Below are 57,671 nucleotides of genomic sequence, written 5' to 3'. Positions count from 1 at the left end.
TGAGCCGATAACTCACAAATCTGCGCATAGTTGAGAGTGTCCTCAAGCTTGTCAGACTCTGCTGCGCGGCTCAAATCATTATGGATGGTTAAATCCAACATTAAAGGTTGAATGATTTGTCTTTCCCAGTTGAAACAGCCAATGACTGTCTCAACTTTCAAGCCTTCAATAATAATGGCATCCATAAATTTAAACTGACCTTAGTGCTTTAATAACGAAGCAGGTTCCATATTTTGAACCATTTTCAAACGCTGGTCTGCATAAATATCAGTATATGGTGCGAGTACGCGCATAAAACGATCGAAATAAAGCATTTGCTTAAATAATAAAGCAAAATCACGTGGGAATTTAATCCCGTGGCGTTCGCCTACACCTACCATATCCATCATGATGTCATTTAAATCGGCTGGATTTGAAGACAAGATCTGTTGCGGATCGGCCATTAATACGCCATTAAACAAACGTTCTAGATCTTGAGCCAACACCTGAACGTCAATTTTGTTATGGGTCATACCCATTTTCAGCATATTTTCAGCCATTGCCTGATAATCAGTTTTTTGTAAGGCATCCATAAATGCAATACATGCAGTCCAAACTTCAGGTTTTAACTGGCCGACGATACCAAAATCAATAAAACCAATACGCCCATCTTCAAGCAACATTAGGTTCCCAGCATGTAAGTCAGCATGAAAACTCTTACACAGCATAAGACTACCGAACCATGTATTCATGGCAGTAATCAGTACTTGCGAAGGATCTTTAGCATATTGTTTTACAACACTAAAGTCTGTCAAAGACACACCATATAGACGTTGCATAGTTAAGACACGACGTGTAGAAAACTGATGATAAACTTTAGGCGCTGTCGCTGCTTTATTTTGTGAAATATTAAGATATTCCACAAAATCATCTAGGTTTTGTGCTTCTTCAATGAAATCGACTTCACGGACCATACGGCTTTTAATTTCATCTACAATTTCAGAAAGAGCTGCGAATTTGATCTTTGGTACAGCACGTTCGAGCAGCTTGGCAGCCCAATGTACTACACTTAAGTCTGTATATAAAATGGTTTCAACACCAGGCTTTTGTACTTTGATAACGACATCTTCACCTGTGGTCAGCTTAGCTGCATGAACCTGAGCAATTGATGCAGAAGCTAATGGCTTTTCATCGATATAGCTAAAAATCTGGCTTAAATCGCGCCCTTCAAACTCAGATGCAAGCACACCTTGAATATAACTAAATGGGAGTGTTGGTGTCTGGTCTAAACAACCTTGAAATTCTTCTACATATTCACGTGGGAAAAGCGATGGCGTACTCGCAATAAACTGACCAAGCTTAATATAAGTTGAACCAAGTGACTCAAAAGTCTCTCGCATGAGTTTGGCATTACTTGGTTTTTCAGTTGCGTATTTAATTCCAGCTTTGGCCGCAACCACTGCTGTTTCACCAATGCGGGCGACTGAACGCAGCCCATCAAACAAAATATTTTTTTTCATATTTCTTCAAAACCAAATCATTCAGGTTGAGTGTAGCAAATTTTGTTTAATTTACTGATTAGCTTGCCTGACAAAGTGGGCAATTTACATCTTTATCAAAACTAACAATACGTTGTGTCATATTTAAACCATCCCACAATAATAGTTTCTGCTTTAAAGGTGTACGATTTAAACCTAAATATAGCAAAGTGTGATGCGCTTGTAATGACGCTATCATTACAGGAGTAGTTGCCAGTACCCCTGACTCTGCACAGCGCAGCCCCTCATTGGCAAGTTGTTCTTTTGGGAAAAGGCATTCATAACAAGCTGAATCACCTTCAACCATAAACATTTGTGCCTGAAAAGCAATTGCTGAAGCACTAATTAATGCGACCTGATGTTTCTTACAAGCTGCATTTACTAAATAGCGAGTTGTAAAATTATCACATCCATCTAAAACCACATCTTGGTGTTCAACAAGTCTATCAATATTATGTTCGTCTAAACGTTCGTTGTAGTATTCGACACAGATATAAGGGTTAATTTTCTGTAAACGTTTAGCCAAAATTTCTGCTTTGTAACGACCAATATCTTCATGACCAAATGCAATTTGACGCTGTAAATTACTTATTTCGATCATATCTGCATCAATCAGTGTAATTTTCCCAACCCCTGCTCGCGCTAGTAACTCCGCACTGCTACATCCTATTCCACCAGCACCTACAATCAGCACATTAGCAAGTTTGAGTTTTTCCTGAGCTTCAATATCCCATCCATCAAGTAAAATCTGACGGCTATAGAGATGCATTTCTTCATCACTTAACTCTACAAAATCGATATCTTGAAGCTCGGTCACACGTTAATCCTTTCACTTAGAAGCGAAATGATTTTATGATTAAGTTCGTTATTATGAAAGCTATAAAATAGAAACAACTTTTTTATTCTAATAAAGCTTATTTATCAACATTGCATCTATCAAGCTTTCTGCAACAATAGAAATATCTATTTTCTTTATTACTTAGGCTAAATATGACGCAATCATATATTGCACCTGTAGAGTTAGAAAAAGCTTATCGTTTATTAAATCATGGCCCAACTGTGCTTGTTTCTGCACAACATGGTGATGACCGCAATGTGATGGCTGCCGCTTGGGCATGTGCCTTAGAGTTCAAACCAGCTAAAGTGTCCGTAGTTCTCGACAAAAGCACTAAAACCCGACAACTCGTTGAGCAAAGTGGCTATTTCACACTACAAGTTCCCTGCTATGCACAGCTCGATCTGACTCATCAACTTGGAACCATTAATAAGTTGGATGATCCAGAAAAACTTGAGCATTGCGGTGTTGAGCTATTCTATCAAGAAGGCCTTACCAGCCCGCTTGTATCAGGTTGCATTGCATGGCTTGTCTGTAAACTTATTCCAGAACCACATAATCAGTCAGCTCATGATTTATTTATTGGTTCTGTTGTAGGTGCATGGGCAGATAGCCGCGTTTTTAGAGATGGGCACTGGCATTTTCAAGATGCGCCAAAAGAACTTCGCAGCCTGCACTATATTGCAGGCGGAACTTTTTATTTGATTGGTGAGGAAGTCAAAGCTCAAATTTAATCCTTAAAAAGTGAGTTTCATTTAATTGCAAAAAACCGCATAACAATTGCGGTTTTTTTGCAGTCAACAACATTTTTTAAAAATCTAATATTTAAACTTGAGCCACTTCACGCGCAATCACCAAACGTTGAATATCAGAAGCACCTTCATAAATCTGGCTTACACGAACATCACGATAAATTCTCTCTACAGGGAAATCACTCACATATCCATAACCACCATGAATTTGAATCGCATCCGAACACACCCGCTCAGCCATAGTAGATGCAAATAGCTTTGCCATTGAGGCTTCTTTTAAACAAGGTAGCTCCGCATCTTTTAAAGTTGCAGCATGTAAAACCAACTGATGTGCCGCTTCAATCTGGGTCGCCATATCGGCTAAACGGAAACCAACCGCCTGATGCTGAACTAATTCGACTCCAAAAGCTTTACGCTCATTTGCATATTGCACCGCTGCATCAAAAGCCGCTCTTGCCATACCTACCGATTGAGCTGCAATACCAATACGTCCAGCTGCCAAATTAGATAATGCAATTTTATAACCTTCACCCTCTTGCCCCACCAAATTTTCTAAAGGAATTCGGCAGTCCTCAAAAGTAATGGTCGCTGTATCTGAAGCATGTTGACCCATTTTGTCTTCAATACGAGTCACCAAGTAACCTTGTGTATTGGTGGGTACAAGAAAGCACGAAATACCTTTTTTACCAGCTTGTTTATCTGTGACCGCGAACACCAAAGCCACTTGGGCATTTTTACCACTGGTGATAAATTGTTTTACGCCATTAAGCACCCAATGGTCGCCATCTCGCTCGGCTTTACATAAAATCGCGCTCGCATCGGAACCGACATGTGGCTCAGTTAAACAAAAGCATCCTAGCCATTCGCCAGAGGCAAATTTTGGCAAATAGGTTTGTTTTTGCTGCTCTGAACCGTATGCCAGTGTAATACCGCAAATCAAAGAGTTTTGTACGCTTACAATTGTCGAAATAGCACCATCGCCTGCGGCAATTTCCTCAATTGCGAGTACCAAAGATACATAGTCCATTCCTGCACCGCCCCATTCATCGGGCACGGTCATCCCCATAGCGCCTAGTGCACCTAAATCTTTGAGTTCCTGAGCTGGAAATTCATGAGTTTTATCGCGATGTGCAGCAGTTGGCTTTAACTGATTTTGCGCATAGTTACGCATCATCTCCTGAACCATACTTTGTTCAGCATTTAAGATCATTTCAGCATCCTTATTTTTATTATTTTGCTGCCATACGAATTGCACCATCTAGACGGATGACTTCACCATTTAAGTAAGAGTTTTCAGCAATATGTGCCACCAAACGAGCAAACTCTTCTGGTTTTCCTAAACGAGATGGGTACGGCACCATTTGCCCCAAAGCATCTTGTACATTTTGTGGCATACCCTTAAGCATTGGGGTTTCCATAATTCCCGGTGCAATGGTCATAATACGAATAGCATGTCGCGCAAGCTCACGAGCAATCGGCAATGTCATCGCAACAATAGCGCCTTTTGATGCAGAATACGCAGCCTGACCAATTTGACCATCAAATGCGGCAACAGAAGCAGTGTTAACAATTACACCACGATCTTCTTCACCTTCTTCAACCGTGTTTTTACTCATTGCATCTGCTGCAAAACGCAGCATGTTAAATGTACCTGTAACATTAATATTTAAAGTCTTTGCAAATAATCCCAAGTCATGAATGCCCTCACGGCCAACCACTTTCGCAGAAGGGCCAATACCGGCACAGTTCACCAAACCATGCAAATGACCATGTTTTGTCAACACATCTTTAAAGAACTGTTCAGCAGCAGCTTCATCGGTCACATCAAGTTTTACAAAGTCAGCTTTTGGCCCCAACTGTTTTGCTTGTTGCTCGCCTGCTTCTGTATTCATGTCTACCAAGGTAACTGAAGCACCTTGCTGGACTAAATACTCAGCTGTTGCAGCACCTAAACCAGACCCACCACCTGTAATTACGAAATGTTTCCCTTGAATTTTCATTGTGTAATGTCCTATAGAAATGTTCTTTAAACTTAGTAGTGAGAGTAAAAGTTGTTGTTTTCCGATACAATTTCAAAAAGCCTCAAAATGTTTGCAGCTTTTGATCAATCCAAATTTTAAATATGCAGTATTTCACTTGAAATATATGAAGAAAATATGAGTCTTTGACATGGTTGTCCAATCTTCTTTAAGTAAAGGCACAATTTCGATTGCACTAGTACATGAAGCACTGAGTGCGGCTTATGCCAAAGGCCTAAATACACAAATAATTCTAAATAAAGCAGGCATCCCCGCTGAATTACTGATGTCGCCAAAGGCACGTGTGCCTGTTACAACCTATGCCCAATTGTGGATAGAGCTTGCCAATGCCATGAACGATGAGTTTTTTGGAATGGATAGCCACCCCATGCGTCGTGGAAGCTATAAATTACTGACTAAACTCGTCAGTACGGCTGAAACTTTAGAAAAAGCACTCTACGATATTTTGAAGTTTTTTAACTTTGTTCTAGATGACATGCATGGAGAACTCATTCGAGAGCAAGACAAAGCTTATTTAGTGATTCATGATCGTGAACAGCCTAAACGCATGTTTACCTACGCAACCTTTTTAATATTAGTGCACGGACTTATGTGTTGGTTGGTAGACCAGCGAATTGGTTTAAATACTATTATGGTACGTTGTCCTAAACCTCAAGATATTCAGGACTATTTCGTTCGTTTTGGTGAAGATATTCAATTTAATGCTGAGATAAATCGAGTTGAGTTCGATGCCCACTATTTAGATATTAAAATTAAAAAAGATAAAAAAGCGCTTTATGATTTTTTAGAGCAAACTCCGCAAAATCTTTTAGTTCGCTTTAAAAATGAAAATGCCCTGAGTGTACTTATTCGTCGCCATTTATTGAAACTCCACCCTGCACAATGGCCCGAACTTAAAGATGTAGCTCACCAACTCAATATTTCAGAAGCCACCGTTCAACGTAGACTGAAACATGAAGGTGTAAGCTATCAACAAATTAAAAATGAAATCCGCTGTGATATTGCTGTTCAACGTTTAAGCAAAACGAATGACTCAATTCAAAATATTAGTGAAGATTTAAGCTTCCATGACCCAAGTGCATTTCACCGTGCTTTTAAAAAATGGACAGGTGTCAGCCCAGGTGCATATCGAGATAATTTAACTGGACACAAGCAATAACATATACATCGAATGAAGCTTAAGGCGTTAGAGTTTAAGCTTATGATATTTATGTATTTTAAATTCAATATTTCAGATAAATGCATTATTTAAAATTTGATAATAGTCATAAAAACAGTGATTTATAATTTTATTCAAACTTTTATCTTTCAAACTGATTTATAAATCAAAATAACTAAGTTCATAAGCCTCTAAACACGTGAAAGGATGATCTCCTATTTCATTTCGGTTTTATTTTTATCATGTCTTTAAAATCAAAATTTTCTCTACCAAAGACTTTGTTGGCATCAACATTGGGATTTGTATTTGCTTCATCTGCTTTTGCAGCAATTCCGACTACACTTAAACTTGATTATGCTTACTATGCACCAACCAGTTTAATCGTTAAAGATCAAAAACTTCTCGAAAAAGCACTGCCAAATACCCAAATTAAATGGGTTTTTAGTCAAGGTAGTAACCGCTCATTAGAATATCTCAACAGTAACAGCATCGATTTTGCTTCTACCGCTGGATTAGCTGCTGTATTAAGTCGAGCGAATGGTAGTCCAATTAAAACGGTTTATGTACAAAGCCAACCGGAATGGACCGCGCTTGTTGTCGCAAAAAATTCACCAATTAAAAGCCTAAAAGATTTAAAAGGTAAAAAAATTGCAGCCACCAAAGGAACCGATCCTTTCTTATTTACACTACAAGCACTAGATACAGTCGGTTTGAGTAAACGTGATGTACAACTGGTTCATCTACAACACCCAGACGGCAAAACTGCATTAGAGCGTGGCCAAGTAGATGCTTGGGCTGGACTTGATCCATTAATGGCTTCTGCTCAAATTCAATCGGGTGCCAAATTGCTTTATCGTAATGTTGGATTTAATAGCTATAGTGTACTGAGCGTTAAAGAAGATTTTGCAAAGCAAAGCCCTGAAGCGGTAGAGGCCGTTATTAAAGCCTATGAACAAGCCCGAAAATGGGCAAAAGCCAATCCAGATAAAGTGGCAGCACTTTTAGCTCAAGAATCAAAACTTCCTCTACCTGTGGCTAAACTACAACTGAGCCGAACCAACTTCGATCAAAGCATTCCATCAGCAACTCAAGCACAAGCGCTAAAACGTTCTGGGAAAATTTTGACTGAAGAAGATTTGGTTAGAAAAGGTACTAACGTCAATCAAGTGGTTGATCAGTTGCTAGACCCACGTTTTGCTCAAAAAGTCGTGAAATAGTATATGAGTGATTCACTTAACAAAGCTGAGCTAAATCACTTCTTAGCTCAGCAGGCTTTAAAATCTGAGAAAAAGCATCTAAACCACAAATTTACACGGTGGTTTAAAGCGCTACTCATTCCACTCATCTTTTTAACGGCTTGTGAGTTTTTAGTCAGAAATGGCTATATCGATGCTTATCTACTGCCTGCACCGTCTAGTTTATGGCAATCTTTTTTAGATTTAGCTCATAGCGACCTGTTTGCCCATATTTATATTAGTACATGGCGTGTTCTGTTGGGCTTTATTATAGGAAGCGGTTTAGGTTTAATTTTTGCGATTTGGGTTGGATTAAGTAAAGAAGCAGAAGCTTATTTAGAACCAACTTTTTCAGCAATTAAATCGATCCCAAGTCTTGCTTGGATTCCCCTGTTATTGCTTTGGTTAGGAATTGACGAAGGTTCTAAAATTACATTGATTGCAATCGGAGCATTTTTTACAACCTATACCAATACAGTTGCAGCAATTCATAATGTAGATAAAAAGCTCATTGAAGTTGGAAAAGTTTATCGGCTTAATGCTTTTCAGCGGATTATATCTATTATTTTACCGGCAGCATCTCCAGGCATTTTAACGGGTTTACGTAACAGCTTAAGTTTATCTTGGATGTTTATGATTGCAGCTGAACTGATTGCAGCCACTCAAGGGATTGGCTATTTACTCAGTGATGGCCGAGAAACGTCTCGACCAGATATTGTTATCATTGCAATTATTTTATTAGCCCTATTGGGTAAAGTAACCGATACCTTAATGAAACTTATCGAAAACTGGTTATTACGTTGGCGAGATACACTACAAAGGTAATTTTAAATCCAGCATGCCAAAGTGACTCGATCATTTTGGCCATAGTCTTGAATAGTTTTAATTTGGCTAAAACCATACTCTGTGAAAATATCTCGAACAGCTTGTCCCTGATCATAACCATGCTCTAGTACAATCCAGCCTTGCGGTTTTAACCAGTTTTTCCCTTGAGCAATAATAATTTCAATATCAGCCAGTCCCTGATGATCTGCAACCAATGCACGGCGTGGTTCTGTAGCCAAAGCTTGCATGTGTTCATCTTCAGGGTCAATGTAGGGCGGATTAGAAACAATTAAATCAAACTTTTGTGGTTCAAGTGCGTCAAACCAAGCGCCGCAGGCAAATTTCACACGTTGCAAATCATGTGCTTGTGCATTTTCTTTTGCGACTTCTAAAGTAGGCGCATAAATATCAGTTGCCGTGACTTGCCAATCTGGACGTTCACTTGCTAATGCAAGCGCAATTGCACCTGTTCCCGTTCCCAAATCAACAATATTTGCAGTATTTGGCAAATTTAGATTTAAAACAGTTTCAACTAAAACCTCAGTATCAGGTCGTGGCACTAAAGTATCAGACGTTACTTTTAAATCGAGTGTCCAAAATGGCTGTGAACCCGTCACATAAGCTAAAGGCTCACCATTTTGGATACGTTCTAGACCAGCCAAGTAATCTTGCTTTTGTTGGGCAGTTAACTCTTGCTCAAGTCTAAACTTTAATTCAAGCGAATTGATTTTTAGAAAATGCTCAAGTAACCAAGCATTTTCTTGTCGTTCATAACTGTCAGGCTCACCACGAATTGCAAGCGCTTGAGCAATATTCATTAGCCGCCATTTTCCTGTGCAAGCATCGCAAGCTGATCTGCCTGATATTCACGGTGTAAGCTATCGAGCAATTCAGTCAAATCACCTTCCATAATTGCATCTAACTTATATAAAGTTAGGTTAATACGATGGTCCGTCATACGCCCTTGTGGGTAGTTATAAGTACGGATACGTTCAGAACGGTCACCAGAACCAACCAAATCACGGCGCATCTCAGAAGTTGCTGCGTCGGCTGCTGCACGTTTTGCATTTTCTAAACGCGATACTAACAATGCCATCGCTTTAGCTTTGTTTTTATGCTGTGAACGTTCTTCTTGGCACTCAACCACTGTGCCGGTTGGAATGTGAGTAATACGCACCGCTGAATCGGTTTTGTTAATGTGCTGACCACCTGCACCAGATGCACGGTAAGTATCAATACGTAAATCTGCCGGATTAATTTCAACGTTGGTATCAACATCAATTTCAGGCAAGATCGCAACTGTACAAGCTGATGTATGCACACGACCTTGTGATTCAGTTGCTGGCACACGTTGTACACGGTGAGCACCACTTTCAAACTTTAAGCGACCATAAACGCCATCACCATCTACACGGCAAATAACTTCTTTAAAGCCACCATGCTCGCCTTCATTTTCAGAAAGGACTTCGATACGCCAGCCTTGTGTCTCGGCATATTTGCTGTACATACGGAACAAATCACCAGAGAAAATCGCAGCTTCATCACCACCTGTTCCAGCACGGATTTCTAAATAAGCCGCATTAGAGTCATTTGGATCTTTTGGAATCATCAAAATGTTGAGCTGGCTTTCTAATTCTTCAAGCAATGTTTTATTGGCTTGAATTTCTTCTTCTGCCATATCTTTAAAGTCTGGGTCAGACTTCATCATTTCAGCAGTTTCAATATCTTCTTCTGCTTGACGGTATTTGCCCCAAACTTCGGTAATTTCAGATAAATCACTATGTTCACGAGACAATTTACGGAAACGTTTGTTATCGGAGATCACTTCAGCATCTGCAAGCAATGCAGTAAGTTCTTCATGTCGATCACAGAGTTGATCAAGTCGTAAACGGAGTGACGCTTTCATAAGAGGAAATATCTCAAAAGTCCAAAAAGCTTATCGAAGGCTATGTAAGTATAGAAGATAAGCAAAATCGTAAAAATAGCGCATAGTTTACAGATTATGCTGCTTAAATGACATATATAATCAGCCAATTCATCAACTTTCCCAATAAGTAGAGGCGTATAAATATAATGATTTCGAATAAGATTTATTACTTGCCTATAATTTGGCTGTTCTGTAGAAAATAATAAGTTATATTTTCCCTCTATATGACAATCGAGGCTTTATTTAAAAACCTCTTTTGCCCCGCCTACTTATTTTAATTTTTCTAATAAGGTTTTGCCCACCAAAACAGCTGACGCCGGATTTTGTCCTGTAATAAGTTCACGGTCCACCACTACGTTTGGAGTCCATGCAATGGTATTACTTTGATACTTACCTCCAAGTGACTGTAATACAGTTTGTGGATAAGACTTCATTTCTCCACCTTTTAATAAAGCTTTAGCCTGCTCTTCCTCCTGATTACTAATCACCGTCATTCGATAATTTTTATAAATCCATTCGCCAGTTTTTACTGGTTTGCCTTGTTCGAGTTGACCAACTACTTCCGAGGCATTAGGTAAAGTAGACATTAATGCAATAGGACCATGACAGACCAACGCAGTAGGTTTACCAGCTTTATGGAAAGCTGTAAGTACTTTTCCAAGTTGTTTATCTTTTAATAGATCTTGCATAGGTGCATGCCCACCTGGAATATAAATAGCATCAAACTGACCCACACCAATTTGCTCAATACGAGATAGGCTCACAACTGGAGAATCTTGAACAGATGTTAATTTTAGATCATGCAATAAATCTGCATATTGCTTTAATGCTTTTTCATCTTGGTTAAAATACATCGCATTATTCGATGATTCATCTAAGGTTGGAGCTTTCCCTTTTGGTGTAGCGAAAGTTACTGTATGGCCTGCATCTAAAAGCATTTTTGTAGGTTGCATCAATTCATTTAAATAAAAACCAGTTTTAAAAATATGGCCTTTTTTCAGCTCTAATTGGGCTTCATCAGACAATACAACCAACACATGAGCAGCATTTGCAGTGAATGCTGCTGAAGCGGCAACTACTGCAAGCATTATTTTATTTAGAGATTTCATCATTCGACCTTCATTCCAACCATTTGCTGGCTTTATATTTTGGATGGATATATTCTATTTTTGCCAATAAGGTAGAAAAACAACCATACATACAAATCTTTTTTGCGTTTGAGGACTAAATGTCACGTCAATTTGACCATCTTGCCGATATTGAAGTGTTTTTAATTGTGGCTGAGAAGCTTTCTATTAGTGCAGCTGCAATTTATTTAGCAACAACCCCCTCAGTCATTAGTAGAACAATTACGCGGCTAGAGAAAAAACTTGGTATTCAGTTTTTCAGAAGAACAACTCGTCATTTAAGTCTGACCGAAGCAGGCCAGCTTTATTATGAAAAGATGCAACATGCATTTCAGTTAATTGACCATGCAGAGCGTGCTATTCAAGGTAAGCAACTGCTAATTTCCGGCAAAATTAAATTAAGCGTACCCACCACCTATGGACACTATCGCCTTCCAGAATTACTACAAAAATTTCTTTTGGAATATCCAGATATTCAAATAGAAGTCAGTATTTCTAATCGAAACGTCGATTTAATTGCGGAAGGATTTGATTTAGCTATTCGTCAAGGTCAGCTTCCTAGTAGCACTCTCATTGCCAGACCTTTGGAGCTTGCCCCTCTTCAACTTGTTGCTTCACCTGAATATTTAAAACGTATGGGTGTTCCTCAAACCTTGGAAGACTTAAACCATCACCAATGTATTGCCTTTGAATTACCGAGCACAGGTAAGGTCACTCAATGGTTTTTTAAAAATGGTGATAATGAAATTCAATGGATACCATCAAATCGGATTTTAGTAAAAGAAGATATTTTGGGAGTAGTTTCTCTTGCTGAAAGTGGATTAGGAATATGTCAGAGTTATAGCTTTATTGTTAATGAAAAGATCCGGCAAGGAAAATTGCAGCCCCTACTTGAGGGTTATGCAGGTCACACACGGCCCTTTTCTTTACTGTACGCACAACATAAACATATGTCGTCTGCGACAAGAGCTTTAATAAATTTTCTATGTTCTGATCGTGACTCCCCCCGTCAAAACTAAATAAAGCTTAATTTATCTATATGAGTATTAAATATTCTATTTTAATAGAAAACATACAAACCAGACACTAAACTGCAATAATCAAAAGATGGTTCTCCATATTTGGGGAGAAGTGTTTTGTTACATTTGCCGTAACAAAAGATATAGGGTCCTGCAACTAGGGACACGGAGTCAAAATGAAATTAAATGCTTGGTTATGTAGCGCTGTTCTAGCAACTTCAATGGTTACTGTGGCACATGCTGACAATACAACACATGTAGCAGCTGCTTCTGCTTTAGGTAGCGTAGCAGGTACTGCAATTGGTAAAAGCATGGGCGGTACATCTGGCGCAACAATTGGTGCTGCTTTAGGTGGTGCTGGTGGTGCAGCTGTTGCAAGTGATCGTCGTAACCGTACTGAATCTGCGATTGGCGGTGCTTTAGGTGGTGGTGCTGGTTATACGGTTGGTAAAAGCATGGGCGGCACAAATGGTGGTTATGTAGGCGCTGCTTTAGGTGCTGCGGGTGGTTCTGCTTTGGGTAATAAAATCTCTAAAGACCGTTATACAGAAAAATCTTCTAAACACTGGAAGAAAAAACACCGTCGTCATCACTAATCAAATTTGACGAACAGATATTTAAGCACCTTCGGGTGCTTTTTTATTATGAGTGATTAAAAGCTAATTTGTCGTATGCTCATGGTTTATCCACAAATTAATACAAACACTACAAACAGACACAAAACACTTGTATCACCCTTGGGGTTCTCCATAATTATCACGAAATTTTTTATTACATTTACCCCAAGATAAAGATAACTGTCCTTCCAGTAAAAAGGACATGGAGTTCTACGATGAAAATGAATATTTGGTTGGCTAGTGCATTAATTGCAACATCTTCTATGGTAACAGTTGCACATGCTGACAATGGTACACGTGTTGCTGCAACCTCTGCTTTAGGTAGTGTAGTGGGTACTGCAATTGGTAAAAGTATTGGTGGTACCTCAGGTGCAACAATCGGTGCTGCTTTAGGTGGTGCTGGTGGTGCAGCAGCAGCAAGTGATCGTCGTAATCGTACAGAAGCTGCAATTGGTGGTGCTTTAGGTGGTGGTGCTGGTTATACAGTCGGCAAAAATATGGGCGGCACCAACGGTGGATACATCGGTGCAGCAGTAGGTGCAGCTGGTGGTTCTGCATTAGGTCGTAAAGTTGCTGAAGATCGTAATTACGATGACCGTTATGACCGTGATCGTTACGATCGTGATGACCGCAGATATTACGATGGTGACCGTCGTTATTATAAAGGTGGTAGCCGTCGCCATGACAATGGCTTACACCGTGGTTGGTATAAAAACCGCTAATTCACAGATGAATCAAAAGAGCACCTTCGGGTGCTTTTTTATTTATAGCTAAAAATTAATATCGAAAAAAAACGATATACATCACACCCCATATATCGTATTATTTCGATATATCCTTATTCGAGAATATCGCATGCGATCACTTCAAGATACCAAGTTCTCCATTTTGGAACTTGCTCCTATTCGTAATGATAAAACCATCGAATTCTCATTACGTCACGCATTAGAATTGGCACAACATGCAGAAAAACTAGGTTATGAACGTTTCTGGCTTGCTGAACATCACAACATGGATGGAATCGCAAGTTCAGCTACCGCTGTCTTACTCGGTTTTATTGCAGCACATACACAGCATATTCGCTTAGGTTCAGGCGGAATTATGCTTCCTAACCATGCCCCTTTAGTTGTCGCAGAACAGTTCGGGACGCTTGCTACTTTATATCCAAATCGTATTGAACTTGGTTTAGGCCGTGCTCCCGGTACAGACCAACTCACCATGCGAGCTTTACGTCGTGGCCATCAAGAAACAGAAGATCAGTTTCCTCGAGATGTTGTCGAAATCTTAAGATATTTCGATGTACCTCAAGCAGGACAAAAAATTATTGCAACACCAGGGCAAAGCACCCATGTTCCTGTTTGGTTACTTGGATCTAGCCTATTTAGTGCACAACTCGCGGCAAAACTTGGACTTCCTTACTCATTTGCATCACATTTTGCACCACGTATGTTAGGTCAAGCGATTCAACTTTATCGGGAGAACTTTGAACCTTCTGAGTACCTAGATAAGCCGTATGTTTCAATGGGTGTGCCTGTTGTTGTTGCAGATACAGATGAAGAAGCACAATTTTTAGCAACTAGTGCTTATCAACGCGTATTAGGTTTAATCCGTGGTGAAAGCTTGAAGCTGAAACCACCAGTTGAATCAATGCAGGGATTATGGAATACAGCAGAACAACTTTCTGTCGAAAACTTTTATGCAATGGCGCAAATTGGTTCTGTAGATACGGTTCGCTCTGGCTTACAAAATTTATTAGCGACATACGATGTTGATGAATTTATTTTTACATGCGATGTATACGATACAGCTAAACGTTTAGAAAGCTTTACACAACTCATGAATGTAAAAACAGAACATTAAACTCTACTTTAAGCTCCCATACTTGAATTGATTTCGAGTATGGGATGACCATCTATCTGAAAAGACTTTACCCCAACTGCCTGCTTGGTTATTTATATTAAAACGATAAAAACATCATGATTTAAAAACCAAAAGGATTTTTGGAAAATGAGTATTAATATTAAAAATAACACTTCAAAATCAGTGATTTTTCAGAATATCTCTCAAGATTTCGAAGATTTTACTGGTCAAGTGATTTCCTCAACATCAATTAAAGAGTTTGACTTTTCACATTCATCTGTCGCGATTATTGGTACAAATCAAGATAGCGTGACTCATCTTGAAAAAATCTGCCAGCAAGCAAAATTTGTGACTGTCTTCCAAATCACCCCTCATTTTATTTTGCCCCATAGTCAGATGGGTACACATAAGTTAATTACTCACCCACTTATTATCAAAAACCGCAGGTTATTTAACAATCGTGTTAAAAGCATTCTGGCATTACGTTTTCTAGAAACCCAAGTAAACGAACCATGGCTTAAGCGTCTTTTGACTCCCAATACTGCAACCACCAAAAAAGTATTTTTTAAATCCGACAGTTATTATGCAGCACTTCAGAAACCCAACTGTAAATTGCAAACATGGCCAATTGTTAAAATTACCAATAGATCTATTCACAGCATGGATGGTATAGAACAACCCGTTGATATTATTATCAGAGCAATACCATAAAAGTAAAAAAAAGCATGGTTTTAGGCCATGCTTTTTTATTTACTCATATTTTTGCAAATTACCATGATCATCGTAATGCAAAATGATGCGCTGTTTTTCTTGCAAATCATTTAGCATGTCGGAAGTAACTGAAAATTGGGCCGCTAATAATTCTACAGAACTATTAGGTGCCTTAGCACGTCGGTCCTCACCACTAAACCTAATCCAGTTATAACTTGCCCATAAAATTAAAATAAGCGCGCTAATTCCGATCATTAATGCTAAATGTAATAAGGTCTTAACTTCTGATAAGTGGTCTATCCAGACGTAATCATAAATTAAGTGACCTTCAAAAACCCATAAAAACAGTGAAACCAACGGGAAAAGCAACCACATTAAACAAATCCAGCCAATGGTTTGTAATGTATAGTTTGCTGTTTTATTTTTGACATATTCTGGCTGATCAATATATTCAGGGATATCTAAAGTCTCTATATCCTTATTTTCCTCAAGTTTCATGGGTTATCTCCACGGAAGCCTCGATCTGGACTTACCCAACGGGCACGTTTTTTTGTGTTAAATAAAGTTTTTGGTACCGCAACGACACTCGTGAACAAAGTCAGTAGCCAGAAAAATAACGGGTACCAAATCACCCAAAAGTAATTTCTAAAAAAACGCCCTCGGTCATAACGATGATCAATCCACAAACTCACTAAAAACTGGATCAAACATGTTCCGCCTAGTATTACACCGTACCACTGCGGCATAAGCGTTTTGATCTGCCATTGCTGAGGCAGTTCAACAAATAATCCAACAAAAAATAGCGTGAAGATCATGATCATCACATAAGACCAGATAATACTGACTAGCGCCTCAATCATGACCGGCCACATTCTTCGAACACGCAGTTTGAACATTTGTGGAATATATTCTATAAGAACCTCTACCCCACCTTGCGCCCAGCGAAGACGCTGTTTCCATAGACCTTTAAATGTCTCAGGCATATAGATGTAACAAAGCGCTTGTGGAATATACTGAATATCCCAATGGTCTAGCTGTAACTTCCATGAAATATCAATATCTTCGGTAATTTTATCGTCTGACCAAAACCCGACTCGAGCGAGTGCAGTTTTACGAAATGCTGCAATCACACCAGATACGGTAAAAATACGACCATATGTACGTTGTGCACGTTTAATCAAACCAATAATCGAAGAAAACTCACCAACTTGTAATTTTCCTAAAATACTAGATCGGTTTAAAATTCGTGGATTACCAGTTACAGCACCAATTCGCGGGAAGTTAATAAAAGGTTGCATTAACCAAAGTACCGCATGCGGATGCAACAACGCATCGCCATCAATACAAACAAGATATTCGTATTTACTAACCAGTACTCCCGATCTTAAAGCTACGGCCTTACCCTGATTTTCTGCTAAGTGTACAACCCGAAGTCGTGAATCTTGCGCTGACAATTCATCTAGAATTTCGGCGGTCCTATCACTACTTCCATCATTAACAGCAATGACTTCAAAATTCGGATATTTGGTTTGTAACGCATAACGAATTGTTTGGCGTACTTGCGCTTCTTCGTTAAAACACGGAATGATGATACTGCATCCTTCACCTGTCGGTTCAGGAAGCGCTTGTTCGCGGTATTCTCTTTTAAAGAAAAACCAAAGTCCCCCTACCATCCATGTCCAAGCCATCAGTAAGGGATATAAAAAGGCAAAAGCAAACAGAATATCGAGTAATACCCTCATTACTTTTTCCCCTCTACCAATCCAGCAAAAGGCTGATACATCACAGGGCTAGCATTCAGACTAAGCGGATTATATAAGTACTGATGAACATCTTTTGATTTTTCAAAGTCATAGCCATCAATACCGAATTTCTGGATTCCTACTCGCTGAATAGAAAAGAGTCCTTGCTGAACATCTTCCCAAGCATTTTTCTGCGAATTTTCTGGTAATACTAAAGTCAGCATTATTCTTTGCTTATCATTTTGATCAAGTGTATTTAAGAGCGTTAACAACTGATTAAATTGTTTTTTCTTACCAATCACATCAAACTTCAAATTGACTAAGTCATGTTGCATTAAAAGTGTTTTTATAAGCTCAGGTAGATTTTCCACATGATCTAAATCAGGTGTAAGCAATAAACTAAACTGTGCCTGATTACTCATATTTAAATAAGGTTTGACCGCTTCTTTAGTCAGTTCACTCAGTTGTTCCAGCTGTTTTGATTGTTCAATGCAACTGCTTTCTTGCACGGTTATTTTTTGCATTGCGCAATTTAAAGATGATCCTGCATTAAGCTGAACACCACTTAAATTACTGTTAAAACGCGCAATATCTTTAGCCAAATCTATAGTTAAAAATGGTCTATCTTTTCGCGGATAAGCAGGTAATTCTAATATTACAGATTGACCTGCGCGAGTTTGAGCCTGCCATAAACTACGGTTTAAAATATCTTGTTGAACAGACATTTTATCTGTAGGGAAATAGGCAACATCATATTGCCCATCTCCATCTTTGTCTTCTAAAGGCTTTAAGATTAAAGCATTGTTTTTTAAGCTATACAATTTTGATAACAACTGCCCAAGTTTTTCATCAGTTTGAGCATTTTGTTGTGCTGTCAAATGCTTTAAATCCATACTCACAAAATGACGCGATTGCTTAAATAAATCTGACTCTTCAAAGCTCAGAATATTTAACATGCCTTCTGTCAGTTGTTCGGCTGTAGGGTTATCAATGACTAAGCTACGCTTAAAAGTTGAGTCACTCACGCGATTCATACCATCACGTCCCAAACTGAATGAAAACTGGAAACCCGCCTGTTGTGCTAGCTTTTCTAACTGTTCATTCACGGCGCCATAAGGCCAAATAATTGCTTTAGGATTAACCCCTACTTCTTTTTTTAAAACTGCATAAGATTTTTTTAAATCCTGCAAAATGCGCTGTTGATATTCCGCATCGGTTTCATAACGTGATTGCGATTTTAAATAGGCATAAGAAGTAGCAGCAGGTTGCTCATTGCCTTGAGGATTGGCTAATACACCATGATGTAAATCATCGCTATGGCTTGCAAACTCGGCTAAGCCAGATGCTTGCATTTCACGAACTTGAGCCCAGTTCACCAAATTACCTTGACCATAGGCTTCATAACCCGCTTTTATATTACCATTTAACCAACTGGTTGGAAGTGCAAAAACTGCTGGGATTTTATATTGCTTAAGCAAAGGAAATACTCGGCTATAACTACTTAAAGCACCATCATCAAAGGTCAGTAGAATAGAGTTATGAGGTAATTCTTTACCTTGCTTGCGCGCCTCTTCAATGTCTTTTAGTCGAATCGGTTTCCAGTCCGACTGACTAAGCCAATCGAGAAACTGCGCCAGATTATTGGTCTGAATCGCATAAATATCACGATCACCTTCCTTGAGTACGTCATCTCGTACATCATGAAAAGTTAACGAAACCGTATGATTTTTTGGTAGTTCAGTTTCAATGCGGGCATAGGCAAATTGTACGGGTAATAATGTTGAGGCAAACACACAGCTCAACATTTTTGACATCATGTTATTCATTAAAAACGCCCTTCAAATCCGAAAATACCGTAGGTATGTTGTTCATCATGACCATCGTATGGATGGTATTGCCAACCAATTCCATAATTAAGTTGCCAAGTCCGTGAGAGCTGCCATTGATGTTGATATTGCAAAGAGTATGTTGGTCGAGCTGAGTAATCTGCTTGTTTATATAGCCCTACTCCAGCTTCAAAATGTTGTTTAAATGAGCGTTCGTACTCTCGCCAAGTGACCCAGTCATGGCTTAAATTCAACTCGGCACTGTAATGATTGCTTGGGCTAAAGTAAGCAGTCTGATCTTGGCTATTGCTGCCATAAAATCCACGAACGGTTCCGTAAGTAATATGGTGAGGCGCATCGAATAATCGCTCACGCCAAAAAGTAGAAAATTCTTGTTGTTTATTACCGTCACTTATATCGGTTAAGCCATAGCTCGCTCCAATTTGGCGTGACTCATCTTTTTGCCATGTCAAAGCAGCACGGTAAGCTTGTCCATCCTCACCAGCATCAATTGCTTGTAATGGAATATTAGCCTGACTGTCATATTGCAATTGATATTGCCAGTGGTCGTTTAACCATTGCGACCAATCAATACGAACACCTGCTTGGCCACCATCTGTACTTTGCGACAAAATTGCCGACAATGCCTTACGGTTTGCTTGCCACTCAGCACCAACCCCATAACGTTGGTCATGCACATCACCAAAACGGTATCCACCGTAACGATCTTGATGCCAAGCAAATAGACGATAATTATCTTTAATCCAAGGGCTATTAATACGAGTTTCCATTTCCCGATCTTTTAAGCCATTTTGCCCACTCACAGAATCGCTATTTTCTGCTTTACTTTGGCCCCAAGTTGTTGAGTGCGAGATAGTTGCTCTATCACGATCATCCAACTCTTTTCGACTTTTAACTACACCACTATCTTCAGGATAATATTGCAAAAGACTTTCTGTGCTTTTGCGCCACTCAGGAATATTCCCTAAAGCCTGAGCATTTTGCATTTGATTAATACGCGTATCTTTAGCAACTGGCGTTAAGCCATTTAAACGAGAAATTGTTTGCTTTGCGTGTAAAGGTTTATCTCTCCAGCGCTCAACACGAGCAAGGTTGTTAATTAAACCTTCATTAGCAGGTGCAAGATCTACTTGTTTCTGAAAATGCTTTTCTGATTGACCCAAATGATTTGCATAGGCTAAATGCATGCCTTGTAAAGCAATATAATCATCACGATCAGGATGGCTTGATTTATCTACTCCTTTGGCTTGGCTATATTTATATGTAGGGATCAACCTATCAACATCATTCAAAAGTTGTTCAGCTTGCTTATATTTTTCTTGTTCAATATAAGAATAATAAAGCCCCGTATATACCGTCATATCTGAGTAGTTTTTTTCGGTAAGTAAGGTTTTAAAAGCGAGTTCAGCCTGCTTCGGTTGTCTTTCAGCTAAATAACTATCAGCAATCGCATGACGTACATAAGCCGGCAGCTTTTCTAACGGTACATTTAATTTAGTAAATTCATCTAATACCGTACGGCTACGCCCACGAAAGTCCAAAGCATACAAATAGTCATAATGAAATCTTAAATAATTAGGGTCTGACGGTTGAATCAAAGACTGTATTTGTTCACCTTGTTTCAACACAGCATCAAGCTCGGCAAAGCCTTCACTGTCCGACATGCCTTCCCGATTCAAATATTTATAGCGAGTAATTGCGTTATTTACACGTTGAGAAAACTCGCTGACTTTTAACCAGTGTTGTAACGATTCTATTTGCGTATTTTTATCGCTGGCAAGCAGCAACTGCTGAGCTTTTTTATAAGCGCCTACAGCCGCCAAGTCGTAACTATATTCTTGCAAAACCGCAAAAGATTTTGGTTGTTGTTGATAAGCTTGCTCGATTGCAGATAAAGCATCTACAGGTGAATTAATAAGTCGATATGCATAAGCAATTTGAACAAATTGATCAGCTGTAAGATTTTTACTCTTAATACCTGATAAATGCACCTTAGCATTTACAGGGTCTTTAGCCTCAGCATATAGAACCGCTAATAAAATCTGCCCATCAAATGTCTTTTGAATATTAAATTTATTCGACCAATCAATTGCATCTTTGAAGTGTTTAAAATCACGAAAATTACGTATTAATGGTAGTTGCCCATATTCTGGGAAATTCACATAATTAACATTTGCTAAATGCTGAGAAAAGGTTAATAAATCTCTTTTTTCACTTGACATGACAACTAAATAATCAGCTAGTAATTTTTGGTCATGCGGGTACTTATTTAGCAATTGTTCTAATTGCAATATTGCTTGTTGAGTTTGCCCAGTTTTGTAAGTGTGAATAGCTTGCTCTCGCAATTCATCTACTTGAGCAGCATATAAATTAAGAGGCAAGATATATACCAATGAAAAAATACATTTTTTTAGCATTTTGATAATCGGATAGTCCCATATCGAGGTGGGAAATTATAATTAAAATCAAAAACCAATCACATAACACCAAAAAAGTGTGATCTATTTAACATTTTATAAATTATGGATTTTTCATGAATGCTTTCATAAAATATTCATAAAAAATAAAGAATTATCATTTTTATGTGCAATAAAAAACATACACTTCTTTTCAATAGTGTTATTTAAATTTACAAACGAGTTTCAAAATAACTACGGGCTTATAACCAATAAGAACTATTTAATAATATTTAGTTTTATATATAAAACTTTAATTTTTCTCTGTGATATATATTAAAAAACCATTCAACTTATCTATAAATTAATATACAAAAATTGAATGGTTAAAATAAACAATTGATTAAATTAACCAATACGACGTTTTAATCCTGTCATTTGTAAAATACGAGTTGAAATCTCTTCAATCGACATTTCGGTCACGTTTAAATATTTAATGCCTTCTGAAATATAAATCCCTTCAATTGCTCTTAGCTCCATTTGGCATTGGCTAAAACTTGCATAACGGCTATTCGCTTTACGTTCACTACGAATTGCGACCAAACGCTCAGCATCAATCATCAAACCAAATAACTTGCTACGATGAGCTCTTAATACTGCTGGTAAACGGTTATCATCTAAATCTTCTTCAGTTAATGGATAGTTTGCAACGCGAATACCGAATTGAAGAGATAAGTAAATAGAAGTCGGTGTTTTACCCGAACGGGAAACTCCAATTAAGATTAAATCCGCTTTATCGTAATGACGAGTACGTGCCCCATCATCATTATCAAGCGCAAAATGAACAGCATCGATACGGGCTTTATAATATTCAGAATCGGTTACCGCATGAGTCTGCCCAACCAATGTTGTTGGTGGTGTTCCAAGCTCTTGTTCAAGTTTACTAATTAAACCTTCAAACACATCCAGATTAACCGCTTTAGCCGTATTAATAATCTCTCGCACATGCGGATCGACTAAAGTATCGAATACTAAAGGTAGGCAACCATCTTTGGTTTGGCATCGATTAATCTCAACCACCACATCCATTGCCGCCTCTTCAGTTGTAATATACGGCATGATGTGAATATCAAAATCTACATTGGGAAATTGTGCTAATAACGAATGTCCAAGAGTCTCGGCAGTAATTGCAGTTCCATCAGAAATAAAAAAAACACTCCGCTTAAATTGTTTACTTTCTGACATTAAAATTCTCCTTAAACATTTGTCTTAGTGCTATATAATCTTTATAGTAAACTGATCTTACATGACTGTCGCTTAGTATAATTCTCAACTAAGCACTTTATTTTTATAATTTCATGCCAAGATAGACATTAATACTGCAAAAGTGGAGTGAAAACTTTGGAAGCGCGCGTAATCGGTCTAGAAAAATTAGGGAAACACGATGTCGAACTCGTAGGTGGGAAAAACTCATCTTTGGGTGAAATGATCAGCCATTTATCAAATGCTGGTGTATCGGTACCTGGTGGCTTTGCAACTACTGCTGCTGCCTATCGTGAGTTCTTAGACCAAAGTGGTCTTAACGCTCGAATTCAAGCAGAACTTGCTCAACTCAACGTCGATGACGTAAATGCTCTTGCAGAAACAGGCGCTAAAATTCGTCAATGGATTGTAGAGACTCCACTCACTGCAACCTTAGAACAAGAAATTCGCGCCGCTTTTACAGCACTTTCTAACGGCAACCCTGATATCGCGGTTGCCGTTCGTTCATCTGCAACTGCTGAAGATTTACCAGATGCTTCTTTCGCGGGTCAACAAGAAACTTTCTTGAATATTCGCGGTATTGATAACGTACTTATTGCGATTAAAGAAGTATTTGCTTCTTTATATAATGACCGTGCAATTTCTTACCGTGTGCATCAAGGTTTTGATCATGACATCGTTGCACTTTCTGCGGGTGTTCAGCGTATGGTTCGTTCTGAAACTGGCGCTGCAGGTGTAATGTTTACACTTGATACAGAATCTGGTTTCCGTGATGTTGTATTTATTACTGCATCTTACGGTTTAGGTGAAATGGTTGTACAAGGTGCCGTTAACCCAGATGAGTTTTACTTATCTAAACCATTATTAAATGCAGGAAGACATTCTGTTTTACGTCGCAACCTTGGCTCTAAACACCAAAAAATGATTTATGGTGAAGAAGGTTCTGCGGGTAAATCTGTTGTTGTTGTTGATGTTGAAAAACAAGACCGTCAACAATTCGCTTTAAATGACCATGAGTTACAAGAGTTAGCTAAACAAGCGCTTATCATTGAGCAGCATTACGGTGCTCCAATGGACATCGAATGGGCAAAAGATGGTGATGACGGTCAAATTTATATTGTTCAAGCTCGTCCTGAAACTGTAAAAAGCCGCCAAAATGTAGGCACTATGGAACGCTACCTTCTCAAACAAAGAGGCACTGTTCTTTGTGAAGGTCGTTCAATTGGTCAACGTATTGGTTCTGGTAAAGTCCGTATTGTTAACTCAATTAAAGAAATGGACAAAGTTCAAGAAGGCGACGTTCTTGTATCAGATATGACCGATCCTGACTGGGAACCGGTAATGAAACGTGCTGCTGCAATTATCACTAACCGTGGTGGTCGTACATGTCACGCAGCAATTATTGCACGTGAACTTGGTGTACCAGCGATTGTAGGTTGTGGTAACGCAACAGAAGTATTAACTGATGGTCAGGAAGTAACTGTTTCTTGTGCTGAAGGTGATACAGGTTTCATTTACGAAGGTGCTTTAGATTTCGAAGTTCAACGCAACTCAATCGAATCTATGCCTAAGCTTTCGTTTAAAATTATGATGAATGTAGGTAACCCTGACCGTGCATTTGACTTTGCTCAAATTCCAAACGAAGGTATTGGCCTTGCTCGTCTTGAGTTCATCATTAACCGTATGATCGGTGTGCACCCTAAAGCCCTACTCAATATTGATAGCCTACCTCGTGAAACTCGTGCTGCGGTTTTAACTCGTACAGCGGGTTATGCTTCACCTGTAGATTTCTATGTTGAAAAATTGGTTGAAGGTATTGCGACTCTCGCTGCTGCATTTGGTGACAAGCCAGTGATCGTTCGTATGTCTGACTTCAAGTCAAACGAATACGCAAACTTAATTGGTGGTAAGTTATACGAGCCTGAAGAAGAAAACCCGATGCTCGGTTTCCGTGGTGCAAGCCGTTATGTATCTGATAACTTCCGTGATTGTTTCGAATTAGAATGTCGCGCACTTAAGAAAGTTCGTGATGAAATGGGTCTAACCAATATTCAAATCATGATTCCTTTTGTACGCACAGTATCTGAAGCAAAACGTGTTATTGAATTACTTGCACAAAATGGCTTAAAACGTGGTGAGAACGGATTAAAAGTAATCATGATGTGCGAATTACCAACTAACGCTCTGTTAGCTGAACAATTCTTAGAGCACTTCGATGGTTTCTCTATTGGTTCTAATGACTTAACTCAGTTAACGTTAGGCCTTGACCGTGACTCAGGTATTGTTTCACACTTATTTGATGAACGTGATGCAGCTGTTAAAGCTCTTCTTTCAATGGCAATCCATGCCTGCCGTAAAGCAGGTAAATATGTAGGTATCTGTGGTCAAGGTCCTTCAGACCATCCAGATCTTGCAAAATGGTTAATGGAACAAGGTATTGAATCTGTCTCTCTTAACCCAGACTCAGTTTTAGATACATGGTTCTTCCTTGCTGAAGAAAAAATCAAGCAAATCTAATATGTTATAAAAAAAGGCCCATCCGTGGGTCTTTTTTCATCTTTAGAATAGAGAATTTTTATTTATGCAAATTTACTTGGCACGTAATAATCAACAAGCTGGGCCTTATACTTTAGAACAAGTAAATCAAATGTTGGCTAGCCAACAAATTTTGTTAACTGATTTAGCTTGGCATGAAGGCATGACAGAATGGAAAGCTTTAGGAGAATTAACCCAAGGTAAACTTGTATATCAACCTATCGGTTATTCTGTACCTACAATAAATACGAATACATCAACTAATGAAACTATTCGTCAAATTCGTGTAGAACCTAAAGTTCATGAACTTGCATCTATTCCAGCTCGGGCTTTAGCAAAAATTATTGATTTATTGCTTTGGTTACCAATCGCTGCAATTCCTTCTTTTTTCTTTAATGAAGCTCAATATAAGCAATTATTCGAGCTGCAAAAACAGATGCAATCTGCCGAAGTCGCATCGACTAAAGCTGCAGAATTGCAACAGCAACTTTTTACTTTAATTCCAATAGAAGCTTGGCATTCAATGCTTCTTTACGTCGTAATTATGCTTGCAATTCAAGCCGTTCTTTTAACAAAGTTTGGTCAGAGTATAGGTAAGAAAATTGTTGGAATTAAAATTGTAGATGCTGAGGACAATAGCAAGGTTAATTTAACTCGCATCTTCTTATTAAGAAGTATTGTTTTTATCATATTAAACTTATTGTTTATGCCGATCAGTACAATTATTGACTACGCTTTTGCATTAGGACAAAAGCGACAAGCTTTACATGACAAAATTGCAAGAACAAAAGTGATCAAATGATAGTGAATGACTCATTCATTTAATGTCTAAAAAAAGAGGAGGCACCCCGCCTCCTTTTTTCTATAGTGAGTTGATATTTAAATAAAAGCTCTATTGCGACTCGATACCCTACAAAAAAAATCGGGTTTTAAAACAATTATTTCAGCCTACTTTATGTATAGCTTAGTTTGTCGATATGAGGCATAATGCCCTACAACGTAGCGGTGTCATATAATTGAGAAGTCTAAATTTAAGGATTAGCGTTCTCAATCATGCGACACTTTAATCGCTATCCCATATTTAATTAGGGAATGGGACTCTTCACCGAGGTTGTAAAATGAGACAAACGATTTTAGCTGTATTGTCTTTATCAACGCTTGCCGCACTTTTGACTGGGTGTGGTGGTGATATGGTACTTCTAAACTCTAAAGGTCCAGTTGGTCAAGGTCAAAGTGACCTTATGATGACTGCGATCTATTTAATGTTACTTGTGGTGATTCCTTCAATCATCATGGCATTATGGTTTGGTTGGAAATATCGCGCGTCAAATAAAGATGCAGACTATAAACCTACATGGGCACACTCAACTGCAATTGAAGTTGTAGTATGGGGTATCCCTGTCATTATTATTGGTATTTTAGCTTGGTTAACTTGGTGGGGTTCCCACAAGTATGACCCATACCGTCCTTTAGAATCAGATAAAGCACCTTTAACTATTCAAGTTATTGCTGAACAGTTTAAGTGGATCTTTATTTATCCTGAACAAAACATTGCAACAGTTAACGAAGTACGTTTCCCTGAAAAAACTCCGTTAAGCTTTAAAATCACTTCTAACTTTACAATGAACTCATTCTTCATTCCACAGTTAGGCGGCCAGATTTATGCAATGGCAGGTATGCAAACTCACCTTCATTTGTTAGCAAATGAAACTGGTGTATATCGTGGTTTCTCTTCTAACTACTCAGGTTACGGTTTCTCTCAAATGCGTTTCAAGGCGCATAGTGTTACAGAGCAACAATTCAACGAATGGGTAGCAGCGGTTAAAGCAGGTAATGGTTCAACCATTAACCCAGAAGCAGTTCAAAAAACTACGCTTGACCAAGCTGAATTGGCAACCTTACGTGATGGTAACCGTTCTAAGCATCAGATCGAGCATTTAGTAAATCGTGCTAAAGCTGCTGGTGATGAAAAAGCAGTTGCTGAAGCTGAAGCTATGAAACCGTTCCCGACTAAGCCACACCCTGTGACTTATTACTCTACTGTTGAGCCTAAATTGTTTGAAACAATTATCAACCACTATATGAGTAACTATCATGGTGTTGACCACTCTGCTGAACACGCAACAGCTGACACTCATGCTGCAGCTGAACACGCTGCTCAAGGGGAATAAGACATGGATATGATTTTTGGTAAACTGGGTTGGGACTCTATCCCGACAGAGCCAATCGTACTTGTCACCATGGTCCTTATGGCAATTGGTGCAATTGCAGTGCTTGGCGGTATCACCTATTTCAAAAAATGGGGATATTTGTGGAATGAGTGGTTTATTACGGTAGACCATAAAAAGATTGGTATCATGTATATCATCGTATCTGTTGTCATGCTTCTGCGTGGTTTCGCCGATGCGATCATGATGCGTTTACAACTTTTCCTCGCTAAAGGCGGCGGCGAAGGTTATCTACATCCTGACCACTATGACCAGATCTTCACCGCACACGGTGTAATCATGATCTTCTTCGTAGCAATGGGTCTCGTTGTAGGTATGATGAACATCTCTGTACCTTTACAGATTGGTGCTCGCGACGTTGCTTTCCCATTATTGAACTCTTTAAGCTTCTGGTTATTCGCTGGTGCTGCTGGTTTGATGATGCTTTCACTTGTGTTAGGTGAATTTGCTGCGACTGGTTGGATGGCTTACCCTCCTCTATCTGGCATTCAATATTCTCCTGGTGTAGGTGTCGACTACTATATCTGGGCACTTCAGGTTTCTGGTCTAGGTACGCTTTTATCTGGTGTTAACTTCTTCGTTACCATCATCAAAATGCGTGCACCGGGCATGAAATTAATGGACATGCCTATTTTCACGTGGACTTCACTTTGTACGGCTGTATTAATCATTGCATCATTCCCTGTATTAACAGGTACACTTGCAATGCTTACTCTAGACCGTTACTTCGGCTTCCATTTCTTCACAAATGAGCTTGGCGGTAGCCCAATGCTTTATGTGAACTTGATCTGGACATGGGGTCACCCTGAAGTATATATCTTGGTATTACCAGCATTTGGTCTATACTCAGAAATCGTTGCAACCTTCTCTCGTAAAGCGTTGTTCGGTTACAAGTCTATGGTGTATGCAACTATCGCGATTACTGTTCTTGCGTTTGTTGTATGGCTTCACCACTTCTTCACCATGGGTGCTGGTGCGAACGTTAACGCGTTCTTCGGTATCATGACCATGGTTATTGCGATTCCTACTGGTGTTAAAATCTTCTCTTGGTTATTCACCATGTATAAAGGTCGCATCACCTTTACTACTCCAATGTTATGGACGCTTGGCTTCCTTGTAACATTCGGTATCGGTGGTTTAACTGGTGTACTTATGGCTGTTCCACCTGCGGACTTCTTGGTACACAACTCATTATTCTTGATCGCTCACTTCCATAACGTAATTATCGGTGGTGTGGTGTTTGGTATGTTTGCCGGCATCATTTACTACTGGCCAAAAATGTTTGGTTGGAAGCTCAACGAAGCATGGGGTAAAGCTGCGTTCTGGTTCTGGTTCTTTGGTTTCTATTTTGCATTCATGCCACTTTATATCCTTGGTTTCATGGGTATGACTCGTCGTTTGAATACATATGACAACCCTGAATGGGATCCGTACCTTGCGATTGCATTATTTGGTGCTGTTCTTGTTGCGATTGGTATTGCATGTTTCTTAATGCAAATCATCGTTGGTTTCTTACAACGCAAAGACAACATGGACCTTACTGGCGATCCATGGGATGCTCGTACGCTTGAATGGGCGACCTCTTCCCCTGCTCCATTCTACAACTTTGCACATGAACCAGATGCAAGCGGTATCGACCGTTTCTGGACTGACAAAGAAAATGGTGTAGCATACGCACGTAACACTAAATATGAAGACATCCACATGCCGACTGATCGTGCTGCTGGTTTTGTCATTGCAATGTTCATTACTCTTCTTGGCTTTGCACTCATCTGGCATATTTGGTGGCTCGTTGTTGTTTCATTCGTTGCAGCTGTTGTTAGCTTGATCGTAAGCTCATTCACTAAGAATGTTGACTACTACGTTCCTGCTGCTGAAGTTGAGCGTATTGAAAACGAACGCTATGCTTTACTTGAAAAACACTTGAAGAAGGACTAAGGAAATGGCTGAAGTACTTCATCACGACAACCACGGCCATGACGGTCATCATGAACATGATGATACCGACTTAACGGTTTTTGGTTTCTGGACATACTTGATGAGTGACTTGATTCTTTTCGGATCACTCTTCATTGCGTTCGCTGTATTAAGCAGTCATGTTCCAGCAGGCACTCCAAGCGCATATGACCTATTCCATGACTCATTAGGCTTCGTGTTAACTGAAACATTTGCCTTATTGATTTCATCGGTAACCTTTGGTTTTGCTGTACTTGCATCTTATAAAAAGAATGTAAATCAAGTTATCACTTGGTTATTTATTACATTCCTTTTTGGTGCATCGTTCATTGGAATGGAAGTCTATGAATTCCATCACCTTGTACATGAAGGCCATGGTCCAACTCACAGTGCATTCTTATCATCGTTCTTTACTTTGGTTGGTACACACGGTATCCACGTAACTTCTGGTTTAGTGTGGATGCTAGTATTAATGTATCAAATCAAAACTAAAGGTTTGACTTTACCGAATACACGTCGTCTTGCTTGCTTAAGCTTGTTCTGGCACTTCCTTGACATCGTTTGGATCTGTGTATTCAGCGTCGTTTACTTACTGGGAGTTCTCTAATGAGTAGTCATGAGCATAATGCTGCTGGTGCGTCACACGGTAACTTTAAGCAATACACTGTTGGATTTATCCTTTCTGTTATCCTCACCATCATCCCTTTCGGGATGGTGATGGCGGGTGGTTTCAGTCGTGGTCTTTTAGTTACAGTGATTGCAATCACTGCGGTTGCTCAGGTTCTTGTACAACTTGTGTACTTCCTACACATGAATACATCATCTGAACAACGTTGGAATATGATTGCATTCATCTACACAATCCTATGTATCGCCGTACTTTTAATCGGTTCTGTGTGGATTATGAATTACCTTCACTACAATATGATGATCTAAACTGATTGTCATGTTGAGAAAATATCTATTCCTGACTAAACCAGGAATTCTCTTCGGTAATTTCATTACCACCTTGGGCGGCTTTTTCTTAGCCGCCCAAGGCTCTATAGACATCTTATTATTACTTCTCACCCTACTTGGAACAACTTTAGTTGTAGCTTCTGGTTGTGTGGTTAATAATGTTATAGATCAAGATATTGATACAAAGATGCAGCGCACACAAAACCGCGCACTAGTTAAAAAAACAATCTCTCCTACTGTTGCGCTGATATATGCATTAGTGCTTGGAGTAATTGGTTTTAGCATTTTGTGGTTCGGTGTAAATGGTTATGCATTTTTGTTTGCAATGATTGGTTTTATTGTCTATGTCGGTTTTTATAGTTTGTGGACCAAACGCACCTCAATCCATCAAACCGTCATTGGTAGTATCTCCGGAGCGAGCCCTCCTGTTATTGGTTATACAGCAGTAACTCATCAATTTGATGTGGCAGCCTTGCTTTTGTTTTTAGCATACGCTTTATGGCAAATGCCTCACTCTTGGGCAATTGCAATTTATCGTTTTGATGATTACAAAAATGCGGGAATTCCAATTTTGCCTGTAGCACGTTCTATTTATCGTACGAAAATTGAATGTGTAATATATATCCTATTATTTGCAGCTGTTTTGAATGGGTTATATTGTTTTGGCTATACCAATGTATTCTTTTTAATTACCTTTAATGCTTTGACTGCATATTGGTTATATTTATCAGTTATTGGATTTAAAGCCGAAAATGATCAATTGTGGGCTAAACGTTTTTTCCTGTACTCGGTCATATTAATTACCCTGTTAAGTTTGAGCTTTAGCTTTACCTATCAATCCCCTGCTCCAAATCTTCCTCTCTTTTAAACAAGAGAGGATTCCTCTTTATAGTAAAGAAGTTTTACTTTTCTGATCAAAAGATTTGTTTTTAGTCGAACTTTTACCTATAATTCAGCCTTCGCAAATTTTGCGACATAACTTATTAAGTTATGACTCCTTGCTTCTAATTTTTTTATTAGGGGCTGTTTAAACCGTAAGGAGCTGACAATGCGTCATTACGAAATCGTACTTTTGGTACACCCAGACCAAAGCGATCAAGTTGTAGGTATGGTTGAACGCTATATCTCTCAGATCAAAGAAGCTGAAGGTCAAATTCACCGTTTAGAAGATTGGGGCCGTCGTCAATTGGCTTACCCAATTAACAAAATTCACAAAGCGCACTACATTCTTATGAATGTTGAATGTGGTCAAACTACGCTTGATGAGTTAGAAGAATTATTCCGTTATAACGACGCGATCATTCGTAACCTTATCATCCGTCGTGAACACGCAATCACTGAAGAGTCATTGCTTGCTAAGAGTGCTGAAGAAAAGCGTGCGCGTAAAGCTCAACGCGAAGAAGCACAGCAAGTTGCTCAAGAAGCTGAATAAGGAGAACATCAATGGCACGTTTTTACCGTCGTCGCAAGTTCTGCCGCTTTACAGCTGAGAATGTTGCGTACATCGACTACAAAGATATCGACACTTTAAAACAGTACATCACTGAAAACGGCAAGATTGTTCCTAGCCGTATCACTGGTACTAAAGCTCGTTATCAACGTCAATTAGCACTTGCTATCAAACAAGCTCGCTATTTGTCTTTGATTCCGTACACTGACAACCATAAGTGAGGTGATCTGTGGACGTTATCTTATTACAACGCATTAAGAACCTTGGTAAATTAGGCGATAAAGTATCAGTTAAAGCTGGTTACGGCCGTAACTTCCTTATCCCTCAAGGTAAAGCAGTTGCAGCTACTGAAGCTAACACTGCTGCTTTTGAAGCTCGTCGTGCTGAACTTGAGAAGCAAGAAGCTGAAGTTTTAGCTGCTGCTCAAGCACGTGCTGAACAATTGAATGAAGTTAACATCGTTATCACTGCTAAAGCTGGTGACGAAGGTAAACTCTTCGGTTCTATCGGTACTCGTGACATCGCTGACGCATTAACGAATGCTGGTCTTACAGTTGACCGTGCAGAAGTTCGTTTACCAAATGGCGCGCTTCGTCACACTGGTGAATTCAACATCGCAATCCAATTGCACCATGATGTTGTTGCAGAAGTTCTCGTTACTATCGTATCTGAGTAATTTCTCATCAAAAAAAGAGCATGCTTTTGCATGCTCTTTTTTTATGTTTCAAATTTTAAAATAAGATATATTAATTCCTGATCAGTTCTTCAGTTTAATTGGTTTTTTAATTAGGTAGTTTATTTAATTTTGTTTTAAGATAGTTCTCGGCTTTACAGCCTCTTTGTGTACACCTTTCTTTATCATCAGGTCTAATTATGTCTCAGGCGAATGCCACTTCTTTAGCGCTTTCATCTCCAACAGAAAATAAAACGAGTGAATCAGGCCAACTTAAAGAGTTTCGCACTCCCCCACACAATTTAGCTATTGAACAAGCTGTGCTAGCTGCCCTGATGACAGTTGCCGAATCTTTCGAACAAGTTAACGATGTACTCAAAGAAAATGATTTTTACGCGACTCGCCATAAATATATTTTTCGTGCAATCGAGAAATTAGCACAAGAAAACTCACCCTATGATGCTGTCTTAGTAAGTGACTGGCTCTTAAAACAAAATTTACTTGATGCTATCGGTGGCGAAGAATATTTAATGCAGCTCATGGCTGACTCACCTTCAAGTTTCTATAACTTAGAAACTTATGCCACTAAAATTAAAGAGTTTTCTACGCTTCGTAGCATGATTAAAGTTAGTACTGAAATTTTGCAAAATGCTTATGACACGAAAGGCCGCGGTGTAAGTGAAATTTTAGACTTAGCTGAAACAAGTATTTTCTCATTAGCAGAACAGCACAATAACAATAAAAAAGATGCTGGTCCTAAATCTATTAGTTCTGTTACCGCAGACGTAATTAGTAAGCTTGATGAGCTTTCAAAATTAGATGGCAATATTACAGGTTTAACGACTGGCTTCTTAGAACTTGATAATAAAACATCTGGTATGCAACCTGGTGACTTAATTATCGTTGCTGCACGCCCATCAATGGGTAAAACTACTTTTGCCATGAATTTGGTTGAGAGTGTTTTGCAATATAACAAGTTACCTGCTCTGGTCTTTTCAATGGAGATGCCAGCAGACTCTATTGCGATGCGTCTTATTTCCGCAATGGGTAAAGTCCATCAAGGACATTTACGCTCTGGTAACCTCGATGCAGATGAATGGACCAAGGTGACTGGTACAATTTTGCAGCTTCAGCAAATGCATTTGTATATTGATGACTCATCAGCCCTACCTCCAACTGAACTTCGTGCCCGTGCTCGTCGTGTTGCCAAAATGCATGATGGTAAAATCGGTTGTATCATGGTCGATTACTTGCAGCTCATGAAAGTCCCGGGCATGGGTGATAACCGTGTAGGCGAGATCTCAGAAATTTCTCGTAGCTTAAAAGCATTGGCGAAAGAGATGCAATGTCCTGTTATTGCACTTTCTCAGCTTAACCGAAGTCTGGAAAACCGTCCAAATAAACGCCCTGTAATGTCCGACTTACGTGAATCCGGTGCGATCGAGCAGGATGCCGACTTAATTATGTTTATTTACCGTGATGAGGTTTATAACAAAGAGTCAAAAGAGGCCGGCACTGCAGAAATTATTATTGGTAAGCAGCGTAATGGTCCAATTGGTTCAGTTCGTCTTGCTTTTGAAGGTCAATATACTCGATTTAGTAATCTCTCTCCTGAGTATTACAGCCAATATGATGATGAAGAATAAGCTCTATCTCTAGCCCAAAGGAGTAAATGAGGGTGCGCCAAGCAACAGTTTATATTGACCGCAATGCACTTCAATATAACTTAAACCGTGTCAAACAACTCGCAACAAATTCAAAAATTGTAAGTATGGTAAAAGCCAATGCTTATGGACATGGAATCAAAGACTGTTTAGCAGCCTTAAATGCATCAGATGCCTTTGGTGTCGCCTGCCTACAAGAAGGTTTGGAAATTCGTGAATTAGGATTTCAACAACCTGTCACTTTAATTGAAGGGGTATTTTCTGAAGATGAAATGCCAATTGCAATTAAACAAAAATTTGAATGTATCATTCACCATCAACAACAGTTTGAATGGTTGATTAAACACAAACAAGCTTACATCAATCAAGGTTTAAAAGTCTGGGTTAAACTTAATAGTGGGATGAACCGGTTAGGTTTTAAAAATCCAGAAGTTATTGAAGTTATTAAGACTTTAAAATCTGAAGGATTTACTTGTGTACTTGCAATGCATTTCGCAAATGCAGATGTAGACCATCCACTTAACGAGCAACAAAAACAACAATTTCTACAAGTTAAACAAGCTTGTGATCCAGTGTTAGCTTCTTGCTGTAATTCTGCTGCTATTTATAAATGGCCAGAGTTACATTTTGATTATGTTCGTCCGGGTATCATGCTTTACGGCGCCTCACCTTTTGCAGATCAAACAGTCCATGATCTTGACTTAAAACCAGTGATGACTTTTTCAGCAGAAGTAATTGCACTCAACCATATTCAAACTAATGAACATGTCGGTTATGGATCAACTTTCTGTGCCACTCAAGCAATGGATATTGCAATTGTTTCTATAGGTTACGGTGATGGTTATCCACGAGCTTATATTAAACCGAACTATGTCGCTATTGATAAACAACCCTGTGCGGTTGTAGGGCGAGTGAGTATGGATATGATTGCAATCGACGTGACAGGCATGAAAGTAAAATTAGGCACTCCAGTTGAACTCTGGGGTCCACATCGCTTAGTTGATGATGTTGCGGATGCAAACGGAACGATAGGATATGAATTACTCTGTCGATTAAGCAATCGCCCCACTCGTAAAAGTACTTAAATAATAAAATATAAAAAAAATCCAAGCATGCTTGGATTTTTTTTATTTAAACATTCAAAATTTATCGCCAGTAATCATCTGTAGGCTTTGGCATTTCCTGTAAACCCCGACGAAGAGTATCTGACCATTGTTTACTAATCTGTGAGAAATAAGGATCATCTTCGGTTATTCGTTTTCCCATGGGGATAACAAAGCTATCTTTAATGTAGACCAATGCATCAAGTGGTAAGCCAACAGAAACATTTGAACGCAAAGTCGAATCAAAAGAAATCAGGCTACAACGTAATGCATCATCTAGTGGCATTGCATAATATAAAGCTCGATCCAGAATAGGCTTCCCGTATTTACTCTCACCTATTTGAAAATAAGGTGTATCTGTAGTTGCGCAAATGAAATTGCCTTGTGGATAGACATTATAAAGTTGCATGTCACCACCCTTAATCTGCCCACCCACCAAAATACTACAGGCATAATTCATTTGTTCTTGAGTGTCCGAACTAATATCCTCTAAAACAGTTTTTAAGGTTTTTCCAATTAGTTCAGCCGCCTCAAACATCGTATTAACACTATATAGATTAGGCTCTTGCTGCAAAGTCAGGGCATTTTGCAAATGACCTATAACAGCTTGCGTTGTTGCTAAGTTACCTGCAGTTTGCAAGGCAATAAAACGTTCTCCGGTAACGCCGAAAGTATGCAGTTTTCGGAACACAGAAATATGGTCAACTCCTGCATTGGTTCTTGTGTCACTAATAAACACTAAACCTTGTTCCAATCTTAACGCACAACAATAGGTCATTTCATTCTCTTTACATTCAACATGCCAACACTTGAACCACAGACATCATGTTCTCAACTCCACCTTGCTCTCTTACGCCACGAATAGGTGCCACATCGAGATAGTCACGTCCTACTGCAAGGTAGATATGATGTTTGGGTGTAAACAACTGATTGCTTACATCAAAACAATACCACTGATTTTCTAAAAATACCTCCGCCCAAGCGTGACTGGCCAGGTGCGGATAGTTTTGATCAAATAGATAACCAGAGACATAACGTGCAGGTAATTGTAGCGCACGACACATCGCAATTAAAATGTGAGCATGATCTTGGCATACACCTTGTCCAGCTTGAAATGCTTCGATCGCAGTTGTCTGAACCGAAGTACTTTCAGGCTGATAAAGTATTTTCTGTAAGATATTTTCGCTTAATAATGCAATATGTTGTCGGTCTTTATTCACCACAATATTTTTTGCAAAGTCCAACATTTCCGTATCACATCGGGTTGCACCTGTCATCTGCAAAAACAAATTAGTAGGTGTAGAGAGATCTACACAACCTAGTTCTATATTTTGAAGCTCAACAATTCCTTGGGCCATAAATGTAAGATGTTGGTATGGATAACGCTGACTAGCCGTCATCCATACATTGTTAAATATATCTCTCTTTATTGTTTTATCACCCGGCACGCTAATTGCCCAATTCATAACATGTTGGTGAGGCGATGTTTGAGGCATCATTTTAATATACTGAATGCTGTTCCGAGCAGTTTCAGTATAGCTATAATGCGTTTGATGATTAACCATCAATTTCATAATCAGCCCTCAAACATATTTTCCAACTGCTGTGTAAAAGTATAGTAAGCGTCCCACATAAGTTGCTGCTTTAGCGCTTGCCAATTTTCATTTATATTTTCCCAATTCAAATTAGCGAGCTGTTGCACCACTATATCTAGCTCTGATATGAGAACAGATAAATCTTCTCCAAAACGCAGTTCTATATCAAATTGCTCTATTTTTTGGCCTAAATGCAGAAATAAACGAACGTCTTCATGTTCCACTTCTAGTATTTGCGTGCATTGTTCGACTGCTTTACTCAATGCATCAGGTTGAGCTTGAAGCGTATTAATCACATTATTTAATTCTGCATAAGCATGTGATGACAAAATACCTCTTAGTTCCTGAATATTATCTTTAGCAATAATGAGCTGGTTCAGTAATGAAAATGTTTGCTTCTTGTCTAACATATAGTGATTTAGTAATTCAGCATTTTCTATGACCAAACCAAATGCTGCTGCAAATCTTGTTGCTTTCTCATCTTCTGTAAAGGGTAAATGAGAGGCTGCAAATTTAACTCGCATCAAATATCGACCCAACCAATATATTTGATGCGCACTCGAATTGAGTAAAACCATAAAGTTCCTCTTTAACCCACAATCAGGAATGTAATGTTTCAACAACCCATGTATCTTTTATACCGCCACCTTGAGACGAATTTACAACTAAAGAACCCGCCTGCATGGCCACACGTGTTAAGCCACCAGGCACAATCTCTGTACGATAAGGTGAGCTCAATACAAATGGACGCAAATCAATATGACGTTCCGCTACTCCTCCCGTAGTTAAAGTTGGAGCGACAGATAAAGCTAAGGTAGGCTGCGCAATATACATATGAGGCATCGCAATCAATTTTTTTCTAAACTCATCAATTTCGCATGAGCTTGCTTTAGGTCCAATCAACATGCCATATCCGCCCGAACCTTGTGCTTCCTTAACGACTAATTGATCAAGATTAGAGAGTACATAGTCTAAGTGTTCTTCTTTACGGCACTGATAAGTGGGTACATTTTTTAGAATTGGTGTTTCATCCAAATAATATTGAATCATTTGATCTACATAAGGATAGATAGATTTATCATCAGCCACGCCTGTTCCAGGTGCATTTGCAATCACAACATTTTTTTGTAAATAAGCAGACATAAGACCTGCTACACCTAAAGCACTGTCTGGTCGAAATGCTAAAGGATCTAGAAAGTCATCATCTAAACGGCGGTAAATTACGTCTACTTTTTGACGCCCACGAATAGTTTTGACAAATACTTGATCATTTTCTACAAATAAATCCCGATTTGTAACTAATGGCACATCCATTTCACGCGCTAGAAAAGCGTGCTCATAATAAGCACTGTTAAAACGCCCTGGTGTTAGCACCACAATAAAGGGTTGATCTGCAGAAGAATTTTCTTGCAATATTTCTTTTAAAAGTTTTGGATAATGCTCAATCCCCTGTAAATTATTGGCTGTACATAGCTCAGGCATTAATTTCTGGCTAATATTTCGGCTCTCAATCATATAAGACACCCCAGAAGGTGTTCTCAAATTATCTTCTAATACAAAAAACTCCCCTTCACCATCACGGATAATATCGATCCCACTAATTTGTGAATAAATTTTTCCTTTTAAAGAATGTTTAAGCATATGGGGCTGGAAAGCATCATTTCCCATAATTTGTTCTTCGGGAATGATTTGTTCTTTTAAAATATGTTGTCCATGATAAATATCATCTAGGAAATAATTTAATGCTTTAACACGCTGTGCACAGCCTGAGGCAATTTTTTCCCATTGTTTTTTCTCGATTACTCTTGGAATTAAATCAAAAGGAATAGTGCGCTCCGTTCCTTCTTTATCGCCATAAACATTAAAAGTAATCCCATGATAAAGAAAATGCTGTTTTGCTTGGGTATTTAACTCCTTTAACTCATCTAAAGTACGGATGCTCAACCATTGTTCAATTTTTTTAGAAGCTGCACCATTTGATGTTACATCATCAAGCATCTCATTAAAGAACTGTGATTTGAGTTGCTCAAAGAAATTGGTTTGCACAGAAATATGTTCTAAAAAAGAGGTTGGGTTAATGAGTGCTGTTGTTGTCTGCTCTTGTATAAAAAAATCATTATCTAGATGTAATTCATGCTCTTGTTCTGACATAACCACCTCGTCTTATCATTTATCTATATTTCATTTTTAAATAAGCAATTTCAGTGCCACTTATATATCTGTAATACTTGTACGGCATCATTGTTATAACTTTCTTCTAAATCTTATCATCGTTTGCCCAATGGGCTATAAACTGAATCTGACAAACTTGCTAAATCTGTAAAGATTTTTTATTGTGTTGACACCAAAGCAATTGGATATAGATGTATTACGCTTATGTCTGTAATAGAAAAAGAAACTTCGAATAGTTTATATCGCCAATGGCAGATCTTGTCTCGCCTACCGACCGGCAAATGGATCGGGACTCGAGAATTGCAAGAAATGCTTGAGCGTGAAGGTATTGAAATCAGTTTAAGGACAATTCAGCGTGATTTAAATCAAATTGCTCAGCGTTTTCCGATAGAGAGCAATAAAGCCGTACCTCAAGGCTGGCGGTGGCAATCAGATGCACCTATTCAAAGCTTACCTCACATGACAAGTTCTCAAGCGGTAACCTTTATGATGGTTGAGGAACACCTTAAACACCTCCTTCCTCCGAGCCTGCTTGATGAGATGGGACCATGGTTCGATTTGGCCAAACGTAGCCTTTCTACACAAAATAATGTGAGACAGTGGATTAACCGTGTACGTATTGTTCCAGCAAGCCAACCGTTAATTCCACCTGTAGTTGACCGAAATGCTCAACAAGCAATTTATGAAGGCTTGCTCCAAGACAAGCAAATAGAATGTGTTTATCGGGCACGAGTCAATCATGGTGAAGACAGAACTTATGTTTTAAATCCTTTGGCTTTGGTACAAAAAGGTGCAGTCATTTATTTAATTTGCACACGACATGACAAAACTGAAGTACAAACATTTGCTCTGCACCGTTTTAAATCAGCAAAAGTATTAGACAGTCGAGCACTGCATCCAGTTAATTTTGATATTGATCATTATATTGATTCAGGGGCTTTAGGCTTTAGAGTGGACTATAACCAACCAACTGAATCAATTCAGCTCACCTTAACCATGACAGAGCAAACTGCGAAAACCTTTTATGAAAGTCAGTTAAGTAAAGACCAAACGATTACTCCGCTTGAAGAAAATATTGTAGAAGTTTCAGCGACTGTACCTTTTACATCTCAACTAGTATGGTGGCTACGTAGTTTTGGTAAGAAATTACTGCATATTGAACCAGTACAAGTACATAATGCTGTGCGAGAAATTGAAACTGAGAATAAATAGATATAAAAAAGAGAACCATAAGGTTCTCTTTAGATTTTGAATTATAATTTTCTTAATTTTATATTGTTCTTGTATTTTTACTTGTTTTCAGATCAATGTGTTCTCCCCCACCAAAACTGATCTGCTCTTTCTTTTGCGCTATTTTGAACATGAGCATTGGCATGCCATTTCATATCCATTGTAGCGAATTGATTTCATTGTCATGATTAAAGCCCTCTTGTTTGAACGTGAATTTAATATAACTGGCGGCTTTAAATATGTGAAATAAGAAAAAAAGGAAGCGAAATCTCTTTTCTTCCTTAGGAAGTTTCCATATATTTTTTGAACAGAAAATAAAAAAGCCCAGTCTTAACTGGGCCTTTTGTACATTTTAAATGATTAAGCTGTTTTCTTAATCATATTATTCTTACGAATTGTGATCATCACAAGCTGAACAGCAGCTGGTGTAACACCAGGAATACGACTTGCTTGAGCTAAAGTTTCTGGAAGAACTGTTTTTAACTTCTGCGTGATTTCACGTGACAATCCAGACACGACATCATAGTCAAAATCGGCAGGAATTTTGGTTTCTTCAAGACGCTTTAATTGAGCAACATCTTCGTGCTGACGGTTAATGTAACCTTCATATTTCACAGCAATTTCAATTTGCTCACCCACTTGTTCTGAAACTTCAGAACCAGTAAGTTCAGCAATTTGACCGAAGGTGATATTAGGGCGCTTAAGCAAATCAATCGCACTACATTCCTTACTCAAATCAGCACCCGTCATTTCAACGAATTTTTTACCCATAGGGTTATTTGGTGCTGCCCATAAATGTTGTAAACGAGAGGTTTCACGCTCAACCGCTTCCATTTTCTCGCAATAAGCAGCCCAACGAACATCATCAACCAAACCAAGTTCGCGACCAATAGAAGTCAAGCGCTGATCCGCGTTATCTTCACGTAACATCAAACGATATTCAGCACGTGAGGTAAACATACGGTACGGTTCTTTAGTACCTAACGTAATGAGGTCATCAACTAGTACACCCATATAAGCTTGGTCACGTTTAGGTGTCCACTCTTCTTGCTCCCACGCACGGCGTGCAGCATTTAAACCTGCAAGTAAACCTTGGGCACCAGCTTCTTCGTAACCTGTTGTACCATTAATTTGACCCGCAAAGTACAAGCCATTAATCGCTTTAGTTTCGAGGGTAAATTTCAAAGCTTGCGGATTGAAATAGTCATATTCAATTGCATAACCCGGACGTAAGATATGAGCATTTTCCATACCACGAATTGAGCGTACAAGCTCGAACTGAACATCGAACGGTAAAGAGGTCGAAATACCATTTGGATAAAGCTCATGTGTATCTAGACCTTCTGGCTCCAAGAATACTTGATGTGAGTCTTTATCAGCGAAACGATGAATCTTATCTTCAATTGATGGACAGTAACGCGGACCTACACCTTCAATAACACCAGTGTACATTGGTGAACGGTCTAAACCACCACGAATGATATCGTGGGTTTTTTCATTTGTATGAGTGATATAACAGTTTACTTGCTCAGGGTGCATAGAAGCATCACCCATGAATGACATCACTGGAGATGGGAAATCACCCGGCTGCGGAATCATGACTGAAAAATCAACTGAACGTGCATCAATACGTGGCGGAGTACCAGTTTTTAAACGTCCCACTGGTAATTTTAACTCACGTAAACGTTGAGCAAGTGCAATAGAAGGAGGATCCCCCGCACGACCACCGCTTGATTTTTCTAAACCAACGTGGATTACACCACCCAAGAATGTACCTGTAGTCAACACAACAGTTTTAGCATCAAAGCGAATACCCATTTGGGTAACAACACCTTTAACGGTATCGCCTTCAACAATCAGGTCATCAGCTGCTTGCTGGAAAATGTCAAGATTTGCTTGATTTTCCAAAGTATCACGAATGGCAGCTTTGTAACGAACACGGTCAGCTTGAGCACGTGTTGCACGCACAGCTGCACCTTTACGCGAATTTAAAATACGGAACTGAATACCACCTTTATCGGCAGCCAGAGCCATTGCACCGCCAAGTGCATCAATTTCACGGACTAGGTGAGACTTACCAATACCCCCAATTGCTGGGTTACAACTCATTTGGCCCAAAGTCTCAATGTTATGGGTCAAAAGCAAAGTCTGTCGTCCCATACGCGCAGCAGCAAGGGCCGCTTCCGTACCTGCGTGACCGCCACCGATAACGATAACATCATAAACTTTAGGATAGTGCATGAGTACAAAAACACCAGAAAAAAAAGACGGAACATTATAGCAAAATTATCTGCTTATTGATGTACATAATTACAAAATTGTCTTCACATAATTTACGCTATGCCACATGATTTGACATTTTGTTTCATGAATTCAATACAAAGTGAATGTTTTTAAAATTAATTCATCTTAGAATAAAAAATGTACAGCACTTCTATGACTTTAAAATTAACGCAACGAGAAGGAATACAAAATGAAAACGACCATGTTAAAAATCTTAACTGCATCTCTAATTTGTTTTTCAGGCGTAACTTTTACCCATGCTGCTGACACGAGCAAAGCTGAAATGCAAAAACAAATTCGAGTCTGTGCAAAAAAACAGCAAGGTGAATGGGTTTCATACAATCACAACGGTGTAACCTTTAACGGTACTTGCCAACCAAACGAAAATGGCAAGTTACAATTTAAGGCCCCTGCTCCTTAATCTGTTTTGACATAGGTATAGAAGAAGTCATTTATTTTCCGCTATATCTCATCAGTATTTTCAAAGACGGTCCATTAAAGATGGGCCGCTTTCTTTTTTAAAATGGTCTAGTCCGCTACAATACGCCTTTAAATAAAATTTTTAGGTCCTTTTCGTGAAGTGGTTACAAATACACATTACCGTTGATCAAGAACAAGTTGAGTTCACAGAAACACTTTTAATGTCTCTAGGTGCGGTAAGCGTAACGCTGGATGATGCTGAAGATCAGGCTTTACTTGAACCATTACCGGGTGAAACACCTTTATGGAACAAAGTTATTGTGACAGGCATCTATCAACAAGACGAACAAGACCCAATTGATGTCGACACTTTAGAAGCTTTCTTAAAAGCTCAACTTCCAGATGTTCCTATGCGTCATGAAGAACTTGAAGATCAAGTGTGGGAACGCGCATGGATGGATTACTATGAGCCAATTCAGATTGGGGAAAAGTTCTGGATCGTGCCTGAATGGCTAGAGCCACCAGAAGCGGACGCAACTAACATTAAGTTAGACCCAGGTCTTGCATTTGGTACAGGTAATCACGCAAGTACTTTCCTATGCTTACAATGGCTGGGTAAAACTGACGTTAAAGATAAAATCGTGATTGATTATGGCTGTGGTTCAGGCATTTTAGGCGTAGCCGCTTTGTTACTAGGCGCTAAAAAAGTATATGCCACAGATATTGACCCGCAAGCTGTTTTAGCAACGAAACAAAATGCAGAGCTTAATGGTGTATTAGATCGACTATATGTAGGTCTTCCTGAAGAGTTTGATCAAGAATTCAAACCTAAACAAGCCGATGTTTTAGTTGCAAATATTTTAGCAGGACCTTTAATGATGCTTGCGCCTGAATTTGCAAATTTAATCAAATCTGAGGGCGACTTCGCACTTGCTGGTGTGATTGAAGAGCAAGTTGCTGATGTTTCACGTGTTTATTCTGATTTTTTTGATATATTAGATGTCGAAAAGCGCGAAGAAAACTGGTGTCGCATTTCAGGAAAACGTAAAACAATAAATTGAGATTTTTAACTCATGAATGAAAAACAAACCCGCTGCCCTAAGTGTTTAACAGTTTATAAAGTATCTCTTACTCAATTGACTGTTGCTCAGGGTATGGTTTGTTGCCCTAAATGTAATTCAAGCTTTAATGCCTTAACCCATCTAATCAATATTGAACAGCCAGTTATGGTCAACTCAACGACGTTAGCCAATGGTTCAATGCAGACAAGATATATGACGCATTCTCACGTACTAGATATCTTTGACCAAAAAGTAGAAAACTCTAATATTGATCTTTTAACTTATCTCAACAACTTAAATTACTTTCACAACGAACCTATTAATGCTCTACCAAACCTTAATTTAGCTGAGCAGGCATCCCCACAAGAACAAGACAATAATAAAAAGCATAGTTGGTTGTACTATACGCTCTGGAGCTCTGCCAACCTTATTTTAATTTTAGTCTTTACTTTTCAAATCCTCTGGTTTAACCCTAAGCTCATGCATGCAAGCCCAACCGTTAGCCATGCTTTTAATTACGTTTGCCAAATACTACACTGCAACAAATCAGCAGAACTTTATCAACTTATCTATATAGAAAAGTTAAAAGTCCGCAAGATCGATGCGAACCATACCCAGTTCTCAGGCATATTGCTCAACCAGAATGATAAAAGTATTGAGCTTCCTAACCTAAAGTTGATTTTTGCAACAGAGCCAGACAAAACAAAGGAAATCATATTAACTCCTCAACAATATCTAGTTGAAAACTTACGGGGTATTCAACGCATTCCATCAAACACTCCATTCCGATTCCAATTTGAGCTAAACAAAAGCAAAAAAAGGCTAGTAAATTATCGATTAGAAATTGTCCACCCCTAAAATGTAAAAAAAGTGAAAAAAAAATAAAAAAAAATGCAGTTAATTTGCTCACTTTTTCCTAGACAATGGTATGATACGCGCCACGAAAGCTTTGACTCATATACTCCTCGCTCTCAATCCAAAAAAAATACTGTTAAGCATGTGTGCTTTTCTACTTTAAGCGCATAGCCTAACTTTTTTTGTTTTTGAGGGGGCTGTAACAAATATTTAATTATTGTTACGCTTATTTTTTATTCAATACGAAGAAATATGGCAAGCTAATTGTTCTTATGTTTTAGAGTCACTGTTTTAGGATCTAAAACAGGACTCCGTATTTTTAGACCACATTTATATACTACTTTACCCAAGCTAGTATTTGATTTTCGGATTAACTCGCATGAATAGCAAATCTCCTATTTTTACTGCACAATCTGATGTTGCTCTTCGCATCCACGTGGATCGCGCAGTTCGCCATTATTTTGCACAATTGCAAGGTGAGCAACCATCTCAGGTATATGACATGGTGCTAGCAGAAATGGAGAAACCTCTTTTATCTGTAGTTCTTGAATATACACGTGGTAATCAAACGCGTGCTGCAGAAATTCTTGGACTCAACCGTGGCACTTTACGTAAAAAGTTAAAAGCTCACGGTTTAATGAGTGAATAAATGATAAAATGCTCACGACGTCGTGGGCATTTTTTTATGCTTATTGGTTTTAATCCGTAGACTTGAAATTGTTGAATTAAACATCATGACTATTAAACGTGCTTTGATTTCTGTATCTGATAAGACAGGAATTGTCGAATTTGCTCAAAACCTTGCAGCTCTAGGGGTAGAACTATTATCTACAGGCGGCACATATAAGTTGCTTAAAGATAATAATATCGCGGTTGTAGAAGTATCTGAACATACTGGCTTCCCTGAAATGATGGATGGTCGTGTTAAGACATTACATCCAAAAATTCATGGCGGTATTCTTGCTCGTCGTGGTTTAGATGAAGCAGTTATGGAAGAACACAACATCGATCCGATTGATCTTGTTGTTGTAAACCTTTATCCATTTGCTGCAACTGTTGCAAAACCTGACTGTACTCTTCCTGATGCAATCGAAAATATCGACATCGGTGGTCCTACAATGGTTCGTGCAGCTGCTAAAAACCATGCTTCAGTAGGTATTGTAGTTAATGCTTCTGATTACGACACTGTAATTAATGAACTAAAAACTGCTGGTTCACTTTCTTATGAAACGCGTTTTGATTTAGCAGTTAAAGCATTTGAACATACAGCTCAATACGATGGCATGATCGCTTCTTACTTAGGCGCTCGCGTTGGTAAGACCGAAGGTGAAGCTGACTTATTCCCTCGTACATTCAATACTCAATTGAACAAAGCACAAGATTTACGTTACGGTGAAAACCCGCATCAATCGGCTGCTTTTTATGTCGAAGCTAATGCAAAAGAAGCATCAGTTTCTACTGCAAAACAGTTACAAGGCAAAGAATTGTCTTATAACAACATTGCAGATACAGATGCTGCACTTGAATGTGTTAAATCATTCGCAAAACCTGCTTGTGTCATCGTGAAACATGCTAACCCTTGTGGTGTTGCGGTTTCTTTAGACGGCATTAAAGCTGCTTATGATTTAGCTTATGCAACTGATCCAGAATCTGCTTTTGGCGGTATTATTGCATTCAACCGTGAATTAGACGTTGCAACTGCTCAAGCAATTGTAGAGCGTCAATTCGTTGAAGTTATTATTGCTCCAAATATTGCTGATGGCGTGCTTGAAGTTACTGGCGCTAAGAAAAATGTACGTGTTTTAGTATGTGGTGAGTTACCTGCAATTGATGCACGTGCACCGCAACTTGACTATAAACGCGTAAATGGTGGCTTACTTGTTCAAGATCAAGACTTGGGCATGATCACTAAAGATGATCTTAAAGTAGTTACTAAGCGTGCGCCAACTGAGCAAGAAATTGATGATCTTATCTTTGCTTGGAAAGTTGCGAAATACGTAAAATCAAACGCAATTGTTTATGCTAAAAACCGCCAAACTATTGGTGTAGGTGCAGGTCAAATGAGTCGCGTTAACTCAGCTCGTATTGCTGCCATTAAAGCTGAACATGCTGGTTTGGTTGTTGAAGGTGCTGTAATGGCATCTGATGCATTCTTCCCGTTCCGTGACGGTATTGATAATGCTGCTAAAGCTGGCATTAAATGCATCATTCAACCAGGTGGTTCTATGCGTGATGAAGAAGTAATCGCTGCAGCAGATGAAGCTGGTATTGCAATGGTGTTCACTGGTATGCGCCATTTCCGCCACTAATTTAAATTTAGTCCTCCCTAACCCTCCTTTCATTCAGGAGGGTTTTCCACAATAATGGAGCTAAACTCCACCTTGAGGAATAGAGGGGGATGAAAAGGATTAAAGTTAAGGAACAAATTAAAAATGAATATTTTAGTTTTAGGTAGTGGTGGTCGTGAACATGCTTTGGCATGGAAAATCGCGCAAGATACCAAAGTTACTCAAGTTTTCGTTGCACCGGGAAATGCGGGAACTGCAACTGAAGACAAATGCGTTAATGTTCAGCTTGATATTTTAGACAATCCTGCAATTATCGCTTTTGCTAAAGAAAATAATGTTGAACTTATTATTGTTGGTCCAGAAGCACCTTTAGTGAATGGTGTGGTAGATGCTGCTCGCGAAGCAGGTCTAAAAATTTGGGGACCAACTCAATATGCTGCGCAGCTTGAAGGCTCAAAGGCATTTGCTAAACATTTTTTAAAGCGTCATAACATTCCAACTGCTTTTTACGAAGTATTTACGGAAGTTGATGCAGCTAAAGCTTATGTTGAAAAAAATGGTGCACCAATTGTAATTAAGGCAGACGGTCTTGCTGCTGGTAAAGGTGTAATCGTTGCAATGACCAACGAAGAAGCTTTTGCAGCAATTGATGACATGCTTGCAGGCAACAAATTCGGTGATGCTGGTTCACGTGTTGTAATTGAACAGTTCCTTGCAGGTGAAGAAGCTTCTTTCATTTGTATGATTGATGGTAAAAACATTTTACCAATGGCAACTTCACAAGATCACAAGCGTATTTTTGAAGGTGACCAAGGTCCTAATACTGGCGGTATGGGTGCTTACTCTCCTGCTCCGGTGGTAACTTCTGACATTTTCGAACGTGTTATGACTGAAATCATGCGTCCGACTGTTGAAGGTATGGCTGCTGACGGACATGTCTACACTGGTTTCTTATATGCTGGCTTAATGATTGATGAACAAGGTCAACCGCGTGTGATCGAGTTCAACTGTCGTTTCGGTGATCCTGAAACTCAGCCAATCATGATGCGCTTAAAGTCATCTCTTGTTGAATTGGTAGAAGCTGGTATTGCTGGCAATTTGCCAAAAGAAGCTGAATGGGATGAGCGTAAGTCAATCGGTATCGTACTTGCAGCCGAAGGCTATCCTGATAGCGTACGCAAAGGTGATGTAATTTCAGGTATTGGACAATCACCTGAAGATACTAAAATTTTCCACGCAGGCACTGCAACTCGTGAAGATGGTCACATCGTGACTTCTGGTGGTCGAGTTCTTTGTGTAACTGCGCTAGGCGACAGCGTGCTTGAAGCACAAATTAATGCACTTGAAGTATGCGGACAAGTAACCTTTACAGGTATGCAATATCGTAGTGACATTGGCTATCGCGCAATTGCACGAGAAAAAGCTGAGTAAAAAACACTCAACTGATAAAAAGCCCTCTATTAAAGAGGGCTTTTTATATTTCATTCTTATTTATCAGAAAATTTTATATAAATCCCAGTTTTTATTCACTTCCAAACAATAAGATCGAAACATGTCCACTATATTGAATATGTTTTTATTGATATGATTAGATAAAGCGTTGGAACTTTCCACAAAGTTATTGTGCCTTTAAATATTGAGGCTCATCATCTAATTCTGTTAGGGATAATAGTTATTTTTAACATTGAATACTTTTAGAAATCGCTTAAAGACTGTCAACTCATGATAGAACTGTTGTGAAAATAGTTTTATTTAGTACAGATCAAAAACGGTAAAACAAGTATCTGAGGAATTAGAAAAGAGCTAAAAGCTATAACTTTTAGCATTCAAAACTTTGTGACGTGACAACAAAACTCATTTTCTTTTCTAGAGAGCCAGCTAAATAGTTGATATCTCTCTTAATCAGGACTTTTTTTACATGAAAAAGCTGATCAGTCTTTTTTTAAGCGTGTCTGTGCTATTACTTGCAGCTTGCGGGAAACAACAAAGTGAACCACAAGCTGGAAAGAGTGGTGATTCATCACAACTTCAAACTGTGGTTATTGCCTCAACTGGTTCTGACGCTGATATCTGGCGTTATATTTCGACTTTACCAGAAACTAAAGCTGCTGGTGTTAAGCTTGAGGTGAAAAATTTCACTGATTATGTTGCAATGAATACAGCTGTAGCAAATAAAGAAGTTGACTTAAATGCATTCCAATCTTATGCATATTTGGTGGCTTTCAATGCATCAAATAAAGATAAAATTGCTCCAGTTGCTACAACTTATCTTGAGCCAATGGGGATCTACTCAAGTAAACATAAAAAAGTAGAAGAATTCCAACAAGGTGCAAGCATTGCAATTCCTAATGATGCTGCGAATGAAGCTCGTGCATTATTGTTATTACAAAGTGCTGGCTTAATTAAACTTAAAGCTGACTTCGACCCTGCTAAAGGCACACCAAGCGATATTATCGATAACAGTAAAAAAATTGATATCAAACCAATCCAAATGGCGACAGCTGTACGCGTAAAAGATGAAGTTGATGCAATTGTTTTAGGTAATACATTAGCTTTAGAAGGTGGTCTAAACGTACTTAAAGATTCTATCTACTATGAACCTGTTGACCAAAGCACTAAACTGAATGTAAACATCCTTGCAACAGCTGAATCTCGCAAAGATGACCCAATTCTTCAGAAAGTTGGTCAGCTATACCACACTGAAGCTGTTAAAAAATACGTTGAACAACACTTTGGTGGTACAAAAGTTGACGTGAATCAGCCAATCAGCTACCTCACGGAAGCTAAATAGTAATATAATAGCTACAACGCGAAACAGGCAAAGACTCTTTGCCTGTTTTTTCTTTTTAGCATAGTTTTTGACGACATGATTCAATTTAAAAACATTTCAAAGCACTATCAGCTTAAAGGCCAAACCATACGAGCTCTGGACCAAATTAATTTGGAAATTCCTGAAGGGAGTATTTTTGGTATTATTGGCTATAGTGGTGCAGGTAAAAGTACTTTAATCCGCCTGATTAACTTACTTGAACGACCAAATGAAGGTCAGGTTATCATTAATCAAAAGGACTTCACTGCTTTGGATGCGCGTTCATTACGTCAGGAACGTGCAAATATTGGTATGATTTTTCAGCACTTCAATTTGCTACAAACCAAAACGGTTGCTGAAAATATCGAAATGCCAATGTGTCTGCTGAATTACAATAAAGCAGAACGTGAAAAGCGCTTAAATGAGTTATTGGAGTTCATTGATCTTAAGCATAAAAAAGATGCTTATCCTGATGAACTTTCTGGCGGCCAAAAGCAACGTGTCGGTATTGCTCGTGCTTTGGCAAATCATCCAAAAATTCTTTTGTGTGATGAAGCAACCTCTGCCCTAGACCCACAAACAACCAAGTCTGTTTTAGAGTTACTCAAGAAAATCAATCAAGAGCAAAAAATCACAATCGTTATGGTGACCCATGAAATGGATGTCATTGAAACTGTTTGTGATCATGTAGCTGTGATGGAAGCTGGTAAAGTCATTGAACAAGGTTCAACGATTGATATTTTTAGTAATCCTCAACATCCGACGACTAAAAACTTTATTCAAACTGTGTTACATCAACAGTTGCCTGTGAATATTTTAAATCAACTCGAAAATCAGCATCACCATAGCATCTACTGTTTACAGTTTTTGGGCCGTTCTGCTCAAGAACCTGTAATTCAGTTACTGATTAAACAATTTGATATTAGTTTAAATATCTTATTCGCTAACATGACTGAAATTAACGGTACTGTCATTGGTCAAATGTTTGTACAGCTTCTAGGTGAGCCACAGTTGATTAAACAGGCTATCGAGTTTTTAGAGAAAAATGAAGTGAGTGTAGTTCAATCAGGAGATCAAGTATGAGAGATTTAATCGTACAGTGGTTAACTGAACTTACTCAACCTTTCTGGCACAGTTCTCTTTCAATTGACCAGTTTGTAACAGCTCTACAAGAAACATTTCACATGGTGTTTTTTGCGCTTTTATTTGGTGGTATTTGGGGTTTCATTCAAGGGGTTATCTTGCTTGTAACTCGACCAGAAGGTATTTTGCCAAATAGATTCGTCTATCATTTACTCAACCCAATTGTAAATGCGTTACGCTCTCTCCCATTCATTATTTTACTTATTGCAGTGATTCCTCTTACCAAGTTATTGGTAGGAACTTCAATTGGTACATGGGCTGCGATTGTCCCTTTAACAATTTACGTTGGTCCATATATGGGACGTTTGATTGAAACTTCCCTACTCGAAGTAAATGAAGGAATTATTGAATCTGCTCAGGCGATGGGTGCTACACCTTGGCAAATTATTTACCGCTTTATTTTGCCAGAAGCACGCAGTTCACTCATTTTAAACCTCACAACAGCGACAATCAGTTTGATTGGTGCAACAGCAATGGCTGGTGCAGTGGGCGCAGGTGGTATTGGTGACTTAGCAATCTCTTATGGTTACCAACGTTTTGATACAAGCGTTGTAATTTTAACAGTAATTGTTCTATTGCTCTTAGTACAGATTGTACAGACGCTAGGTAACTGGCTCTCTAAGATCCGTTAAATTACTCATATAAAAAGCTCCCTAAATGGGGGCTTTTTTGTTTTATATACATCGTTTTCATAAAAAGGTTGAGTGAGTGGCTTAATACCATTTTCTGTTATTATCGAAAACAGTGATTACTTATTCTTTGGATTTGGTTTTAGGATAAAACAATGCGTTATAGAATTCATTTTATTGATGTACAGAATGCCCTCCAAAACTATATCTGGATTTTAGAAGATACTGAAACCCAAGAGGCTGTTGCAGTTGATCCAACAGAAGCTGATCTTGTGACTCAATTTTGTCAAAATTATCAACTCACTTTAAAACAAATCTGGCTCACTCATTGGCATAAAGACCATATCGGTGGTGTAGCGGATTTAACGGCTGGCCAAAATATTACTGTCTATGGTCCACGTGATGAGCTCTCAAAAATTCCGGGAATTACTCACCCCTTACAACATGACGATCATTTAAAATTTAATGATTTAAAAGTAGAGATTATCGCGACCCCAGGTCACACCTTAGGGCACATTGTGTATTTTATTGAAGAGTTAGAAGCTGTATTCTGCGGTGACACTTTGTTTGCAATGGGATGTGGACGATTATTTGAAGGTACGGCTGAACAAATGTATCACTCACTTAGTCGTTTAGCAGCGCTACCAACACAAACCAAAGTTTATTGTACGCATGAATACACGCTTTCAAATGCCGAATTTGCCTTAACGGTAGAGCCGCATAACCACGCCTTATCTGAACGAGCTGAAGAAGTTCGTGAGCTACGTAAACAAGGATCAATCACCCTTCCGAGTACGATTGAACTCGAATTAGCCACCAATCCTTTTCTTCGTGCAGAAAGTGCTGAAGACTTTGCTCATTTACGTGCACTTAAAGATAACTTTTAAAGTTAAAGCCTCTCCTTTTAAGAGATACAGTTTCATTTTAAAAACTGTATCTTTTTGCATAGTGCACGTTGATCGTAATTATTTTTTACATTTAGTATCTTCATATTTATTCATATTTTTAAAAATTCCCTCGAATTTATATTTTCTTAAAAACACGCCAACAAACAATCCATTAAATAAAAAGTTATTATTTTTTAGTTACATAACACCACCATATTTTTATAAAAATGAAAACTGTTCTTTCTCTATCTTACTTTTTTTACAAGTTGCAAAATAAAACAAAGTTTTCCCCCTTTAAAAAATCTAATTAAAACCCTATTAATAAATAAGATGTAATGCCACGGATAGAAGGAGTTCTCACGTGAAAAAGGTTGTTAAAGCTAAAAATTTGATTGCGTTTCGTATTTGGTTAGAAAAGTTAGGGTATTCAGTTAAAAATCTTGCTGATGGAAAAGGTTTTACTTTTAGTTTTAAAAAAGAATATGGTTTAGTGACCTGTGATTTAGCAGGTAATTCATTAGCGATGCAATTAGGTGAAGAGTTTGAGGATCACTTAAAAGCATAATTTTTTACGACTCGATTTACAGTATTGTCTTTTTGAAAGATAAGTAATATTGCAAAACTTTAGAATGGTTTAATTAAAATATATTGTTAAATATTAAACAAAAAATCTGTAGCGGGGCTACTCTCCCAAATTGCCCTCAGCTACAGATTTTTTATAAGATTATTCTGCTTTAGGATTCTTTAAAGCTTTATCTAAAAGATCTTTATCTAAAGCTTTATCCCATCGTGCTACAACAATTGTTGCGCAAGCATTACCAACTAAATTTGTTAATGCACGGCACTCTGACATAAAACGGTCAATACCAAGAATTAAAGCCATACCTGCTACAGGAACCGCCGGTACAACCGATAGAGTTGCAGCCAGAGTAATAAAGCCTGCACCAGTCACCCCTGCTGCACCTTTAGAACTTACCATTGCCACAAGAAGCAATGCAATTTGTTCACTAATTGATAAGTCAACATTACACGCTTGTGCGATGAATAGAGCCGCCATAGTCATGTAGATATTTGTACCATCGAGGTTAAATGAATAACCTGTCGGAATCACCAAACCTACCACCGATTTTTCACAACCTGCTTTTTGCATTTTATCCATTAAAGATGGTAAAGCTGCTTCAGAAGAACTTGTTCCTAAAACCAACCAAAGTTCATCTTTGATATAACGGATTAAATGAATAATTGAGAAGCCATTGTAACGGGCTACTGCTCCTAGGATCACTATGACAAACAATACCGCTGTAATATAGAATGTCATAATTAATAGTAATAAATTACCAATTGATTCGATTCCATACGCACCAATGGTAAAAGCCATTGCACCAAAAGCACCGATTGGAGCCAGCTTCATTAACATACCAACAAGGTAAAAAACTGGAGCTGTTAAGTTATTTAAGAAGTCGGTAATTGGACGTGCACGGTCACCCAATGCAGCCAAAGAAATACCAAATAACACCGCCACAAACAGAACCTGCAAAATCTCGCCACCTGCCAGAGGGCTAACTAGAGTTTGCGGGATAATATTCATGAAGAAGTCAGTAATATTTGTTGCATGCGCCTTTTCAACGTAAGTATTTACTTTATCGTTGACTAAGGTAGCGGGGTCAATATTAAGACCTTTACCTGGTTGGATAATATTTGCCACAATCATACCAACTACTAGCGCCAAGCTTGAGAAGGTAAGGAAATAAAGCATAGCTTTACCAGTTACACGGCCAACTCGGCTCATGTTTGTCATACTGGCAATGCCTGTAACAACGGTTAAAAAGATGACGGGAGCAATAATCATTTTAACGATCTTGATGAATGCATCACCAAGCGGTTTTAAACTTTCGCCAAGTTCTGGGTAAAAATGACCAATTAAAATGCCCAAAATAATTGCAAAGATGACCTGTACATACAAAATTTGGTGAAACTTCTGTTTTTTCTGTACCGTTTCTTGGTCAAGGGTATTGAAATCCATTATCTAAATACCTTTTCGATGGGGATAAAAAAATAAAATATAAAGCGTGCACCACAAGCTGCTTTATCAAGGAAAAGCCATTGTAAAGAATAAAAAACGGCCTGTGTTATAAATTTAAAAAATGTCAAATTCAATAATCATGCAATAAATTATATAAAATCATTTTAATTTTCTAGTTTTAAAAAATAAAAAAACAACCAAAATTCGTTATAAAGCATTATTTAATCTTAATATTTTAAGTAAAAACATGCACAAAAATGGCTGTAGAAGTTTAATTGTCTCATACCAGCACAACATTTATTAAATAAATGATTTTATAAAAAACATGTAAATTATAAATTATGAAAATTTAGTTTAAAAATAATAAGAAAAATTGATATATAATTTTTTAACAAGATAAAGTGTCTCTTTTTTGTTAAAAAAATCCTACTAATAGGCTTTGATAAATTAATTCAAATTAGGGAGCGTTAAATAACCGTTCCAATAAAATGTGGACGTAATCTAAGCTTAAGGTACGTTCAGTGAATAAGATGCGAAATAGCATAGGGGCAATAACAGCTTCGATAATTTCTTCATTATTTATAGTGGGTTCATTACGCGATTTAGCTCTGGCTTGAATAATATCAAGTTGTTGAATAATTAAGGTTTCACATTTTCTTGCATTTGAAGAGTCGGCTGTATATAGCACATCACGCAATAATGTTTGACCAACTTCAGAAGAATACTCCTCAAAATATTGTTCAATCCATGCAGTGATATCTAGCTGAAATGAACCTAAATCTTTTGGTTCCATATCAGGTTTAAGTTCATTTAGGGCTACATCTGAAAATAGCTGATTAATATCGCCCCAACGGCGGTAAATTGTCGAAGGTGTTACTCCTGCCTCATGAGCGATCATAGGTATGGTAATCTGGCTCTGCTCTAAGGTTTTTTGAAGCTCTTTTACCGCTTGGTGCACCGCAGTTTGAATTCTTTCACTACGACCGCCAGGACGTAAACCAGTAACAACTTTTGCCATTTATAAACTCTGTAAAAGGAATCAAAAAATTTATAAATATTTATATCTATATACAAAATACACTAAAGCTAAAGATTTGCTTTAGTGTGAAAATAATGTATAAAAGCTAAATATTCGCTTTTATGTTATTCATCTTATATGAACAATTCAAGTTCAAAACGGTCTGGATCAGTTTTTCAGTTAGATAGTGCAAGTGCATTGACACTCAATACAATCACGCTCATGACTTTTATGGCAGCGTCTAGTGCACCGACTCCACTTTATCGTCTATACCAACAGCTTTGGCAATTTTCACCTGTCACTTTGACTTTAATTTTTGCAACTTATGCTTTTACTTTGCTGGGTTCATTACTGATTATTGGTTCTTTGTCTGACTATATTGGACGTCGTCCTGTCATTATTGCAGCCATTTTTCTGCAAATTATTTCGATGAGCTTTTTCTTATTTGCTTCAGATGTTTCGATGTTATTTATTGCACGGGGCTTACAAGGAATCGCAACAGGGCTTGCTGTCTCGGCTATAGGCGCAGCAATTTTAGATTTTAGTAAGCTTCAGGGTTCGCTTATTAATAGTATCGCACCAATGGTCGGCATGGCTGTTGGTATATTTCTAACTTGTTCTATTTTGCAATTCTCTGCCCAACCGTTACAGCTTGTTTTTGAATTTTTATGTCTTCTTCTTATTTGTGAACTCATTTTAAGTTTTTTTACTCCTGAAACAGCCCAAAAGAGATCGGGTGCTCTTGCCTCTTTAAAGCCCAATATGGCTATTCCTCCACAAACAAAAAGTGCTTTATTGAGTATTAGCCCTATTAATATTGCTCTTTGGATGGTCAGTGGTTTCTTCCTATCACTTATGCCCTCTTTACTGGCAAAAATTTTCCATACTTCATCTGCATGGCTAAACGGTGTTATGTTTATAGCGCTAGCACTCTCAGGTGCGGCAGGTATATTAACGCTTAGAAAGTCGACAAATTATCGTATTTTATTAATAGGTACTCTTTCAATTGCTATTGGTTCAACTGTTTTATTTTTAGCAATTAATTTTACAAATGCAGTAGTTTTATTTCTTGGTTCTATTATTACGGGTGTGGGTTTTGGTACAGCTTTCATGGGAGCAATTCGCACAGTAATGCCTCTAGCTTTACCAGAGGAACGCGCAGGACTTATGGCTGCATTTTTTGTTGAAAGTTATTTGGCTTTTAGTGTTCCAGCAATTTTAGCTGGCTATTTTGTTGGGAAAATTGGGCTGATGAGTACAGCAAATAGTTATATTAGTTTTATTATTTTACTATCGTTTGTTGCCCTTCTTTTGATTTTTAAAAACTTTAAAAGTAAATAAGCCTATAAAAAAATAGCCTCTATAGAGGCTATTTTTTTTAGATGCTCTTTAAATTCTATTAAAAAGTATCTGCTACATACATACGTACCATCTCGCCTTCCTCATCCTTTACCAACATTAAAAACCGCCAACCACATTTTTCATAAAACTCGGTATGGTCTGTTATTAAATAAAGTGTTTGGATGCCCTGATTACTCAAGTCTTCACGTATAAAATCTAAAATGTGCTTTGCAATATTTTGGTTTCGATAGTTCTCTTCTACAAATAAAGCACATAAGTTTGGTGTTAAATCTTTACGCTCATGGAAGTCATTATCAATGACTCCTGCTCCAGCAATTAAATGCTTATCTTCATTTAAAACAATGTACCACAGAGGTGGATCAGGAAATTTGAACAACACTTATAAGTGATATTTTGCTCCCCAAATGATGTTATAAACATCAATATATGGAGTATTTTATGGCACGTAGACCAAGAAGA

Annotated in this window: 54 protein-coding genes and 1 pseudogene (1 of these 55 running past the window's edge); 34 read left to right on the top strand and 21 right to left on the bottom strand. The window is 38.4% G+C overall.

Annotated elements, in window-relative coordinates:
* The 3 genes in view from folB to WBW42_RS11515 are tightly spaced (at most 58 nt apart) and all read right to left on the bottom strand, a layout consistent with a single transcriptional unit that may run on beyond the window.
* A protein-coding gene (gene folB, locus WBW42_RS11525) for a dihydroneopterin aldolase (protein WP_000338783.1) crosses the window boundary here: on the bottom strand, nucleotides 1-185 show its start. It extends 196 nt beyond the left edge of the window; the window shows 185 of its 381 coding nt (coding positions 1-185); its start codon is at nucleotides 183-185; its stop codon lies beyond the left edge, outside the window.
* A 15-nt stretch (nucleotides 186-200) separates the two neighbouring features.
* The gene (locus WBW42_RS11520; RefSeq protein ID WP_002119658.1) at nucleotides 201-1,499 is read right to left on the bottom strand and encodes an ABC1 kinase family protein; all 1,299 of its coding nucleotides are present in this window, start codon (nucleotides 1,497-1,499) and stop codon (nucleotides 201-203) included.
* Nucleotides 1,500-1,557: 58 nt separating this feature from the next.
* Nucleotides 1,558-2,334: a HesA/MoeB/ThiF family protein gene (locus WBW42_RS11515; protein WP_032055673.1), complete on the bottom strand. Its 777-nt coding sequence runs from the start codon at nucleotides 2,332-2,334 to the stop codon at nucleotides 1,558-1,560.
* A gap of 173 nt (nucleotides 2,335-2,507) precedes the next feature.
* Here WBW42_RS11515 and WBW42_RS11510 point away from each other — a divergent pair, with 173 nt between their 5' ends.
* Nucleotides 2,508-3,086: a flavin reductase family protein gene (locus WBW42_RS11510; protein WP_032055671.1), complete on the top strand. Its 579-nt coding sequence runs from the start codon at nucleotides 2,508-2,510 to the stop codon at nucleotides 3,084-3,086.
* 91 nt (nucleotides 3,087-3,177) lie between these two features.
* On the opposite strand, the gene WBW42_RS11505 is transcribed toward WBW42_RS11510, so the two are convergent.
* Nucleotides 3,178-4,314: an acyl-CoA dehydrogenase family protein gene (locus WBW42_RS11505; protein WP_025466499.1), complete on the bottom strand. Its 1,137-nt coding sequence runs from the start codon at nucleotides 4,312-4,314 to the stop codon at nucleotides 3,178-3,180.
* A 19-nt stretch (nucleotides 4,315-4,333) separates the two neighbouring features.
* Nucleotides 4,334-5,104 carry a 3-hydroxyacyl-CoA dehydrogenase gene (locus tag WBW42_RS11500; RefSeq protein WP_032055667.1) on the bottom strand — a complete coding sequence of 257 codons (771 nt, stop codon included), beginning with the start codon at nucleotides 5,102-5,104 and terminating at the stop codon, nucleotides 4,334-4,336.
* Nucleotides 5,105-5,273: 169 nt separating this feature from the next.
* Here WBW42_RS11500 and WBW42_RS11495 point away from each other — a divergent pair, with 169 nt between their 5' ends.
* From WBW42_RS11495 to WBW42_RS11485, 3 genes are all read left to right on the top strand, one after another.
* Complete coding sequence (locus WBW42_RS11495) at nucleotides 5,274-6,302, top strand: AraC family transcriptional regulator (RefSeq protein ID WP_032055666.1); 1,029 nt, start codon at nucleotides 5,274-5,276, stop codon at nucleotides 6,300-6,302.
* A 242-nt stretch (nucleotides 6,303-6,544) separates the two neighbouring features.
* The gene (locus WBW42_RS11490) at nucleotides 6,545-7,519 is read left to right on the top strand and encodes an aliphatic sulfonate ABC transporter substrate-binding protein (protein WP_005068523.1); all 975 of its coding nucleotides are present in this window, start codon (nucleotides 6,545-6,547) and stop codon (nucleotides 7,517-7,519) included.
* A 3-nt stretch (nucleotides 7,520-7,522) separates the two neighbouring features.
* Nucleotides 7,523-8,362: an ABC transporter permease gene (locus tag WBW42_RS11485; RefSeq protein ID WP_284106130.1), complete on the top strand. Its 840-nt coding sequence runs from the start codon at nucleotides 7,523-7,525 to the stop codon at nucleotides 8,360-8,362.
* Between the two features lie 2 nt (nucleotides 8,363-8,364).
* Here the strand turns inward: WBW42_RS11485 and prmC are convergent, their stop codons facing one another.
* From prmC to WBW42_RS11470, 3 genes are all read right to left on the bottom strand, one after another.
* On the bottom strand, nucleotides 8,365-9,180 hold the full coding sequence (gene prmC / locus WBW42_RS11480) for a peptide chain release factor N(5)-glutamine methyltransferase (RefSeq protein ID WP_032055663.1): 816 nt from the start codon (nucleotides 9,178-9,180) through the stop codon (nucleotides 8,365-8,367).
* Nucleotides 9,180-10,268: a peptide chain release factor 1 gene (gene prfA, locus WBW42_RS11475; protein WP_002119588.1), complete on the bottom strand. Its 1,089-nt coding sequence runs from the start codon at nucleotides 10,266-10,268 to the stop codon at nucleotides 9,180-9,182. The genes prmC and prfA overlap by 1 nt, the downstream gene beginning before the upstream one ends.
* Before the next feature lie 290 nt (nucleotides 10,269-10,558).
* Nucleotides 10,559-11,398, bottom strand: a complete 840-nt coding sequence (locus tag WBW42_RS11470; RefSeq protein WP_032055661.1) for a type 1 glutamine amidotransferase domain-containing protein — start codon at nucleotides 11,396-11,398, stop codon at nucleotides 10,559-10,561.
* 119 nt (nucleotides 11,399-11,517) lie between these two features.
* On the opposite strand from WBW42_RS11470, the gene WBW42_RS11465 reads away from it, so the two are divergent.
* From WBW42_RS11465 to WBW42_RS11445, 5 genes are all read left to right on the top strand, one after another.
* Nucleotides 11,518-12,435 carry a LysR family transcriptional regulator gene (locus WBW42_RS11465; RefSeq protein ID WP_032055659.1) on the top strand — a complete coding sequence of 306 codons (918 nt, stop codon included), beginning with the start codon at nucleotides 11,518-11,520 and terminating at the stop codon, nucleotides 12,433-12,435.
* A 176-nt stretch (nucleotides 12,436-12,611) separates the two neighbouring features.
* Nucleotides 12,612-13,031 carry a glycine zipper domain-containing protein gene (locus WBW42_RS11460; protein WP_002119685.1) on the top strand — a complete coding sequence of 140 codons (420 nt, stop codon included), beginning with the start codon at nucleotides 12,612-12,614 and terminating at the stop codon, nucleotides 13,029-13,031.
* A 236-nt stretch (nucleotides 13,032-13,267) separates the two neighbouring features.
* The gene (locus WBW42_RS11455; protein ID WP_002119687.1) at nucleotides 13,268-13,774 is read left to right on the top strand and encodes a hypothetical protein; all 507 of its coding nucleotides are present in this window, start codon (nucleotides 13,268-13,270) and stop codon (nucleotides 13,772-13,774) included.
* Nucleotides 13,775-13,907: 133 nt separating this feature from the next.
* Nucleotides 13,908-14,912, top strand: a complete 1,005-nt coding sequence (locus WBW42_RS11450) for an LLM class flavin-dependent oxidoreductase (protein ID WP_032055657.1) — start codon at nucleotides 13,908-13,910, stop codon at nucleotides 14,910-14,912.
* Nucleotides 14,913-15,059: 147 nt separating this feature from the next.
* On the top strand, nucleotides 15,060-15,623 hold the full coding sequence (locus WBW42_RS11445; RefSeq protein WP_032004706.1) for an NAD(P)/FAD-dependent oxidoreductase: 564 nt from the start codon (nucleotides 15,060-15,062) through the stop codon (nucleotides 15,621-15,623).
* A gap of 39 nt (nucleotides 15,624-15,662) precedes the next feature.
* On the opposite strand, the gene pgaD is transcribed toward WBW42_RS11445, so the two are convergent.
* The 5 genes from pgaD to ppsR all read right to left on the bottom strand — a co-directional run bounded on the left by pgaD (nucleotide 15,663) and on the right by ppsR (nucleotide 22,853).
* On the bottom strand, nucleotides 15,663-16,121 hold the full coding sequence (gene pgaD, locus WBW42_RS11440; protein WP_017480835.1) for a poly-beta-1,6-N-acetyl-D-glucosamine biosynthesis protein PgaD: 459 nt from the start codon (nucleotides 16,119-16,121) through the stop codon (nucleotides 15,663-15,665).
* Nucleotides 16,118-17,365, bottom strand: coding sequence for a poly-beta-1,6-N-acetyl-D-glucosamine synthase (pgaC, locus tag WBW42_RS11435; RefSeq protein ID WP_032005419.1), 1,248 nt, complete (start codon nucleotides 17,363-17,365; stop codon nucleotides 16,118-16,120). Before pgaC ends, pgaD begins: the two co-directional genes overlap by 4 nt.
* The gene (gene pgaB, locus WBW42_RS11430; protein WP_032055653.1) at nucleotides 17,365-19,191 is read right to left on the bottom strand and encodes a poly-beta-1,6-N-acetyl-D-glucosamine N-deacetylase PgaB; all 1,827 of its coding nucleotides are present in this window, start codon (nucleotides 19,189-19,191) and stop codon (nucleotides 17,365-17,367) included. Before pgaB ends, pgaC begins: the two co-directional genes overlap by 1 nt.
* A complete protein-coding gene (pgaA, locus tag WBW42_RS11425) occupies nucleotides 19,191-21,629 on the bottom strand; it encodes a poly-beta-1,6 N-acetyl-D-glucosamine export porin PgaA (protein ID WP_284106136.1) in 2,439 nt (812 codons plus the stop codon). The genes pgaB and pgaA overlap by 1 nt, the downstream gene beginning before the upstream one ends.
* A 387-nt stretch (nucleotides 21,630-22,016) precedes the next feature.
* The gene (ppsR, locus tag WBW42_RS11420; protein ID WP_002119749.1) at nucleotides 22,017-22,853 is read right to left on the bottom strand and encodes a posphoenolpyruvate synthetase regulatory kinase/phosphorylase PpsR; all 837 of its coding nucleotides are present in this window, start codon (nucleotides 22,851-22,853) and stop codon (nucleotides 22,017-22,019) included.
* A 147-nt stretch (nucleotides 22,854-23,000) separates the two neighbouring features.
* Between ppsR and ppsA the strand changes: the two genes are divergently transcribed.
* The 12 genes from ppsA (at nucleotide 23,001) to alr (ending at nucleotide 35,419) form a co-directional block, all read left to right on the top strand.
* Nucleotides 23,001-25,388 carry a phosphoenolpyruvate synthase gene (ppsA, locus tag WBW42_RS11415; protein ID WP_005803576.1) on the top strand — a complete coding sequence of 796 codons (2,388 nt, stop codon included), beginning with the start codon at nucleotides 23,001-23,003 and terminating at the stop codon, nucleotides 25,386-25,388.
* Between the two features lie 64 nt (nucleotides 25,389-25,452).
* Nucleotides 25,453-26,208 carry an RDD family protein gene (locus tag WBW42_RS11410; RefSeq protein ID WP_002119677.1) on the top strand — a complete coding sequence of 252 codons (756 nt, stop codon included), beginning with the start codon at nucleotides 25,453-25,455 and terminating at the stop codon, nucleotides 26,206-26,208.
* A 316-nt stretch (nucleotides 26,209-26,524) separates the two neighbouring features.
* A complete protein-coding gene (cyoA, locus tag WBW42_RS11405; RefSeq protein ID WP_002119579.1) occupies nucleotides 26,525-27,577 on the top strand; it encodes a ubiquinol oxidase subunit II in 1,053 nt (350 codons plus the stop codon).
* A 3-nt stretch (nucleotides 27,578-27,580) separates the two neighbouring features.
* Complete coding sequence (cyoB, locus tag WBW42_RS11400) at nucleotides 27,581-29,572, top strand: cytochrome o ubiquinol oxidase subunit I (protein ID WP_005068497.1); 1,992 nt, start codon at nucleotides 27,581-27,583, stop codon at nucleotides 29,570-29,572.
* A gap of 4 nt (nucleotides 29,573-29,576) precedes the next feature.
* Nucleotides 29,577-30,197 (top strand): cytochrome o ubiquinol oxidase subunit III, encoded by a 621-nt coding sequence (cyoC, locus tag WBW42_RS11395; RefSeq protein ID WP_002119759.1) that lies wholly within the window; start codon nucleotides 29,577-29,579, stop codon nucleotides 30,195-30,197.
* Nucleotides 30,197-30,526 carry a cytochrome o ubiquinol oxidase subunit IV gene (locus WBW42_RS11390; protein ID WP_000094534.1) on the top strand — a complete coding sequence of 110 codons (330 nt, stop codon included), beginning with the start codon at nucleotides 30,197-30,199 and terminating at the stop codon, nucleotides 30,524-30,526. Before cyoC ends, WBW42_RS11390 begins: the two co-directional genes overlap by 1 nt.
* Before the next feature lie 10 nt (nucleotides 30,527-30,536).
* Nucleotides 30,537-31,415, top strand: coding sequence for a heme o synthase (gene cyoE / locus WBW42_RS11385; protein WP_002119614.1), 879 nt, complete (start codon nucleotides 30,537-30,539; stop codon nucleotides 31,413-31,415).
* A gap of 180 nt (nucleotides 31,416-31,595) precedes the next feature.
* Nucleotides 31,596-31,979 (top strand): 30S ribosomal protein S6, encoded by a 384-nt coding sequence (rpsF, locus tag WBW42_RS11380; RefSeq protein ID WP_002119610.1) that lies wholly within the window; start codon nucleotides 31,596-31,598, stop codon nucleotides 31,977-31,979.
* Between the two features lie 11 nt (nucleotides 31,980-31,990).
* Nucleotides 31,991-32,218: a 30S ribosomal protein S18 gene (rpsR, locus tag WBW42_RS11375; RefSeq protein ID WP_000090661.1), complete on the top strand. Its 228-nt coding sequence runs from the start codon at nucleotides 31,991-31,993 to the stop codon at nucleotides 32,216-32,218.
* 8 nt (nucleotides 32,219-32,226) lie between these two features.
* Nucleotides 32,227-32,673 (top strand): 50S ribosomal protein L9, encoded by a 447-nt coding sequence (gene rplI / locus WBW42_RS11370; protein ID WP_000382591.1) that lies wholly within the window; start codon nucleotides 32,227-32,229, stop codon nucleotides 32,671-32,673.
* A gap of 197 nt (nucleotides 32,674-32,870) precedes the next feature.
* The gene (gene dnaB, locus WBW42_RS11365) at nucleotides 32,871-34,316 is read left to right on the top strand and encodes a replicative DNA helicase (RefSeq protein WP_002119718.1); all 1,446 of its coding nucleotides are present in this window, start codon (nucleotides 32,871-32,873) and stop codon (nucleotides 34,314-34,316) included.
* A gap of 32 nt (nucleotides 34,317-34,348) precedes the next feature.
* Nucleotides 34,349-35,419, top strand: coding sequence for an alanine racemase (alr, locus tag WBW42_RS11360; protein WP_080776749.1), 1,071 nt, complete (start codon nucleotides 34,349-34,351; stop codon nucleotides 35,417-35,419).
* Between the two features lie 61 nt (nucleotides 35,420-35,480).
* On the opposite strand, the gene WBW42_RS11355 is transcribed toward alr, so the two are convergent.
* Genes WBW42_RS11355 through WBW42_RS11340 form a run of 4 tightly spaced genes read right to left on the bottom strand, consistent with a single transcriptional unit; the run spans nucleotide 35,481 to nucleotide 39,183 of the window.
* Complete coding sequence (locus tag WBW42_RS11355; protein ID WP_002119721.1) at nucleotides 35,481-36,215, bottom strand: proteasome-type protease; 735 nt, start codon at nucleotides 36,213-36,215, stop codon at nucleotides 35,481-35,483.
* A 16-nt stretch (nucleotides 36,216-36,231) separates the two neighbouring features.
* Nucleotides 36,232-37,011 (bottom strand): transglutaminase family protein, encoded by a 780-nt coding sequence (locus WBW42_RS11350; RefSeq protein WP_002119692.1) that lies wholly within the window; start codon nucleotides 37,009-37,011, stop codon nucleotides 36,232-36,234.
* Between the two features lie 2 nt (nucleotides 37,012-37,013).
* Complete coding sequence (locus tag WBW42_RS11345) at nucleotides 37,014-37,610, bottom strand: alpha-E domain-containing protein (protein WP_002119585.1); 597 nt, start codon at nucleotides 37,608-37,610, stop codon at nucleotides 37,014-37,016.
* A gap of 22 nt (nucleotides 37,611-37,632) precedes the next feature.
* Nucleotides 37,633-39,183: a circularly permuted type 2 ATP-grasp protein gene (locus WBW42_RS11340; RefSeq protein ID WP_005803585.1), complete on the bottom strand. Its 1,551-nt coding sequence runs from the start codon at nucleotides 39,181-39,183 to the stop codon at nucleotides 37,633-37,635.
* A gap of 225 nt (nucleotides 39,184-39,408) precedes the next feature.
* Between WBW42_RS11340 and WBW42_RS11335 the strand changes: the two genes are divergently transcribed.
* Nucleotides 39,409-40,416, top strand: a complete 1,008-nt coding sequence (locus WBW42_RS11335; protein WP_005068485.1) for a helix-turn-helix transcriptional regulator — start codon at nucleotides 39,409-39,411, stop codon at nucleotides 40,414-40,416.
* Nucleotides 40,417-40,794: 378 nt separating this feature from the next.
* On the opposite strand, the gene mnmG is transcribed toward WBW42_RS11335, so the two are convergent.
* A complete protein-coding gene (gene mnmG, locus WBW42_RS11330) occupies nucleotides 40,795-42,675 on the bottom strand; it encodes a tRNA uridine-5-carboxymethylaminomethyl(34) synthesis enzyme MnmG (RefSeq protein ID WP_017385460.1) in 1,881 nt (626 codons plus the stop codon).
* A 232-nt stretch (nucleotides 42,676-42,907) separates the two neighbouring features.
* Between mnmG and WBW42_RS11325 the strand changes: the two genes are divergently transcribed.
* From WBW42_RS11325 to WBW42_RS11275, 11 genes are all read left to right on the top strand, one after another.
* Nucleotides 42,908-43,138, top strand: coding sequence for a hypothetical protein (locus tag WBW42_RS11325; RefSeq protein ID WP_002119672.1), 231 nt, complete (start codon nucleotides 42,908-42,910; stop codon nucleotides 43,136-43,138).
* Between the two features lie 154 nt (nucleotides 43,139-43,292).
* Nucleotides 43,293-44,198 (top strand): 50S ribosomal protein L11 methyltransferase, encoded by a 906-nt coding sequence (prmA, locus tag WBW42_RS11320; protein ID WP_032055633.1) that lies wholly within the window; start codon nucleotides 43,293-43,295, stop codon nucleotides 44,196-44,198.
* Nucleotides 44,199-44,210: 12 nt separating this feature from the next.
* Nucleotides 44,211-45,056 (top strand): zinc-ribbon and DUF3426 domain-containing protein, encoded by an 846-nt coding sequence (locus tag WBW42_RS11315; RefSeq protein ID WP_032055631.1) that lies wholly within the window; start codon nucleotides 44,211-44,213, stop codon nucleotides 45,054-45,056.
* 376 nt (nucleotides 45,057-45,432) lie between these two features.
* Nucleotides 45,433-45,702 carry a DNA-binding transcriptional regulator Fis gene (gene fis / locus WBW42_RS11310; protein ID WP_001086304.1) on the top strand — a complete coding sequence of 90 codons (270 nt, stop codon included), beginning with the start codon at nucleotides 45,433-45,435 and terminating at the stop codon, nucleotides 45,700-45,702.
* A gap of 85 nt (nucleotides 45,703-45,787) precedes the next feature.
* A complete protein-coding gene (gene purH / locus WBW42_RS11305; protein ID WP_284106146.1) occupies nucleotides 45,788-47,362 on the top strand; it encodes a bifunctional phosphoribosylaminoimidazolecarboxamide formyltransferase/IMP cyclohydrolase in 1,575 nt (524 codons plus the stop codon).
* A gap of 123 nt (nucleotides 47,363-47,485) precedes the next feature.
* Complete coding sequence (purD, locus tag WBW42_RS11300; RefSeq protein WP_002119643.1) at nucleotides 47,486-48,772, top strand: phosphoribosylamine--glycine ligase; 1,287 nt, start codon at nucleotides 47,486-47,488, stop codon at nucleotides 48,770-48,772.
* 487 nt (nucleotides 48,773-49,259) lie between these two features.
* On the top strand, nucleotides 49,260-50,132 hold the full coding sequence (locus WBW42_RS11295; RefSeq protein ID WP_002119639.1) for a MetQ/NlpA family ABC transporter substrate-binding protein: 873 nt from the start codon (nucleotides 49,260-49,262) through the stop codon (nucleotides 50,130-50,132).
* 75 nt (nucleotides 50,133-50,207) lie between these two features.
* The gene (locus tag WBW42_RS11290; RefSeq protein WP_032055624.1) at nucleotides 50,208-51,233 is read left to right on the top strand and encodes a methionine ABC transporter ATP-binding protein; all 1,026 of its coding nucleotides are present in this window, start codon (nucleotides 50,208-50,210) and stop codon (nucleotides 51,231-51,233) included.
* Nucleotides 51,230-51,925: a methionine ABC transporter permease gene (locus WBW42_RS11285; protein WP_002119707.1), complete on the top strand. Its 696-nt coding sequence runs from the start codon at nucleotides 51,230-51,232 to the stop codon at nucleotides 51,923-51,925. The genes WBW42_RS11290 and WBW42_RS11285 overlap by 4 nt, the downstream gene beginning before the upstream one ends.
* Nucleotides 51,926-52,077: 152 nt before the next feature.
* Nucleotides 52,078-52,809, top strand: coding sequence for a hydroxyacylglutathione hydrolase (gene gloB, locus WBW42_RS11280; protein WP_005068466.1), 732 nt, complete (start codon nucleotides 52,078-52,080; stop codon nucleotides 52,807-52,809).
* 361 nt (nucleotides 52,810-53,170) lie between these two features.
* Nucleotides 53,171-53,374, top strand: coding sequence for a hypothetical protein (locus WBW42_RS11275; protein WP_002119766.1), 204 nt, complete (start codon nucleotides 53,171-53,173; stop codon nucleotides 53,372-53,374).
* A gap of 159 nt (nucleotides 53,375-53,533) precedes the next feature.
* Here WBW42_RS11275 and WBW42_RS11270 read toward each other — a convergent pair whose 3' ends face one another.
* Nucleotides 53,534-54,832, bottom strand: a complete 1,299-nt coding sequence (locus WBW42_RS11270) for a dicarboxylate/amino acid:cation symporter (protein ID WP_002119617.1) — start codon at nucleotides 54,830-54,832, stop codon at nucleotides 53,534-53,536.
* Between the two features lie 457 nt (nucleotides 54,833-55,289).
* Complete coding sequence (locus WBW42_RS11265; protein ID WP_014207150.1) at nucleotides 55,290-55,850, bottom strand: TetR/AcrR family transcriptional regulator; 561 nt, start codon at nucleotides 55,848-55,850, stop codon at nucleotides 55,290-55,292.
* Nucleotides 55,851-55,988: 138 nt separating this feature from the next.
* Between WBW42_RS11265 and WBW42_RS11260 the strand changes: the two genes are divergently transcribed.
* Entirely contained in the window at nucleotides 55,989-57,191 is a 1,203-nt protein-coding gene (locus WBW42_RS11260; RefSeq protein WP_032063204.1) for an MFS transporter, read from the top strand.
* A 58-nt stretch (nucleotides 57,192-57,249) separates the two neighbouring features.
* On the opposite strand, the pseudogene WBW42_RS11255 reads toward WBW42_RS11260, so the two are convergent.
* Nucleotides 57,250-57,567, bottom strand: a pseudogene (locus tag WBW42_RS11255) (GNAT family N-acetyltransferase); the annotation flags it as partial.
* Between the last annotated feature and the right edge of the window lie 104 nt (nucleotides 57,568-57,671).

Source organism: Acinetobacter sp. LT1 (assembly GCF_059800965.1).
This window is presented reverse-complemented; position numbering and strand designations above follow the sequence as displayed.

Excerpts from the sequence above, each read along its gene's own strand:
- gloB (WP_005068466.1), top strand. The coding sequence starts at position 52,078 with ATGCGTTATAGAATTCATTTTATTGATGTACAGAATGCCCTCCAAAAC.
- rpsR (WP_000090661.1), top strand. The coding sequence starts at position 31,991 with ATGGCACGTTTTTACCGTCGTCGCAAGTTCTGCCGCTTTACAGCTGAG.
- WBW42_RS11485 (WP_284106130.1), top strand. The coding sequence starts at position 7,523 with ATGAGTGATTCACTTAACAAAGCTGAGCTAAATCACTTCTTAGCTCAG.
- pgaD (WP_017480835.1), bottom strand. The coding sequence starts at position 16,121 with ATGAAACTTGAGGAAAATAAGGATATAGAGACTTTAGATATCCCTGAA.
- WBW42_RS11290 (WP_032055624.1), top strand. The coding sequence starts at position 50,208 with ATGATTCAATTTAAAAACATTTCAAAGCACTATCAGCTTAAAGGCCAA.
- WBW42_RS11450 (WP_032055657.1), top strand. The coding sequence starts at position 13,908 with ATGCGATCACTTCAAGATACCAAGTTCTCCATTTTGGAACTTGCTCCT.
- WBW42_RS11390 (WP_000094534.1), top strand. The coding sequence starts at position 30,197 with ATGAGTAGTCATGAGCATAATGCTGCTGGTGCGTCACACGGTAACTTT.
- cyoE (WP_002119614.1), top strand. The coding sequence starts at position 30,537 with ATGTTGAGAAAATATCTATTCCTGACTAAACCAGGAATTCTCTTCGGT.
- pgaA (WP_284106136.1), bottom strand. The coding sequence starts at position 21,629 with ATGCTAAAAAAATGTATTTTTTCATTGGTATATATCTTGCCTCTTAAT.
- WBW42_RS11410 (WP_002119677.1), top strand. The coding sequence starts at position 25,453 with ATGCAAATTTACTTGGCACGTAATAATCAACAAGCTGGGCCTTATACT.
- WBW42_RS11510 (WP_032055671.1), top strand. The coding sequence starts at position 2,508 with ATGACGCAATCATATATTGCACCTGTAGAGTTAGAAAAAGCTTATCGT.
- WBW42_RS11520 (WP_002119658.1), bottom strand. The coding sequence starts at position 1,499 with ATGAAAAAAAATATTTTGTTTGATGGGCTGCGTTCAGTCGCCCGCATT.
- WBW42_RS11270 (WP_002119617.1), bottom strand. The coding sequence starts at position 54,832 with ATGGATTTCAATACCCTTGACCAAGAAACGGTACAGAAAAAACAGAAG.
- WBW42_RS11505 (WP_025466499.1), bottom strand. The coding sequence starts at position 4,314 with ATGATCTTAAATGCTGAACAAAGTATGGTTCAGGAGATGATGCGTAAC.
- fis (WP_001086304.1), top strand. The coding sequence starts at position 45,433 with ATGAATAGCAAATCTCCTATTTTTACTGCACAATCTGATGTTGCTCTT.
- WBW42_RS11285 (WP_002119707.1), top strand. The coding sequence starts at position 51,230 with ATGAGAGATTTAATCGTACAGTGGTTAACTGAACTTACTCAACCTTTC.
- WBW42_RS11460 (WP_002119685.1), top strand. The coding sequence starts at position 12,612 with ATGAAATTAAATGCTTGGTTATGTAGCGCTGTTCTAGCAACTTCAATG.
- WBW42_RS11295 (WP_002119639.1), top strand. The coding sequence starts at position 49,260 with ATGAAAAAGCTGATCAGTCTTTTTTTAAGCGTGTCTGTGCTATTACTT.
- cyoA (WP_002119579.1), top strand. The coding sequence starts at position 26,525 with ATGAGACAAACGATTTTAGCTGTATTGTCTTTATCAACGCTTGCCGCA.
- WBW42_RS11490 (WP_005068523.1), top strand. The coding sequence starts at position 6,545 with ATGTCTTTAAAATCAAAATTTTCTCTACCAAAGACTTTGTTGGCATCA.
- WBW42_RS11445 (WP_032004706.1), top strand. The coding sequence starts at position 15,060 with ATGAGTATTAATATTAAAAATAACACTTCAAAATCAGTGATTTTTCAG.
- mnmG (WP_017385460.1), bottom strand. The coding sequence starts at position 42,675 with ATGCACTATCCTAAAGTTTATGATGTTATCGTTATCGGTGGCGGTCAC.
- WBW42_RS11465 (WP_032055659.1), top strand. The coding sequence starts at position 11,518 with ATGTCACGTCAATTTGACCATCTTGCCGATATTGAAGTGTTTTTAATT.
- WBW42_RS11355 (WP_002119721.1), bottom strand. The coding sequence starts at position 36,215 with ATGACCTATTGTTGTGCGTTAAGATTGGAACAAGGTTTAGTGTTTATT.
- pgaC (WP_032005419.1), bottom strand. The coding sequence starts at position 17,365 with ATGAGGGTATTACTCGATATTCTGTTTGCTTTTGCCTTTTTATATCCC.
- pgaB (WP_032055653.1), bottom strand. The coding sequence starts at position 19,191 with ATGAATAACATGATGTCAAAAATGTTGAGCTGTGTGTTTGCCTCAACA.
- purH (WP_284106146.1), top strand. The coding sequence starts at position 45,788 with ATGACTATTAAACGTGCTTTGATTTCTGTATCTGATAAGACAGGAATT.
- dnaB (WP_002119718.1), top strand. The coding sequence starts at position 32,871 with ATGTCTCAGGCGAATGCCACTTCTTTAGCGCTTTCATCTCCAACAGAA.
- rpsF (WP_002119610.1), top strand. The coding sequence starts at position 31,596 with ATGCGTCATTACGAAATCGTACTTTTGGTACACCCAGACCAAAGCGAT.
- WBW42_RS11495 (WP_032055666.1), top strand. The coding sequence starts at position 5,274 with ATGGTTGTCCAATCTTCTTTAAGTAAAGGCACAATTTCGATTGCACTA.
- purD (WP_002119643.1), top strand. The coding sequence starts at position 47,486 with ATGAATATTTTAGTTTTAGGTAGTGGTGGTCGTGAACATGCTTTGGCA.
- WBW42_RS11470 (WP_032055661.1), bottom strand. The coding sequence starts at position 11,398 with ATGAAATCTCTAAATAAAATAATGCTTGCAGTAGTTGCCGCTTCAGCA.
- WBW42_RS11265 (WP_014207150.1), bottom strand. The coding sequence starts at position 55,850 with ATGGCAAAAGTTGTTACTGGTTTACGTCCTGGCGGTCGTAGTGAAAGA.
- cyoB (WP_005068497.1), top strand. The coding sequence starts at position 27,581 with ATGGATATGATTTTTGGTAAACTGGGTTGGGACTCTATCCCGACAGAG.
- WBW42_RS11340 (WP_005803585.1), bottom strand. The coding sequence starts at position 39,183 with ATGTCAGAACAAGAGCATGAATTACATCTAGATAATGATTTTTTTATA.
- cyoC (WP_002119759.1), top strand. The coding sequence starts at position 29,577 with ATGGCTGAAGTACTTCATCACGACAACCACGGCCATGACGGTCATCAT.
- WBW42_RS11335 (WP_005068485.1), top strand. The coding sequence starts at position 39,409 with ATGTCTGTAATAGAAAAAGAAACTTCGAATAGTTTATATCGCCAATGG.
- WBW42_RS11260 (WP_032063204.1), top strand. The coding sequence starts at position 55,989 with ATGAACAATTCAAGTTCAAAACGGTCTGGATCAGTTTTTCAGTTAGAT.
- WBW42_RS11315 (WP_032055631.1), top strand. The coding sequence starts at position 44,211 with ATGAATGAAAAACAAACCCGCTGCCCTAAGTGTTTAACAGTTTATAAA.
- prfA (WP_002119588.1), bottom strand. The coding sequence starts at position 10,268 with ATGAAAGCGTCACTCCGTTTACGACTTGATCAACTCTGTGATCGACAT.
- ppsR (WP_002119749.1), bottom strand. The coding sequence starts at position 22,853 with ATGTCAGAAAGTAAACAATTTAAGCGGAGTGTTTTTTTTATTTCTGAT.
- prmC (WP_032055663.1), bottom strand. The coding sequence starts at position 9,180 with ATGAATATTGCTCAAGCGCTTGCAATTCGTGGTGAGCCTGACAGTTAT.
- WBW42_RS11345 (WP_002119585.1), bottom strand. The coding sequence starts at position 37,610 with ATGGTTTTACTCAATTCGAGTGCGCATCAAATATATTGGTTGGGTCGA.
- WBW42_RS11325 (WP_002119672.1), top strand. The coding sequence starts at position 42,908 with ATGAAAACGACCATGTTAAAAATCTTAACTGCATCTCTAATTTGTTTT.
- WBW42_RS11455 (WP_002119687.1), top strand. The coding sequence starts at position 13,268 with ATGAAAATGAATATTTGGTTGGCTAGTGCATTAATTGCAACATCTTCT.
- WBW42_RS11350 (WP_002119692.1), bottom strand. The coding sequence starts at position 37,011 with ATGAAATTGATGGTTAATCATCAAACGCATTATAGCTATACTGAAACT.
- WBW42_RS11500 (WP_032055667.1), bottom strand. The coding sequence starts at position 5,104 with ATGAAAATTCAAGGGAAACATTTCGTAATTACAGGTGGTGGGTCTGGT.